Below are 53,091 nucleotides of genomic sequence, written 5' to 3'. Positions count from 1 at the left end.
ACCGCCCGGCGTATGACACGCTCATGAGCGAGCAGCTCGAGCAGGCCACCGCCGACAAGGGCAAGGGCCAGCTCGCCGACCTGCTCCTCGGTGGCGACACCTGGCGGATCAACTGATCAGAGAGTCCACCGAGCTCACCAAGCTCCAGCACGACCCTCCTGACCACACCGGCCGTCGAGCCGCCCAAGAAGATCCTTGAGCTCACGGCACCCAGCTGAACAACAGACAGATCGAACGCCTGGTGACACGCCCTATCGGCGTGTTCCCACTACGACCGCCGTACGGAGTGATGTTGTGGCCTCGGCCTGCCCGGCACCGTCTCACCGACGCCGCCCCTCGGCCTTGTGCGCGAGCTGTCGGCTCGGCTGGGCCACGACCTCGCCGCCTTACGCCCTGGCGACCATTCACGGCGCCGCCGTTCCGGCATGGTGGACCGGCCGGTCACGCCGGTCACCACTCGTCGAGCGAGCCGAGAAGCATCCACCCGGCGATCCCGGTGAAGAAGACGCCGAACACGATCTCCATGACGAGACCGACCCCGGTGTCCAGGCCGTAGGCCAAGGCATCCGTCGTCACGCTCACCGGCACGATACTCATGAACATCCAGGCGAAGGTGCGGAAGGCGAGCATGAAGACCCCGTCCCACCAGCCGAACAGCAGCCCCCACAGCAGGACCCCGAGCCCGAAGAAGGCCAGGGACAGCGAGTAGCCGAGCGTCCTGCCGGACTCCGGCAGGAACCACTGTGTTTCACCCATCACCGCCACGCCGACGACCTCCCCGCGCCAGAGCCGCAGTGTGGCCGGTTGTCCCTCCCGGGCCTTGCTGTAGAAGCTCGACGACACGTCGCGGGTCTGCCGGGAACCGTTGGCCCGCCGCCAGGTGACCTCGTAGTGGGTGGTCGTGGTCGTGGTCGTGGTGCCATTGGCGTCGGTGTTCGTCGACGTCGTGGTGTAGGTACGCCGCCCGACAATGGAGCCCGGCTCGTTACCGATACAATCGCCGGCGCCCCGCTCGCACGCCACGGCCTCGCGAAACTCCCGGGTCCGCAGATACGGTTCGGCGGCGGCGGCGAGCGCCGCCACGAGCACACCCAGACCGACCGCGACCACGATCCAGCGCCCGAGGGAACGCTTGGGCAACGATACGCGGAGCGGCAGTCGACGGTACCGGCGGAGCCTCATGACCCATCCCCATGACGATCATCCATGCATGGTGTCCGTCTCTATGATGCTCGCCCGCGGTTCGTGGCGGCCCTTACTCCGATATCTGAGTTCGATCTGGCGCATCATGTCCGCCGTGACCCCGACGAGCGTTGTCGGTGGCGCAGTGCAGTATCGAGACACCGGCCGTTCGTACAGAACAGGAGATTGCCGTGTCGCCCACGAACCAGCAGGTGGTCACCTATGCGTTTCTCAGGGGCATGTACGAGGACGGGTACTTCCCGGATCACGTCGTTGACAAGGGGAAAGCGATCCTGCTGAGGCTGTGTGAGCGGATAGAGGCCGAGCGGCCGCCGGATCTGGCGGCGCTGTACGTGCTCACGGAGGCCGCGACAGAGGAGTTCAACACGTTGGAGGCGGATTTCGAGGCGGCCGGCAGTGGGATCGAGACCACTGCACGAGAGATGATCGCCGAGGATTTCTGGTTCGTGGCGTCGGCATACGGGTTCGCGGAGGCGGACGCGGAAGAGTTGGTCGCCGCCCGGGACTGGTGAAAAGCACGCACCACGCTGGACGTCGCCGTCGCGTGGGCCGGCAGGGCACGCCGCGACGCGGACTCGGCCGATCCCCAACTGGCCGATCACTCCGGAGGGAGCACCGGTTCGGCCGCCGTACCGCCGGGTGACTTCCGGCGGCGTCTTGATCCGGCGATTGGCGCTCGGGCCCCGGGTATGCGCCGCTGGTGGCTACCGCCGACCTGCGTCCGTCGCTCGCCGGCCGCGTCCAGACGCCTCCGCTGCTCACCTTCGGTCACGGCACCGCCTCCCGGACCCTGATCGCCGCCCTTCTTCACGGCGTGGACGCGGAGGCCGTCGTGGACGTCCGTACCGCGCCCGGGAGCCGGCGCGTCCCCCACGTGGGCAGGCACGAGCTCTCCGCCTGGCTGCCGGGGGAGGGGATCGGCTACCGGTGGGAGAGGCGGCTCGGCGGTTTCCGCACGCCGGCTCCGGACTCGCCCGACACGTTCTGGCGGAACGACTCCTTCCGGGGGTACGCCGGCTACAGCCGCGGACCGGAGTTCCACGCCGCCCTGAAGGAGCTCCTGGACCAGGCGGCGGCCACCCGTACCGCGATCATGTGCAGCGAGGCGGTCTGGTGGCGTTGCCATCGGCGGATCATCGCCGACTACGCCGTGCTGGTCCACCAGGTCCCCGTACTGCACCTGGCCCATGACGGGCGGCTCACCGAACACCCGCCCACCGCGGGCGCCCGCCTTCTCGACGACGGGCTCCTCGTCTACGACGCCGCCTGACCCAGATTTGCGCGGACATACCCCCCTGGGTATATTGACCGCGTGCGAATGGATGAGGCGAACGTCGGTGGCGCGGTGACTCGCCTGCGGCGTGCGCATGGCCGGCTCGCCGGTGTGCTCGCGATGAGTGCCGCCGAGTTGGAGAAGCCGTTCCTCGCCCTCGCGTGACCGGCTGTCCCCAGCCGTTTCGCTATGACCTTCATATACCCCCGGGGGTAACCGCCATGTTTGGAAACCGCATGAGCCCCGAAGTCGATCTCGCCCGCTTCGCCGAGGCGTACCGCGGCGGCGCGACGGTGGTCGATGTCCGCGAAATGGACGAGTTCGCCGCGGGCCATGTGCCGAACGCGCTGCCGATCCCGCTGGACCGTCTGCCGGGGCGGATCTCGGAGGTGCCGCGCGACGGCGCCGTCTATGTCATCTGCGCCTCGGGGAACCGGAGCCGCGCGGGCACCGCGATCCTGCGCCGCGCCGGGATCGAGGCGTACTCGGTGGCTGGCGGCACCAAGGGGTGGATGCACGCCGGAGGCCGGGTGGTCGCGGGTGCGGTCTGACCGTGGTTCGGCAGCCCTTCCCGCCCGCCCTTCTCGCTGATCGTTCCCGAATCCCGGACGGCGCTCGCCTGCCGTCGGCGGCCTTGCCGGCCGCTTTTTGTGACCTTGATACCCCCGGGGGTATTTTCCCCTGTGAAAGTGAGGTAACCGTGGAGATCCTGTCCTTCCGCACTCCCGGCCTCGGCGACCAGACCTACCTGCTCACGCACGAGGGCAAGGGGGTGCTCGTCGACCCCCAGCGCGACATCGACCGGTTCCTGCGAGCCGCCGCCGACCGCGACGTGGAGCTCCGCTTCGTGCTGGAGACCCACCTGCACAACGACTACGTCTCCGGCGGGGAGCAGGCCGCCCTTCGCACCGGCGCCGAGCTGGTTCTGCCCGCCGCCGCCGCGCCGGCCTACCGCCACACGCCGGCCTTCCACCTGGAGGAGATCAGCGGGGACGACGGGCTCGCCATCCGCCCGATCCACACGCCCGGCCACACGCCGGAGCACACCAGCTACCTCGTGCTGATCGACGGCGAGCCGACCGCGGTCTTCTCCGGCGGCAGCCTCCTGGTGGCCTCGGCCGGCCGCCCCGACCTGCTGGGAACGGCCCGGGCGCGCACCCTGGCCAGGCTCCAGTACGGCTCGCTGCGGCGGCTCGCGGCGCTGCCGCCGCAGGTCGAGCTCTTCCCGACGCACGGCGAAGGGTCGTTCTGCACCGCGAGCGGCGCGGGCCGCTACACCTCCACGATCGGTGACGAGATCGGCACGAACCCGCTGCTGGCCATCGACGATGCCGACCGGCTGGCCGACGAGCTGCTCGCCGCGCCCATGCCGATCCCGGCCTTCTACGCGTACATGGGCCCGGCCAACACGCTCGGGGTGCCGCCGATGCCCGCGATCGAGGTTCCCGAACTGGCGGTCGCCGACGTGCCCGACGACGCCCACGTGGTGGACATCCGCCCGAGGAAGGCGCAGGCGGAGGGCTTCCTGCCCGGCTCGGTCGGCATCGAGGAGGGCACCGACTTCGGGAGCTGGGCCGGGTGGCTGCTGCCGTACGGGTCGCCTCTGGTCCTGGTCGCGGAGCGCGGCCAGGATGTCGCCGAGGCGGTCACGCAGCTCGCCCGGATCGGGATCGACAGCGTGCGGGGCGTGGTGCGCGATCTCGGCCCGGCCGCGACCGCGCGGTTCGAGCTGGTGGATCTGACGGCCTTCGTCGCGCTGGTGGAGCGGCCGGACGCCCAGGTGCTGGACGTGCGGATGCCGAACGAGCGCGCCGCCGTACGTCTCGGGGGAGCCGTGGAGCGCTTCCTTCCCGAGCTGGTCGCCGAGGGCGTCCCCGCCGAGCTCGACAGGGACCGCCCGGTGCTCGTGGCGTGCGGCTCCGGCCGCCGCGCGGCGATCGCCGCGACCCTGCTCGCCCGCCAGGGCTACCGGGCCGTGGTGCTGAACCGCGCGGGCATCCCCGACGTCGTCGCCGCGAAGGCCGCCCGCCACGCGGCCTGACCGGCCGCGCCATGACCTCTCGCGGGTCCGCCGCGAGACGCTGAGGAAAGAGAAGATACCAATGAGCGTGGACCGCCCATCCCAGACCATCGACCCCGCCAGCGCGCGCGCTCTGATCGCGTCCAACCCGGACGTGCTCGTCGTCGACGTACGGACCGCGGCCGAGTTCGAGACCGCGCACATCCAGGGTGCGGTCAACCTGCCGCTTGACCAGGTGGACGCCCATCTGCGGCAGATCGTCGCGGACGCCGGCGGCGCGATGATGCTGATCTGCCAGTCGGGCGGCCGGGCCACCCAGGCGCAGAACAAGCTGTGCGAAGCCGGGTTGCCCGACACGGTCGTGCTCTCCGGCGGCATGAACGCCTGGATCGCCTCGGGAGCGCCCGTCGTGCGCGGCCGGCAGAAGTGGAGCCTGGAGCGTCAGGTCCGCCTTGTGGCCGGCGGCATCGTGCTCACGTCGATCGTGGCGGACCTGTGGCTGCCCGGTGCGCGTTTCGTGGGCGCCTTCGTCGGCGCGGGGCTGACCTTCGCCGCGCTGACCGACACCTGCGCGATGGGGATGCTGCTCTCCAGGCTGCCGTACAACCGCGGAAGAGTCGACGTCGACGAGGCCATGGCCTGCATCCGCAGGCCCGCGCGCTCCAGGGCCTGACCCCCGGCTCCGCCGTACGGCGGAGCGGACTGTCTCCTATATACCCCCCGGGGTATGAAGGGAAGGAATTCCATGCTCGCCCTGACCCTTGCCGGCGCCGTGGTGGTCGGCCTGACGCTCGGCCTGTTCGGCGGTGGAGGGTCGATCCTGACCGTGCCATTGCTCGTCTACCTCGCGGGCGTGCCGGCCAAGGCGGCGATCGCGATGTCCCTGTTCGTCGTGGCTGTGACCAGCGCGGTCAGCGCCGTCGGGCACGCCCGCGCCGGACGGATCCGGTGGAAGACCGGCCTGATCTTCGGCGTGGCCGGCATGGCGGGCGCGTACGGCGGTGGCCTGATCGGGCCGCACCTGCCGTCCGCCGTGCTGCTGGCCGCGTTCGCGCTGATGATGCTGGCCACCGCGGCCGCGATGATCCGCGGCCGCACGGTGCCCGAGCGGGCGTCGGCGCACACGGACCTGCCCATCGCGCACGTGCTGGCCGAGGGTGTCGTCGTCGGACTGGTCACCGGCCTGGTCGGCGCGGGCGGCGGCTTCCTCGTCGTCCCCGCGCTCGTGCTGCTCGGCGGAATGCCCATGAGCATGGCCGTCGGCACCTCGCTGGTCGTGATCGCGTTGAAGTCGCTCGCCGGGCTCGCCGGATACCTGCAGACCGTCCCCATCGACTGGACGACCGCTCTTCCCGTGACCGCGGCCGCTGTCGTCGGCGGGCTGGTGGGAGGGCGGCTCGCCGGGCGGATCCAGGCGGACCGCCTGCGCAAGGGCTTCGGCTGGTTCGTTCTCGTGATGGGCGGCTTCGTGCTCGTCCAGCAGGCGCCGCCGGCGCTGTTCCACACGATGTGGGGCGTCGCGGCGCTGCTCGCCGGCGGCGTGCCGGTCCTGGCGGTCGTCACGTACCTGCTCCTCAGGAAAGAGAAGGGGCGGGGGCGCCGGGCGGTGCGCGTCCCCGAGGCCAACCGTGGCTGACACCCGGCGGGCGGAGAGACCCCCCACGGCCAAAGAGAGAGGAAGGGCATGGTCACCGAACTGACCAAGGACAACTGGAGCACGACGGTCACCGCGGAGGGCATCGTGCTGGTGGACTTCTGGGCGGCCTGGTGCGGCCCGTGCCGCCGGTTCGCTCCGGTCTTCGAGGCGGCGGCCGCGCGCAATCCCGACATCGTCTTCGGCAAGGTCGACACGGAGGCGGAGCAGGAGTTGGCGACCTCGTTCCGTATCACCTCCATCCCGACCCTGATGGCGATCCGGGACGGTGTCGTCGTCGCCATCCAGCCCGGGGCGCTGCCTGAACCCGTGCTCGACGACCTCATCGCGCAGGTCCGGACGCTCGACATGGCGGAGATCCGCCGCCACGTGGCCGGGCAGCCCGCCCGGCGCTGACATGGCACGGAGACCGCCCCAGCCCCCCGGGCCGGCTCGCGCGACGGACGGCATGGGCGCCGTCCGTCCGCCGAGCCTGGGGCTGCGGGCCAACCTCGCCCAGTTCACCCTGCTCGTCGCCGTCAACGCGCTGGTCGGCGGGATGCTCGGCCAGGAGCGAACGGTGCTGCCGCTGCTCGCCGGGCAGACCTTCCACCTGAACGCCTACATCGGCGTGCTCACGTTCATCCTCGCCTTCGGCGCGGTCAAGGCGATCACGAACTTCCTCGCCGGAACCCTGTCCGACCGGTACGGCAGGAAGCCCGTGCTGGTCGCGGGGTGGCTGATCGGCCTGCCGGTGCCGCTGCTGCTCATCTGGGCGCCGAGCTGGGGCTGGGTGATCGCCGCCAACGTGTTGCTGGGGGTGAACCAGGGCCTGACCTGGTCCACCACCGTCGTCATGAAGATCGACCTGGTCGGTCCGGAGCGCCGCGGCCTGGCCATGGGACTCAACGAGGCAGCCGGGTACGTCGCGGTCGCGGTCACGGCGATGGCCACCGGCTATCTCGCCGGAGAGTACGGCCTGCGGCCGACGCCGTTCCTGCTGGGCGCCGCCTACGCCGCCCTGGGGCTCGGCCTGTCGACGCTCGCCGTACGGGAGACCCGGGGGCACGCCCACCACGAGGCGGGGACGGCGGTGAGCCCGCTGAGCACCCGCCGGATCCTGATGTTGACCAGCTTCAGGGAACCGGCGCTCTCCGCCGCCTCCCAGGCGGGCATGGTGAACAACCTGAACGACGGCCTGGCCTGGGGGTTGTTTCCGATCCTCTTCGCCGCTCACGGCGTCTCGACCGCCGGGATCGGACTGCTCGCCGCCCTCTATCCGGCCGTCTGGGGCTTCGGGCAACTGGCCACCGGCGCGCTGTCGGACCGGATCGGCCGCAAGTGGCTGATCGTCGGTGGGATGGCGACGCAGGCCGTCGCCCTCGCCGTGGTCGCCGTGGGCACGTCGCTTCCCGTGTGGGTGGCGGCCGTGATCCTGCTCGGCCTCGGCACGGCCATGGTCTACCCGACCCTGCTCGCCGCCGTCGGCGACGTCGCCCACCCCGCCTGGCGAGCCCGGGCGGTCGGGGTGTACCGGTTGTGGCGTGACGGCGGATTCGCCGTGGGTGCCCTGCTCGCCGGAGTCGTGGCGGACCTGTACGGGATTCCCGCCGCGGTCTGGACCGTCGCCGCGCTCACCGGACTGTCCGGGCTGGTCGTCGCGGTGCGCATGTACGAGACGCGCCCGGTGGCGGCCGGCCGCTCCGAGGAACCCCTGACTGACCAAGGGGCATCCCCGAAATAGGGACTGAAGTCCCGACCGAGTCAGATACCCCCCGGGGTATAGTGAAGCAACCCCATCGAACCGCAGGAGGACGGACATGTTCTTCACGCAGTACTACCTGGACTGCCTCTCGCAGGCCTCGTACATGATCGGTGACCGGGAGACCGGCCGGGCCGTAGTGGTGGACCCCAGGCGCGACGTGTCCGAGTACATCGCGGACGCGCAGGCGCGCGGGCTGAGGATCGAGGGCGTGATCAACACCCACTTCCACGCCGACTTCATCGCGGGCCACCTCGAGCTGGCCGCGCGCACGGGCGCCTGGATCGGCTACGGACATCGGGCCGAGGCCGAGTACCCCATCCGCACGCTCACCGACGGCGAGCGCATCGAGCTCGGCGACGTCGTCCTGGAGATCATGGAGACCCCCGGGCACACGCCGGAGTCGATCAGCATCCTGGTGTACGAGCACGCCTCCGACACGGTGCCCTACGGCGTGCTCACGGGAGACGCGCTGTTCATCGGCGACGTGGGGCGGCCGGATCTGCTCGCCTCGCTCGGCATGACGGCCGACCAGCTCGGCCGGATGCTGTACGACAGCGTCCAGCACAAGCTGATGGGGCTGCCGGACGCGGTGCGGGTGTTCCCGGCGCACGGCGCGGGCTCGGCCTGCGGCAAGAACCTCTCGACGGAGCGGCAGTCGACCATCGGCATGCAACGGCTGACCAACTACGCGTGCGCGCCGATGAGCGAGGACGAGTTCCTGGCCATCGTCACGGAGGGCCAGCCGCCCGCGCCCGGCTACTTCGTCTACGACGCCGTGCTGAACCGGAAGAACCACGAACTGCTCGACGTGGCCGCGCACGTCCGGCCGCTGTCGCAGGAGGACTTCCTGGCCTCGCGGGCGGCGGGCGCCGTTGTCGTCGACGCCCGTGACTCCCAGGACTTCGCCCTCGCCCACCTGCGCGGCTCGATCGGCGTCCCGGCCGACGGACGGTTCGCCGAACGGGTCGGCATGGTGGTCAAGCCGGGCAGCGAGATCGTCGTCATCGCCCCGCAGGATCGTGAGGAGGAGGTGGTGACCCGCCTGGGGAGGATCGGCTTCGACACGGTCACCGGATATCTGCGCGAGCCCGAGGCCGCCTTCCTCGCCGTGCCCGGCGAGGTGGCGCACTCCACGCGGGTCACCGCGCGCGAGCTGCGCGAGGCGCTCGCCGGGGCGGAGCCGCCGCTGCTCGTCGACGTGCGCAACGAGGGCGAGGTCGCGGGCGGCGCCATCGAGGGATCGGTGAACATCCCGCTCGCGCAGCTCGCCGGGCGGCTCTCCGAGGTGCCGGCCGACCGTCCCGTCGTCGTCTACTGCGCGGGCGGCGCCCGCTCGGCCATCGCGGCCGGCCTGCTGGAGCACGAGGGGCGAGAGCGGGTGGCCGACCTGATCGGCGGCTACGACGCCTGGCAGCGCGCCTTCGCGACCGCCGGGGCATAGGTCACCACCCGCCCCACCAGTTCGTCGAGGCCGTCGGAGAACGTGAACGTGCTCTGCACCCTGCCGACCAGGCCCGCGGAGGTCAGCGTGACGGTGTAGGTGAGCCTCGTGTCCGGATTCCAGCCGATGTCGCGGTTGAAGCCGATGACCCGAGAGTGACGGCTAGCGCTTCAGCCGCAGCGTGACCAGTTCGAACGGGCGGAGTGTCAGGGGCACCGTGTCGCCGTGCCGCCGCGGCTCCGCGATGGGCCGCTCCAGCAGGTCCGTCGCCACCACGCCGGTGATCGGGAAGCCCGCGGTCAGGGTGGCCCGGGCCCGGCCGCCGTGCGCCTCGTGGAACCGTACGATCACGTCGCCGCTGCCGTCGTCGGCGAGTTTGACGGCGGTCACGACGACCGCGTCGTCGTCGATCGTCACCAGCGGGGCGACCTCGGCGTCGCCGCGCATCCGCCGCGCGGGCAGATTGATGACGTAGCCCTCGCGGACCGCGTCGCCGATCGTCGCGCCCGGCACGAGCGCGTGCCGGAACCGGTGCACGCCCTGGTCGGTCTCGGGGTCGGGGAAGCGGGGCGCGCGGAGCAGGGAGGCTCGCAGCGTGGTGGTCGTCCCGCCGTCCGACGCGCGGACCGCGCGGGTCACGTCGTGGCCGTAGGTGGAGTCGTTGACCAGTGCCACGCCCCAGCCGGGCTCCTCCAGGTGCACGAAGCGGTGGTTGCACGCCTCGAACTTGGCGGTCTCCCAGCTCGTGTTGGTGTGCGTCGCCCGGTAGACGTGGCCGTACTGGGTCTCCGAGGCGTACCGCTCGGCACGCAGGTCCAGGGGGAAGGCCAGTTTGAGGAACCTCTCGCTCTCGTGCCAGTCGACCTCGGTCAGGATGTCGAGCCGCTTGGCGCCGGGCGAGAGGCTGAGCAGCTGGGTCACCGTCGAGCGGCCGAACGAGCGGGTCACGCGGACCGAGCCCGGCTGCTCCCCGGGCACCACCTCGTCGGCGTCCACCAGGTCGGTGACCGTGTTGCGGTAGAACTCGTCCACGTCCCAGGCGTCCCACATGTTGGGGAAGTCGGGGTGGATCTGCAGCAGGTTGGCCGCCCGGCCGGGTGCGACGGCCTCCCGCTCGGCGGCGAGGTCGTACGCCGACACGACCAGGCCGCGCCCGTCGATCTCCACGCGGAGCAGGCCGTTGTCGAGGAGGTGGCCGCCTCCGTCACGCGGGCGGACGCCGGTGCCGCCGCCGGCGGCGAGAGGCGCGGAGGCACCCCCGGCCGCGACGCCCTCGCGGGTGTGCGGCGCGGAGTTGAAGAGGAGCGGCAGGTCTCCGCCCGGGTCACCGGCGAGGGCACGCTGCGCCGCGTCGATGATGCCGCCGAGTTCGTCGGCCACGACAGCGTAGGTCCTCTCGGCCTCGCGGTGCACCCAGGCGATGGACGAGCCGGGCAGGATGTCGTGGAACTGGTGGAGCAGCACGGTCTTCCAGAGCCGGTCAAGCTGCTCGTACGGGTACGGGTGTCCGGTCCGTACGGCGGCGGTCGCGGCCCACAGCTCGGCTTCGCGGAGCAGGGACTCGCTGCGCCGGTTGCCCTGCTTGGTCCTGGCCTGGCTGGTGAGCGTGGCGCGGTGGAGTTCGAGGTAGAGCTCGCCGACCCAGACGGGCGGATCGGAGTATTCGGCTTCGGCCTTGGTGAAGAACGCGGCGGGCGTCTCCCAGGTGACGGTGGCCGAGCCCTCCAGGTCGCGCATCCGGGCCGCCTTGGCCACCATCTCACGGGTGGTGCCGCCGCCCCCGTCGCCCCAGCCGGTGGGGGCGAGGGAGTGCCGGGCGACGCCCTTGTCCTTGAAGTTGCGCGCCGCGTGGGCGATCTCGCTGCCCTTCATCGAGCAGTTGTAGGTGTCGACGGGCGGGAAGTGCGTGAAGATCCGGGTGCCGTCGATGCCCTCCCAGAGGAAGGTGTGGTGCGGGAACGTGTTGGTCCGACTCCACGAGATCTTCTGGGTGAGCAGCCACCTCGACCCCGCGGCCTTGATGACCTGGGGGAGACCGGCGGCGAAGCCGAACGTGTCGGGCAGCCACACCTCGTCGTTCTCGATGCCGAACTCGTCCAGGAAGAACCGTTTGCCGTGGACGAACTGCCGGGCCATCGCCTCCGAGCCCGGCATGTTGGTGTCGGACTCCACCCACATGCCACCGGCCGGGACGAACCGTCCGGCGGACACCGCCCTGGTCACCCGGGACCACACCTCGGGCCGGTGCTCCTTCACCCAGGCCCACTGCTGCGCCTGCGACATGGCGAAGACGAAGTCCGGCTCGTCGTCGAGCAGCGCGGTCATGTTGGACGTGGTGCGGGCGACCTTGCGCACGGTCTCGCGGAGCGGCCAGAGCCAGGCCGAGTCGATGTGCGCGTGGCCGACGGCGCTGATCCGGTGCGCGGACGGCTCGGCGGGCGTGGCCAGGACTCCGGCGAGCCGCTCGCGGGCGGCGGACGCGGTGCCGTTCACGTCCTGCGGGTCGACCGCGTCGAGCGCCCGGTCGACGGCGCGCAGGATGTCCCAGCGGCGGGCGCCCTCGACCGGCAGTTCCCGCATGAGCTCGCCCAGCACCTCCAGGTCCATCACGAGCCGCCACACCGTCTCGTCGAAGACGGCCAGGTCCATCCGGGCCAGGCGGTACTGCGGCTCCGTCCCCGCGGTCTCCTTGTCGCCGAGTTTCGTCGGCTGGAAGGGGTGGTAGCCGAGGATGACAGGGTTGGAGGCGGCCTCGATGTGCAGCCGCACCTCCTCGCCGCCCTCCACCGGCGCCGCGACGCGTACCCACTGGTTGCGCGGGTTGAGCCCCTTCACCGGGGTGCCGTCGGGGCGGTAGACGAGCCCCTCGCACTGGAAGCCGGGCATGTTCTCGTCGAAGCCGAGGTCGAGGATCGCCTCGACGGTGCGTCCCGCCCACGCGGCGGGCACCGTGCCGGTGACGGTGAACCAGCTGGTGCCCCATGGCGCGCCCCAGCCGTCCCCGACCGCTATCGGCTCCGGGACGGCCGACAGGCCCTCGGCGACCGGCACCGGCTCGCCGGGCGCGTGCCAGACGGCCACGTCGAGCGGCACGGACTCGGGGTACACGGCCGGACGGATGCGCTCGTCGAGCACGCGCTTGAGCCGGGCTTCGACCAGATTGCGGTCGTCATGCATCAGGACTCCTCGAACATCTGAACGATCAACCCTTGATCGCGCCCTCTTCCACGTGGCGGGGAACGCCGTGGGCGCGACCCTCGCCGGGTATGCCCTCACGGTGACGTACTGGGACACGATCGTCACCTCTCCAGGCGGTACGAGTGTGGACGGGAACGGCCCGAGGAGCAGTTTCGCGCCCCGAACCGCAGCTTGGCCCGGCCAACCGCCCGCAGGGTCTGGTGACGCCGCTGCTGAGGGACGCGGACCGGATGACCGTGGTCCGCCGCGCGGGTCGTATCGTGAGCTGACAAGTGCCGGAGGTGAAACATGGCGGAAGCCGTCGACGCAGCGCGTACGGTCATCCTGACCGTGGACGACGACCCGGCGGTGTCCCGCGCCGTCGCCCGTGACCTGCGCCGACGCTATGGCGACCGGTACCGCGTGGTCCGTGCCGAGTCCGGCGAGTCGGCGCTGGAGGCTCTGCGCGAGCTGAAATTGCGGGGCAGCCACGTCGCGGTGCTCCTGGCCGACTACCGCATGCCGCGGATGAACGGCGTCGAGTTCCTGGAGCAGGCCCTCGACCTGTTCCCCGGCGCCCGGCGCGTGCTGCTCACCGCCTATGCCGACACCGGCGCCGCGATCGACGCCATCAACGTCGTCGACCTCGACCACTACCTGCTCAAGCCGTGGGCCCCGCCGGAGGAGAAGCTCTATCCGGTGGTGGACGACCTGCTGGAGTCCTGGCGGGTCACCGACGGCAAGGAGACGCCCACCACCAAAGTGGTCGGTCACCGTTGGTCGGCACGCTCCTCGCAGATCCGGGAGTTCCTGGCCCGCAACCAGGTTCCCTACCGCTGGTACTCCTCCGACGAACCGGAAGGCCGGCGCCTGCTCCACGCCGCGGGCCAGGACGGGCTTCGGCTGCCGCTGGTGGTCACCCCGGACGGCACCGCGCTCGTGGAGCCCGAGGAGCGTGAACTGGCGGGCCGGGTGGGGCTGTCGACGACCCCGGCGGCCGACTTCTACGACCTTGTCGTCGTCGGTGGCGGACCGGCCGGCCTGGGCTCGGCGGTGTATGGGGCATCCGAAGGGCTGCGGACGGTCCTGGTCGAGCGTGAGGCGACCGGCGGCCAGGCAGGTCAGAGCTCGCGCATCGAGAACTACCTCGGTTTCCCGGACGGCGTCTCCGGGGCACAGCTCACCGATCGGGCGCGGCGTCAGGCGGCGAAGTTCGGGGCCGAGTTGCTGACGGCGCGCCAGGTCACCGCGCTGGAGGTGCGGGGCGCGGCACGCACACTCCGGTTCTCGGACGGTTCCGAGGTCTCCGCGCACTGCGTGATCCTGGCGACGGGCGTGTCGTACCGGCAGTTGGACGTTCCGGGCGTCACCGAGTTGACCGGGTGCGGGGTGTACTACGGATCAGCGCTGACCGAGGCTCCCGCGTGCCAGGGGCAGGACGTGTACATCGTCGGCGGGGCGAACTCGGCCGGCCAGGCCGCGATGTTCCTTGCCCGGGGTGCCAAGTCCGTCACCCTGGTGGTGCGCGGGTCATCGCTGGCCGCCTCGATGTCGCACTATCTACTCCAGCGGGTCACGGAGTCCCCGGTGATCTCGGTGCGCACCGACACCGTCGTGGAGGCCGTCCACGGTACGGACCATCTGGAGAAGCTGACGCTGCGCAACACGGTGAGCGGAGAGACCGAGACCGTGGAGACCCAGTGGATGTTCGTGTTCATCGGGGCCGCGCCGTTGACCGACTGGCTGCACGGCACGGTGCTCAGGGACGGGCACGGGTTCGTCCTGACCGGCCCCGACCTGTCGCCGGACGGGCGCCCGCCCGCCGGATGGGCGCTGGATCGGCCGCCCTACCACCTGGAGACCAGCGTGCCGGGCGTGTTCGCGGCGGGCGACGTGCGGGCCGAGTCCGCCAAACGGGTCGCCTCCGCGGTCGGCGAGGGGGCCATGGCCGTCATGCTCGTGCACCGCTATCTGGAGCAGTCATGACCCGACCCGGTACGCGGTGCGACGAGGAAGAACTGCGCTCCCTGTTCCTTTTCGAAAAGCTCTCTGACGACCAGCTCGCCCGGCTGTGCCGGGACGGCCGGGCGGAGTGGCTCGACCCGGGCACGGTCTACCGGGAGGGCGACCCGGCCGCGTACCTGTACGTCCTCTTCGAGGGCACGGTGGTGCTCTCACGCCGCGTCGGCGGCGAAGACGTGGACGTCAACCGCACCTCCACGCGCGGCGTGTACGCCGGGGCCTTCCAGGCGTACCTGGGCGACCAGGTACCGCAGGTCTACAACAACTCGATGCGGGTCACCGTGCCCTCCCGGTTCTTCGTCCTGCCCGCGGAGACCTTCGCGGAGATCATGCGCGACTGGTTCCCCATGGCCGTCCATCTGCTGGAGGGGCTGTTCTTCGGGACCAAGAACACGCAGCAGGCGATCGGCCAGCGCGAGCGCCTGCTGGCCCTCGGGTCGCTGACGGCCGGGCTCACGCACGAGCTCAACAACCCGGCCGCCGCCGCGGTGCGGGCCACCGCCGAACTCCGGGAGCGGGTGGCCGGAATGCGCCACGGGCTCGGCGACATGGCGGCCGACCCGATCCGGCGGGACAGTGTCGACGCGCTGGCCAGGATTCAGGAGGACACCGCCGAACTCGCCGCACGGGCCCCCGCTCTCGGCCCGCTGGAGGCTTCGGACCGGGAGGACGTCCTGACAGAGTGGCTGGACGAACACGGCGTCGCCGACGGATGGCAGCTCGCGCCGACGTTCGTTCAGGCCGGTTTCGATACGTCCTGGCTGGACCGGATCGCCGCGGCCGTTCCCCCGGACGTGCTCGGCGCGGCCATGCGCTGGCTGAACTGCACCGTCGAGACCGAACTCCTCCTCAACGAGATCGAGGACTCGACCACCCGGATCTCCGCCCTGGTCGACGCGGCGAAGCACTATACGCAGCTCGACCGGGCGCCATACCGGCACACCGACGTACATGACCTGCTCGACAGCACGCTGGTCATGCTCTCGCAGAAGATCGGGGCGGGCGTCAGTGTCGTCAAGGACTACGACCGCACGCTGCCCGAGGTCGCGGCGTGCCCCGGCGAGCTCAACCAGGTGTGGACCAACCTCGTCGACAACGCGCTCTCCGCCATGGGCGGCACGGGCGCCGACGGCACACTGTCCGTGCGCACCGCATGGGACGGCGACCGCCTGCTGGTCGAGATCGGCGACACCGGCTCCGGCGTGCCTCCCGAGATCCGTGACCGCATCTTCGACCCTTTCTTCACGACCAAACCCGTCGGCGAGGGCACCGGGCTGGGCCTGGACATCTCGTGGCGCATCGTCGTCGGCCGGCACGGCGGTGACCTGCGGGTCGAGTCCGTGCCCGGCGACACCCGTTTCCAGGTCCGCCTCCCGCTGTCCCCCTCCGACCCGGACACCCCAGAGGAGTCGCGATGAGCTCTGAGCAAGCGATCGACCCCGCCGTTCCGCCGAGCGGCACCGGCTGCGTCGAGTGTGACGGGGCCGGCGGCTGGTGGGTGCACCTGCGGCGTTGCGCCCTCTGCGGCCACATCGGCTGCTGCGACGACTCGCCGTCCAAGCACGCCACGGCGCACGCCGAAGAGACGGGACACCCGCTGATCCGCAGTTTCGAACCGGGCGAGGAGTGGTTCTGGGACTACACCACCTCGAAGTTCTACAAGTCCGGGCCCGCGTTGGCGCCGCCGGAGAGCCGCCCCGTCGACCAGCCCGTCCCCGGGCCCGCCGGGCGGGTACCCGTCGACTGGGCCGAACGCCTGGGTGGCGGGTGACCGTCGTTTCGCGCCCGGCCCGCGGAGCCCGCCGCCGATCCCGATCAGCCTGAACGGCAGCCCGGTCCGCTCGTCGCCCAACGGGCACGCTGCAGGCCGCGACCCTGGACCGCATGTCGGGTGGCCGTCCGCACGGGACGCGGAGAGCTCCGTCCCGGTCTCCAACTTCGAGACGCTGCCCGGCTGGACCGACCAATGGCCCAACGGATACTCCAAGCACGGGACGGTCATGCCTCTCTCGCACCTGTTCCCGGACCTCGTCGCTGGGTATTCGAAAGTATTTCCGACCTTTGATGCTCGTATCCATGCGATGTTTCGTCCGGGAGTCTCCTTCGCGCCCGGGACGGTGACAGCGGACCCGCCCGAGCAAAATGAGGCCGACGTCCTGAATGGCGTGCAGAAATATCATGCGTACGGCCATAATGGAAGCATGCAGCCGGTGAACCGCCTGCAGGAGCAAACGACCAGCAGCTACGGTCACGTCTATCCTGTCGATACGGCCATCACGAATCGCGGGGACTTCGCCACGCTGGACAATCCGTTCCACTACACCCCGGATCCCGCCGGGGACCATTTCAGTGATCAGAAGGCGGCCGGATTGCATTTCCTGCTCTTCGCTCCGACCACCGAGACCTTCAACCGCGTGCGGCTTGCCATGGGCGGCGAGTTTCCCGATGTTAGGCGTGCCCCTTTCTCGTCGCGCTCCTCGGGCGCCGGCTTGAATTCTGTCGTGCACACGACGCACCGGCGGAATTTCCTGATTCCGCCGCGCTCCCACCGTTCCTTTCCGCTCACCGAGTTCCTCGCCTGACCAGACGATCTCCGAACCGGGACGTCGTCCACGCGGTAGATCAAGATGTTTTGCACGTGCCCAAGCGGGCCCGCAGGCGAAGTCATGGGCGCCGCTGATGACCAGGGTCGGTGCGGTGATGCCGCCCACCATGTCGCGAACGTCGAAATGCGGCTCGGCGGCACGCATGGGATCGATCCAGGCGCGTGTCCGCTCGCCTGCGCGGGCGGCGGCCACGCGCCGAGATCGATCACACGGTGACCCGGATGCCGGAAGGCTGTGCTGTGCGTTACCTCGAATCACTACAAAATGGATGATTCGGATGTTCGATGATGAGCTGGGAGTATCGGTTCGATGGCCGAAACCGGCCTGACGCGAATCCGTAACCTGGAACAGCCCGGCACTACCGACAAGTAAACATGACTCTGCGTAATTATCATTGATAATGTCCAGGACCGGAACTCCGGAAAGTCGCAGTCGCAATCTCCCGGTCCGAGCCATCGCCGACCGGGAAGGAGTCGCCGGCGGCCCTGGTCGCGGCTCTCCTGCGGACGCGTGGCGGCTGCCTCGGAGTCCTCTCGGCTGCCTGCTCACCGGGCCTGCTCCCGTCGATCGCCGACGATTGTTCACCGTGGCGACCACATGACGTCATCGGGTGATGACGCAGTCGCGAATCATCTTCAGGGAAACGAAAGAAACTGCGCCGCGTAGCGTTATTGGGTCCGTTTTTTCCGTTATTGACAGCCCTGGTGCGACATGATTATGGTGATCCTCATCGCAGTTGATCGACTCGGGTAGTCAAATGTTCGGCTGGGTGAATTTTCCTCTGCAATCCCCTGACCGGGGGATTCGTATGATCAACGCCATCCAAAGGGGATCGGGACCGGTGAGGAGGAGGTTTCGTCACGCCTCGGTAAATCGCGATCAGTGATGCGCGAAACCGGATGGCGCGGGCTGTCGAAAACATATCGGAAAGGTGATTCCGATCGTGCAAGAAAAGGCACCTGTTCCTGGCGGCGACTATTTCCGTTGTATCGGCGTGGGTGTGGGACCGGCGAACCTGAGTCTCGCCTCGCTGTTGTACGCGCATCCCGAAGTGACGAATCGCTTCATAGATAAGCGACCCTGTTTCGGGTGGCATGACGGCCAGCAGCTCGAGGACGCCGCATTACAAGTATCGACTCTCAAGGATCTGGTAACCCTCACCGATCCGACGAACGCGTTCTCGTTCCTGTCGTATCTGCGTGCCCACGGCCGGCTGTACCACTTCATCAACGCCCAGTTCGACTCGGTCCCCCGCCAGGAGTTCCGTAACTACATGGAGTGGGCCAGCCGCATGAACCACAACGTGGTTTTCGGCGAAGAAGTGCTGTCGATCGACTTCGACGGGCTGTTCCACATCAGGACCACGAGCAACACCCTGCGCGCCGAGAACGTCGTGCTCGGCGTCGGCACGGAGCCCTGGCTGCCCGCGCATGCCCGCGACGCCGTAGGCGACGACCAGTTCCACGTCAGCGAGTTCGTCGGCAAGGCAGGCGACCTCGGCGGTAAGCGGGTGGCCGTGGTCGGCGGCGGACAGTCCGGCGCGGAGGCGTTCCTCAACCTCATCTCACGCCCCAAGCGCCAGTTGCCGCGCCGGGTCGTGTGGATCTCGCGCCGGCAGAACTTCCTGCCCATCGACGACTCGCCGTTCACCAACGACTACTACACGCCATCGTTCTCCGACTACTTCTCCCGGCTGGAGCCTTCGGTCCGCGAGGCGTTCAACCAGCGCCACATCCTGACCAGCGACGGCATCTCCGAGGTGACGCTGCGCGAGATCTACCAGCGCGCGTACGTGCATCGGTTCGTCGAAGGCGCGGTCGACCTGTTCGCGCTCTATCCCAACCGAGAGGTGTTGCACGTGACCGGCGACGACGGCGGCGGATGGGATCTGGCGATCGGCCACAACGACCTCCGCCACGTCACGGAGCACATCGACGTCGACGTCATCGTCTGGGCGACCGGTTTCCGTCCGGCGCGGACGGATTTCCTCGCCCCGATCGCGCACCGCCTGGAGCGTGAGGGCGACGAGTACCGGATCGACGACAGCTTCGCGGTCGTGTGGGACGGGCCGCAGGACCGCAACATCTTCGTACAGAACGGCGCGCGGCGGCAGCGCGGCCTCGCGGACCCGAACCTGAGCCTGAACGCCTGGCGGGCCCAGCGCATCCTCGATCGCCTGCGCGGCGTGAACACCGAGAGCCAGACCGCCTCGTTCATCGAGTGGTCGGCCAAACTCCAACCCGACGATCGGGCGGGCCGGGAGCACCAGGGCCAGGAGATCCACCGGTGAGCCGGCCGACGGTCGTGGTGGTGGGCGCGGGCATCGTCGGATGCCTCGTCGCACGGGAGATCACGGATCGCGCCGCCGACGCCGAGGTCGTCGTCGTCGACCGGGACGGCGTGGGCAGCGGCGCGTCCCGGCGCTCGGCCGGGCTGCACTTCCCGCGCGGCGCCTCCGAGCGGGTGCGCCGGATGACCGCCTACAGCGAGGACTGGTACCGGCGGCTGCTCGGCGCCGACCCCGGCGCGCCGATCCACCCGCTCCCGATGACCGTGGTCGCCTCATCCGAGCGGGCCGCCGAGGTGCACGAGGCGTACCTGCCCAGCGCCAAGCTGACACCGGTCGCGGCGCCGGACGACGACCGGGTCGTGCTGCCCGCCGGCGCGGTGGCGTGGACCGGCGACGGCTGCCAGCACGCCGACGTCCACGCCCTGTCGCTGCGCCTGGCACGCGGGCTGCGCCCCGCCGTCCCGTTCCGGGAGGGCATCGCCGTCACCGAGCTCGTGTCCCGGCCGGGCGGCGTCACGCTGCGGCTGGGGTCGGGGGAGGACCTCACCGCCGACCAGGTGGTGCTCGCCCCCGGGCCCTGGATACACGCGCCGGCCTGGCGCGACCTGCTCGCCCCGCACGGGGTGCGGGTCAAGAAGGTGATCGCCCTGCACATCGAGGACCGGCCGGGCCCGGGCGCCCCCTGCGTCGTCTTCCACGACGAGGACGCGTTCCTGCTCCCGCTGGCCGACCGCGGCCACTGGTTGTTCAGCTACACCTGCCAGGAATGGGACGTCGACCCCGACCGGCCGACGGACGGCCTGCACGCCGAGCACCTCGCAGAGGCCCGCGCCACGCTCGCGCTGTACGCGCCGGAACTCGCCGCCCGCTGCACGTCGGGCCGGGTGTTCTGTGACGCCTACACACCCGACCGCCGGCCGCTGGTGCGGGCACTCGATCCGGCCGGCCGGGTCGTGTTCGCCGGTGGCGCCAACGGATCCGGATACCGCCTCGCCCCGGCGATCGCCGCCGAGGCGGTCGACCTCCTCGACCTGACGTCCAGCCGTAGGAGCCAATGGTGATCATCAGTTCGTACGACGCAGGCGCGCTGCATGAGCTGTTCGGCATCGACATGAGTTCGATCGACGGGCTGGGGGTCGGCGCCGGATGGGGCCGCGTGGTTCCGGGCGGACGGTCCGACGCCCACCAGCACGACGAGACCGAGACCTTCGTGATCGTCCAGGGCACCGGCGACCTGATCGTGGACGCGCGCAGGTACCCCGTGCACGCGGGCGTCGTGGCCCAGTTCGAGCCGTTCGAGACGCACGTCATCGAGAACACCGGCGACGAGGACCTGCTGTTCGCGACGCTGTACTGGCGGGATCCGGAGCGGGCCGGCCGGCAGGCGGCGCGGGTCGAGCGCGGCCGGCTGCGGGACCGCCCGGTCTTCGTCTTCTCCACCCCGCCCACCCCGAACGGCGACCTGCACCTTGGCCACCTCTCCGGCCCGTACCTCGGCGCGGACGTCTTCGTACGGTTCCAACGCCTCAACGGCGCCCAGGCCTGGCACCTCACCGGCAGCGACGACTACCAGAGCTATGTGACCGAGTGCGCCCGGCGTGAGGGCCGCACCCCGGCGGAGACGGCGGCGCACTACAGCGCGGAGATCGCCGAGACGCTCCGAATGATGGACATCCCGCTCGACCAGTACACGGTGACCGACGCGGATCCGGCCTACCGCCCCGGGCTGCAGGCGTTCTTCTCCCGGCTGGCCGCCTCCGGCGCGGTCGCCCCCGCCGAGGCGCCCGCCCTGCTCGGGCCGGACGGCCGCTACCTCTACGAGGTCGACGTGTCCGGCGGCTGCCCCACCTGCGGCGGGCCCACCGGCGGCAACATCTGCGAGGAGTGCGGCGAGCCCAACTTCTGCCACGACCTGGTCGACCCGGCCGTCCGGCACTCCGACGCGGCCCCGCGGGTCGCCGAGGTGACCCGCTTCATGCTGCCGCTGCACCGGTTCGCCCCCGACGTGGCCCTGCACCACCATCTCGGCCGCGTACCGGCACGCCTGCGCGAGCTCGCCGAGCGCCTGTTCGCCCGGCCCGGCGTCGACGTGGCGATGACCCACCCGTCGGACTGGGGTGTGCCGCCGCGGGAGGACGGCGCACCGGGCCAGGTCATCTGGGTCTGGCCGGAGATGTCGTACGGGTTCCTGCACGGCATCGCCGAGCTCGGGCGGCGACTGGGCCGGGACTGGCGCGCCGACGCGCCCCAGCCGGACTGGAAGATCGTGCACTTCTTCGGGTACGACAACAGCTTCTACCACGCGATCCTCTACCCGGTGCTCTACAAGCTCGCCTTCCCGGACTGGGCGCCGGACATCGACTACAACGTCAACGAGTTCCTGCTGCTCGACGGCGCCAAGTTCAGCACCAGCCGGCGGCACGCCATCTGGGGCAAGGAGATCCTGACCCCCGGCACGGTCGACGCGGTGCGCTACTACCTGTCCCGGATCCGCTCCGAGGGGCGGCGCACCAACTTCGAGGTCGGCGCGTACGAGAGCGCGGTGCGTGACCGGCTGGTCGGGACCTGGCAGGACTGGCTGCACGACCTCGGGCGGCGGATGGCGGAGCGGTACGACGGACTGGTCCCCGACGCCGGCAACTGGACGCCGGAGCACACCGCCTTCCTGGCCCGGCTCGACACCCGCCGCGCCGCTGTCGCCGGGGCGCTCGGTCCCGACGGGTTCTCGCTCAACCAGGCCGTGGCCGAACTCGACGGGCTGGTGGACGACGTACGGCGGTTCGCCTCGCTGGAGGCGGGATCGTCGACGTCCCCGGCCTGGCGCGACGAGGCCCGCACCGCCATCGCGCTCGAACTGGCGGCGGCCAAGCTGCTGGCCGTCTGCGCGGCCCCGGTGATGCCGAGATTCGCCGCGAAGCTCGCCGCGGCGCTGGGCGGCGGCGAGATCGACACCTGGCCGCAGACGGTGACGCTGGTCACCCCCGGATCCCGGGTCACCCTCGCCGACCAGACCTTCTTCACCGATCCGCGTCCCGCCGTCGACGCCGAGCTGGCCGGCTGGCTCACCGCCACCGTGGCCGAGACGCTGCAGCTCGAAGCGGAACCGCCGGCCGCCGACCTGAGCCTGGTCTCCCTCGGAGCGGCGTCGCTGCACGCGGTCACCCTGCAGTACCGGATCCTCGAACACACCGACGTCGAGGTATCGGTCGAGGAACTGCTCGGGTCCACCATCACGGAGCTGGCCGCCCTGATCGCTCAACGGACGCAGGCGGGGATGGAGGTGGCTCTGGCGTGAGCGTCACCGAGCTGCTGCACGATGTCACCTCGCGCGGCTTGACGCTCACCGCCGTCGGCGGCGACCTGCGGCTCCAGGGGCCCACCGAGAGGATGGACGCCGAGCTGGTGGCCCGCATCCGGGCGGCCAAGCCCGACCTCCTCGCGCACCTCACCGCGCCGACCGGCCTCGAGCCGACCCCGCTGCAGGGCGCCTACCTGTACGGCCGGAGCGAGCTGGTCGAGCTCGGCAACGTCGCCAGCCACGTCTACCACGAGATCGAGGGCGTCTGGGACGTCGAACGGCTGGAGCGGGCGCTGTGGTCGGTGGTGCACCGCCACGACGCCCTGCGCGTCTCGTTCACCCCGGACGGCCGTCAGATCGTGCATGATCGGGTGCCGGTGCGCATCCGGGTGCGCGACCTGCGGGCCCTGCCGGAGCGCGCCAGGCTGAGCAGCCTCGAGTCGTATCGGGAGCGCTGCTCGCACCGGATGTCGCCCGTCGACCGGCCGCCCCTGGTCAGGGCCGAGGTCAGCGTCCTCGCCGACGACCGGATGGTGCTGCACGTCGGCCATGACGGACTGGTCATGGACGGGATCAGCATGTTCCTGTTCTTCCGCGAGTGGTGGCGCGCGTACCAGGACGACGGAACCGGGCGGGACGGCCGGGACGATCCCGGCGTGCCGCTCGCGGACTACGTGGCGGAGCTGGGCCGGGCCCGCGACCGGGCGCCCGCGCGGCGCTCGCGGCGCTACTGGACCGACCGGGTCGACGACCTCGCGCCCATGCCGGACCTTCCACTGGCCACCAGCCCGTCCTCGATCGCCCGGCCCCGGTTCACCCAGCGGCTGGTCCGGCTCGCCGCCTCCCCATGGCGCGAGCTGAAGCGGCGTGCCGCCGCCGGCGGCATCACCCCACCGGCGCTGCTGCTGGCCGGCTACGCGCAGACGCTCCACTACTGGGGGGCCGGAGACCGGTTCACGCTGAACACGACCTTCGCGAACCGGCCGCCGATCCACCCCCGGATGGCCGACGCCGTCGGGCAGTTCTCCGACGTCATGCTGGTCGAGGTCGGATTCGGAACCGGCGCCACCTTCGAGGAGTGGGCGCGGTCCCTGCAGGGGCGGCTGCACGGCGCCATCGAGAACCGGCACCACTCCGGCGTCGAGGTGCTGCGGGAGCTGGGACGGCGCGGCCGCGCCGCCCGAGCGCCGTACACCTTCAACTGCGCGATCGGCCACGTCCAGGCGGACGTGGACGGGACGGCGCTGGAGCTGTTCGGCCGGGAGACCTTCACAGTGAGCCAGACCCCGCAGGTGTGGCTGAACGTGTTCGCGATGGAGCGGCACGGCGGGCTCGTCATCCAGATCGACGGGGTGGACGAGCTGTTCCCCGAGGGGCTGCTCGACGCGCTGGCCACCGGCTACCAGCGGCTGCTGGACGGGCTGTGCGCCGGAGACGGCTGGACCGCCGTGGCCCCCGACCTGCTGCCGCCCGAGCAGCGGCGGCGGCGCGACGAGGCCAACGACACGTCCGCGCCGCAGTCCGACCGGCCACTCGCCGACGCGTTCGCCGAGCACGCCCGCCTGCGGCCGGACGCCCCGGCCGTCATCGCCGGCGGCACGGCGATGAGCTACGGCGAGCTGCATCGGCGTGCCCGCCGCGTCGCCGCCTGGCTGCGGCGGCACCAGGTGGGCCGGGACGAGCTGGTCGGCCTGGTGATGACGCGCGGGCCCGAGCAGATCGTCGGCATCCTGGGCACCGTGCTGGCCGGCGCGGCCTACCTGCCGGTCGACGCGGGGCTGCCGGCGGCGCGCCGGACGTACATGCTCCGCGATGGGCGGGTGCGGTGCGTGCTCAGCAACGTCGGCGTCCCCGACGGTGTCCCGGACGGCGTGGAGGTGTTGCGGCTGCCCGGCGACGTCGACGCCGCCGCGGAGGAGCCGGCCGACCCGTCTCCGCCGCCGGGCACGGGCCCGGACGACCTCGCCTACGTGCTCTACACCTCCGGCACCACCGGAGACCCGAAGGGCGTCATGGTCAGCCGACGCAGCGTGGCCAACGTCGTGGCCGACTGCAACGCCCGTTTCGGCGTGGACGCGAGCGACCGGTTCTTCGGCATCAGCGCGTTCAACTTCGACCTGTCGGCCTACGACGTCTTCGGGGCGCTCAATGCCGGGGCGGCGATCGTGCTGCCGGATGCGGACCGGGCGGCCGACCCGGACCACTGGCTCGACCTGTGCGCGTCGGCCGGGGTGACGGTGTGGAACTCCGTACCGGCGATCGTCGGCCTGCTGAACGAGCAGGCGGCCGGTCGTCCGGAGTCGCTGCCCGACCTGCGGCTCGTCATGATGAGCGGCGACCGGATCCCGCCGGGGCTGCCCGCCCAGCTCCTGCGGCTCAAGCCCGACCTGGAGATCTGCTCGCTGGGCGGCCCCACCGAGACCACGATCTGGAACATCCTGCACCCTGTCGGGGCCGCCGACGACGGCGGCCGGAGCATCCCGTACGGCCGGCCCAACGCCAACAACCGCGCGTACGTGCTCGACGCCGCCGGGCGGGACACACCCGACTGGGTGACCGGCGAGATCTGCGCCGCCGGGGTCGGGCTGGCCCGCGGCTACTGGGGCGACCCGGAGCGCACCGCGGAGCGGTTCCGGGTCGACGAGCGGCCCGGCGAGCGGCAGGGCGAGCGGCAGGGCGAGCGGCAGGGCGAGCGGCAGGGCGAGCGGCAGGGCGAGCGGATCTACCGAACCGGCGACCTCGGCCGATACCTGCCGAACGGCGAGATCGAGATCCTCGGTCGCGGCGATTTCCAGATCAAGGTGAACGGCTACCGCATCGAGGCCGGCGAGGTCGAGACGCGGCTGGTCGGCCTGGAGGCGGTGAAACAGGCGGCGGTCGTGCGCCAGGAAGGCGCGCGGGGCGACCGGCTGGTGGCCCACCTCGCCGCCGCCGGTGACGCCAGGCCGGACGCCGAGGAGATCCGGGGACGGCTGCGCGTGCACCTGCCCGACTACATGATCCCGTCGGCGGTGGTCTGGCACGACGCACTCCCGCTGACCCGCAACGGCAAGGTGGACCGGGCGCGGCTGACCGCCGTCGTGTCACCGGAGGCGGCGTCGGCGGAAACGGTGTCGGCGGAGGCGGAGGCGGAGGCAGCGGCGGAAGCGGAGGCGGAAGCGGTGTCGGCGGAGGCCGGGACGCGGCCACCGGACGGGATCGCCGGCGAGATCGCCATGATGTGGCGGAAGGTGCTGGACGTGCCCGACGTCCCGTACGACGCGACCTTCTACGAGCTCGGTGGTGACTCGCTGGCCGCCGCGCGAGTGCTCGTCGAGGTGCGCAGGCGGTTCCACGTGACGATCCCGCTCGACCAGCTCTACGAGGTGCGCACGGTGTCGGCGATGGCCGCCAGGGTCGCCGCCGCCCGGCGCGGGGAGGGCACGCGATGACCGACTCGATCATCAACCGGATCGTCGGCACCCCGCCGGCTCCAGGTCACCACCTCCGCATCGCCGGGCTCGGCGGAGGTCCGACCGTCGAGCTGACCGAGGTGTACGCGGCGGCGGGCCGGGTCGCGGCCCGGCTGCGCCGGCTGGGCCTGAAGCCGGGCGACCGGATCGGCATCCTCGCGGCGAACTGCCTGGAGTGGGCGCTGCTTGACCTCGCCGCCCTCCGGTGCGGCGTGGTGACCGCGGGTTTCGAGCCGGGGAAGTTCGCTCCGGACCCGGCCTTGCTCGACCGGTACGGCCTGGCCCTGCTGTTCACCGACCGGCCGGAAGCGGCCGGTGCGGATCCGAGGCTGCGGCCGATCGGTGAGGTGAACACGCTGGCCGCGGACACCGGCGCGGTGCCACCGGAACCGGTCGGCCATCCGCCGGACGCGATCACCACGATCAAGTTCACCTCGGGCAGCACCGGCGAGCCGAAGGGCCTGGGGGCCTCGGTCGGCAGCATCGACTCCTCGCTGCGCGCCGTGCAGCAGATGTTCACCCACGGCCCCGGCGACGACATCTTCATCTTCCTGCCGCTCTCCCTGCTGCAGCAGCGGTACTGGATCTACTCGGCGCTGGCGTACGGCCACGACGTCACCCTGAGCAGCTACGAGGCGGCCTTCGCCACGATGCGCCGCGTCCGGCCCACGGTGGTCATGGGCGTCCCGGGCTTCTTCGAGGCGGCGAAGCGGCACATCGAGAGGGAGGCCGAGCGCGGCGGGCTCGACCCGGCCGAAGCCGGGCGGCGGCTGTTCGGCGACCGCATCCGCTACCTGTGGACCGGGTCGGCTCCGGCGAGCGCGGCCATGCTGCGGTTCTTCGACGCCAACGAGCTGCCCATCTACGAGGGATACGGTCTCAACGAGACCTGCATCGTCACGAAGAACCATCCGGGCGCCAGCCGCGAGGGCAGCGTCGGACGGGTGCTTCCGGGCAAGCGGGTGCTGATCGGCCCCGACGGAGTGGTCAGCATCGCCGCCGACCATCCCGTGAACGTGCGCTACGAGTACGCCGCGCCCGGCGAGTCGGAACGGGTCTTCGGCCCCGGCGGTTTGGTGCGTACCGGCGATCTGGGCTACCTCGACGAGGACGGCTACCTGTTCATCCTGGGCCGCGCCGACGACGTGATCGTGCTCGACAACGGCAAGAAGGTGATCGTGCGGCCGATCGAGGAGCGGCTGCGCGCCAGCCCGGAGATCGAGCAGTGCGTGGTCTTCTGCCCGACGCAGACGCACCTGGTGGCGGTGGTGTCGCCGGCCCGGCAGCCCGCCGACGCCGAGGCGATCGCGGCGCACCTGGCCGAGGCCAACGAGGTGCTCGCGCCCGACGAGCGGATCCACCGCGTGGTGGTGGCCGGCACTCCGTTCAGCATCGGAAACGGCCTGCTCACCTCGCAGTACAAGCCGCGACGCAAGGAGATCTTCAACATGTACCAGTCGGATATCACGACGATCGGGGAGGGTGTCCATGTCCGCTGAGCTGGAGGCGACCGTCCGCGACCGGGTGGCACAGGTGGTCGAGGACGTGGCCGCGGACGAGATCGACCTCGACGCCGACCTGGCCGACGAGTACGGCCTGACGTCGTTGAACAAGGTGCTGCTGCTCACGGTCGTCTGCGACGACACGGCGGTGGACCTGTCCAACTTCACCGAGCACGACCTGGCGGCGATGCGGACCGCGCGCCAGATCGTCACCACGCTGTCCGCACACAAGGAACGGATCACGCACGTATGAGCAAGGAAGCGACGATGACCTGGCGGCGACTGGCTCCGGCACTCCTGGAGAACGAGCACGCGCTGCTGCGCCCGGTCACCGAGGCCGACCGCGGGCCCATCCACGAGATCGCGATGGACCCGGATATCTGGCGATACTTCGTGTCCCGGGTGGAGACCGAAGACGACTTCAGCGTGTTCTTCGACACGATGCTCGCCGACCAGGAGGCCGGCCGCCGGGTCGTCTTCGTCGTGGTCGACAAGCGTACGGGGCGTGTCGCCGGCAGCATGAGTTACGGCAACCTGTCCGAACCGGACCGGCGGCTGGAGATCGGCTGGTCCTGGCTGGGCCGTGACTTCCGCGGCCAGGGCGTCAACCGCTGGGCGAAGTACCTGCTGCTGGAGCACGCGTTCGAGGTGCTGCACGCCGAGCGGGTCGAGTTCAAGACCGACGTGCTCAACCTGCAGGCGCGGGCCGGGCTGCGCAACATCGGCGCGCTCGAGGAGGGGGTGCTGCGCAGCTTCAACCCGATGCCGGGCGGCCGCCGCCGGGACGCCGTCTACTACAGCGTGCTGCGCGCCGAGTGGCCCGAGGTCAAGGCGCAGCTCGCCAGCGGGCCCAAGGTGGCGGTCCGGAGCGGAGCCTCCTGATGGTCGCGACGTCCGTCGTGCCGTTCCTGTCCCTTGCCGGCAGCCCGTACGAGATCGGGCTGCGGCACGGACGGGAACGGGCCCCGGCCCTGCGCGCGTTCCTCGACGACGGGCTCTGCCGGCTCAACCGGCTCCTGCCCTCGCCGGTGACGCGCGACGCGCTCGCCCCCGTGCTCGCCGCGTACGGCGAGGCCATCGCGGCAGCCACCCCGGACCTGGCCGAGGAGATCCGGGGACTGGCCGACGGGGCCGGCATCGCGTGGTCCGAGGCGGTCATGCTTCAGGTACGCCGGGAGATCCTCGGCTACCGGAAGGTGCCCACGATGGGCGACTGCACCACCTACGCCCGCAGCGGCGACGTGCCCGTACTGGCGCAGACCGTCGACCTCAACGGCGACCTCGACGACCAGATAGCGGTGCTGCGGGTGGCGGTCTCCGGTTCGCCGCGCCGGACGCTGGTGCTGAGCTTCGGCGGCCTGCTCGGCTACCTCGGGGTGAACAGCAGCGGCCTCGCCATCGGCCTGAACCTGGTGCTCGGGGGTGAGTGGCGGCCCGGGCTGCCGCCGTACCTCGCGATCCGGCACCTGCTGGAGGTCTGCGACAGCGTGGAGCAGGCCGTCGCGGAGCTGCGCGCGCTGCGGCTGGCCAGCTCCAGATCCATCATGCTCTGCGACCGGCGCCAGGCCGGGTACGTCGAGATCCTGGGCGACGAGACGCGCCTGCGGACGGCCGCCCGGCCGGTGCACACCAACCACTACCTCGAGCCCGAGTTCGTTCCCCACGACGAGGTGAACGTGTTCGCACGCAACTCCTCGCGGCGCCGTCTCGCCGCGGCGGGGGAGGCGCTGGATCGGCTGCCGGCCGACGCCGGCGCCGAGCGCCACTTCGAGATCCTGTCCGCGCCGCCGATCTGCGTCGGCGACACCGGCGACATCCGCCGCGAACGCACCGTGGCGGCTGTCGTCGTGTTCCCGGACCGGGGGGAGCTCCATGTCCGCCCGGGTGATCCGTCGCGGTCTCGGACGAGTGTGTTCACCGTAGGGTGATCGGATCGCTACGAGAAGGGAAGACCCGATGACCCTGAACTCCGCCGACCAGCGCCGCCGCGCCGAAGCGTTCGCCTCGCTGCACGAAGGCCCGGCGTTCGTCATCCCGAACCCGTGGGACGCCGGCACCGCGCAAGTGTTCTCGCGGATGGGATTCTCCGCGCTGGCCACCACGAGCTGCGGCCTCGCCCTCGTCCTCGGCCGGCCGGACGGCGCCAACCAGGTCACGCGTGAGGAGACGCTGGCCAACATCGGCGCCATCGCCTCGGCCACCCACCTGCCGGTGTCGGCCGACCTGGAGAGCGGATTCGGAGCCGGCCCCGAGGACGTGGCCGACACGATCCGCCTCGCCGCCGAGGCCGGTGCCGTGGGCGGCTCGATCGAGGACGCCACCGGGGATCCGTCCCGGCCGGTCGCCGACCTGGACGAGGCGGTACGCCGGGTCGAGGCGGCGGTGGAGGCCGCGCGGGCGCTGCCGTTCCGCTTCACCCTCACCGCCCGTGCGGAGAACTTCCTTTACGGACGGCCCGACCTGGATGACACGATCGCCCGGCTGAAGGCGTACGAGGCGGCCGGCGCGGACGTGCTCTACGCCCCGGGCCTGCCCGACCTCGACGCGATCCGGGCCGTCTGCGCCGCGGTCGGCAGGCCGGTCAACGTGCTCGCCGGCGGCTCGTCCGGCGTGACCGTCGCCCAGCTCACCGCCGCGGGCGCCCGGCGCATCAGCCTCGGGTCCTCGCTGGCGCGGGTCGCGGTCAGCGCCACCGTCGCCGCGGCGCGAGAGCTCGCCGAGCACGGCACGTTCGGTTTCTCCCGCGGGGTGCTCGGCTACGCCGAGGCCAACGCGCTGTGGACGGAGGACGCCGGATGATCGCGCCTCCGGTGTTCCTGAGCGCGCCGCACTACGTCCTCGGCGAGACCGAGGTCGACCACGCCGAGCTTTCCGGCCTGGCGGAGCGGGCGCGGGCGTACCGGATGCAGATGTCGCCGGGCCTGTGGGGGTGGGGCACGGTGCGGCGCACCGACCGGAGCCTCGCCGAGCTGGCCGTCGAGACCGGCCGCGCCACCCTGGCGGAGGCCGGTCTCGACCCGGCGGCGGTGTCCGCGCTCGTGCTGTGCTCGACGCGGTTCCCGGGCGGCCCCGCCACGCACGGGCGGTTCGTCGCGGAGATCACCGATGGCATCGGGCTGCGCGAGGCGGCGTTCACCGGGCTCACGCTCAACCGATGCACCAACCTGCTGGCCGGCATCGACCTGGCCGCGGCGCTGGTGGCCGGCGGGCGCCGGCGCACCGTGCTGGTCATCACGACCGACCGCGTCGAGGACGAGGCGGAGCGGATGGAGCAGTTCGCGCTGTTCAGCGACGGCGCGGCGAGCTGTCTGGTGGGGGCCGACCCGTACGGCTCGCCGTACTACGAGATCGTCTCGTGCGCCTCGGCGCAGGACAACGCGGACCTCGACTGGTCGCACGAGATCAGCGCGGACCTGTCGCGAAGGGTCAACGAGGCGCTGCTCAAGCCCGGTGGGCTGACGCTCGGCGACGTCGACGCCCTGCTGCACGCGAACCTGTACATACCGATCCTGACCATGAAGGAGCGCCTGGCGGGTTTCTCCGCCGGGCAGCTCGACACCCGCAACGTCGCCCGGGTCGGCCACTGTTTCGCGGCGGACCCGTTGATCAATCTGGTCGACCGGGCGGCCGAAGGGCGGGTCGCCGCCGACGCGGCGTTCATCCTCGCCGTCAGCGTGCCCGGTGTGCGGCACGGCATCCTGCTGCGCGCCGGCCGGTAGCGGCGGCCACGACTCTGGGGAGGTAACAGTGCCAGGCTTCGAACTTCCGGATCGGATGACGTCGCTGCCGGCCGCCAGGGCCGAATTCGACCCGGACGTGCGCCAGGCCGCCCGCGACCTGCTCGCCGCGCCGCCGGTGGACATCCTCACCCGCCTGCTGCACGACCAGGAGTCGCAGGTCGCGCTGCTGGTGGCACGTCACGTCATCGAAGGATTCCGGACGGCGGCCGACCACGACGCCCCCACCGGCGATCCCGTCGACGGGCTCGTCGACGACGTCGCCGGCCGGGTTCTCGGGCTGCGGGCCGACCTGGTGCGGAAGCTGGCCGCGCTGCCGAGCGCTCCCGCCGAGGTCACCGCCGCCGTGCTCCGGGAACGCGCGGCGGTGGCGCTCATCGGCGGCTGCTGGCTCGACGTCGTGTCCCAGCCGGCCACCCAGCCCGCCGTGGTGGTGAACCGGCTGTTCGGGCAGCACTTCCGGCTGCAGGGCGAGGGAAACCCGCGGAAGGGCGTGCATCACCTGCGCCGCGTGGCGCTGGAGCAGGCCGGCGTCCATCTGCCGGACGTCGGAGCCGACGACTTCGCGGCCAAGGCGGGGACCCGGCCGCTCACCGCGCTGCACGCGCTGTTCTACCTGAGCCTGTCGCGGCTGCCGGCGAGCTTCCTGCCCGAGGTCGTCGCAGTGCACTACGTGTGCCACGCCCTGGGCGTCGACGAGGCGCTGCTGGGCCTGCCCGCCCCGCTGGACGAGGCGGAGCTGCGTGCCGGGCTGGCCGAGTACGTCGAACTGACCCGCGGTTCACCCACCGGGCAGGCGGACCGGCGCCGCCTGCTGGCCGCCGTCGAGCTCGCGATGACCCTGGAGCGGGAGCAGGTCGACGTGCTCACCGAGGTCGCCCGGCGGGAGGCGGACCTGCCGCTGGAGGCGAGGGTCGCCGCGATCATCGAACGGCACCGGCCGTTCGCCGGGCGCCAGCATCGCGACGTACGCGTGGCCGGTCGGCGGCTGACCGAGGTGTTCGACGACCCCGGCTTCGACGTGGCCGCGTTCGTCCGCACCTTCCGCGACTCCCGCCAGCTCAAGCCGATCCACGGCGGCGACGGCCGTTTCCTGCGGGCGATCAAGTTCGGCGGGCCGATGTTCGGCGTGTTCGACGAGCGCGAGGCGGCGGTGTTCGCCGAGTGGGCGGCGCGGGCGGCGGCCGGCGACCTGCCCGACATCGAGATCCCCGCCGACAGGTGCGGCGAGGCGGCGGCCGCGCGCTGGGCGGCGGCGGTCACCGCGAGCGAGCCGTCCGGCGTCAGGTTCGCCGAGGCGCGGCCGGCGGACGACCGGGAGCTGTTCCACCGGCTGGTCAACATCGAGGCGTTCCCCAACACGCTGCCGATCGCACGGACGAAGGCCCTGGCGAACCTGGACGCGGCGGAGGTGCTGTTCGGCCGCGGCGCCGCCGGCCGGTACACGGACGCGAGCTGGTTCGACTACACGCCGCAGGCCCTGCTGGACCGGGTCGACCACATCTACTGGGACAAGCTGGTCGAGCCCTACCGTCCGCTGACCGAGATCCCGGACCGGGACGAGGTCGTCTTCATCCAGAAGACGTTCGCGCTCGGCAGCCTGATCGACGGCACCTGGGCGCACCGGATCGGCAACGTCGGCCGGTACCGGCGGACCAGCGACGGCATGCTCGCCGCCATATACGCCGACGAGATGGGCCGCGGCGACCTGCGGAAGAACCACATCACGCTGATCCACCAGGTGCTGCGCAGCATGGACATCCAGGTGCCGCACATCCGCGAGGACGCCTTCCTCGACCAGGACGAGCTGCCCGACCACCTCTACGGGTTCTCCATCCACCAGATCTGCCTGGCGCTGTTCCCGGACGCCTTCTACAACGAGATCCTCGGCTACAACCTCGGCATCGAGATGTTCGGACTGGGCGAGATGCGGCTGCACGAGGCGCAGAAGCTCAGGCACCACGGCTTCGACCCGATCTACGAGGAGGCCCACCTGTCCATCGACAACTTCTCCGGCGGCCACGCCCGGCAGTCGGCCGAGATCATCATCGCGTACCTGGACGAGGCGGGCCGCACCGTCGGCGACCACGTCGTGCAGGAGGAGTGGCGGCGGATCTGGCGCGGCTACGCCTCCTTCGCGTACTTCGTCGAGCACGCGCTCGTTCGCGAGGCCACCACGCCGCGCACCGCCGAGCTGGTGATCTGATGGCGATCACCGCGACCGCGGCGCCGCCCCGGCTCGGCGGCCCCGACCCGGCCATCCTCGCGCTTCCCTTCTTCGAGCCGCGGCACGCCGAGGTCGCGGCGCGCGTCACCGGCTGGTGCCTGGACCACCGCGAACTGCTGCGGCACGCCGAGGACGCCCCGGACGAGGGCGGCCGTCGCATCCTGCGGGGCCTCGGCGAGGCGGGGCTGCTGGCGTTCCTCGATCCCGGCTCCGATCCCGGCTCCGATCCCGGCTCCGCTCCCGGCTCCGATCCCGGCTCCGCTCCCGGCTCCGATCCCGGCTCCGGATCCGACGCCGGGCACGCCGGAGACGGCGACCTGCGCAGCCTGTGCGTCGCCCGGGAGGTGCTGGCCTACGCGGGCGACCTGGCCGACTTCGCGCTGGCGATCCAGACGCTGGCCGCCACCCCGATCCTGCGGTACGGCACGGCCGCGCAGCGGCGGCGCTACCTGCCGGGCCTCGCCGCCGGCACGCTGCAGGCCGCGTTCGCGGTCTCCGAACCGCAGGCCGGATCCGACGTCGCCGCGATCACCACCACCGCCGAGCGGGACGGCGACGGCTACACGCTGCACGGTGTCAAGGCGTGGATCGCGGGCGGCGGAACCGCCGACGTCTACTGCGTGATCGCACGTACCGGCGAGGGGGGCGGGTCGCTCGGCCTCAGCGCCCTGCTCGTGCCTGCCGGCGCTCCGGGGTTCACGGTGGAACCGGTCGCGGTGACCGCGCCACGGGCGTTCGCCCACCTGCGCTTCGACGGCGTCCGGCTGCCCGCCGACGCGCTGCTCGGCCGGGCGGGCGGCGGCTTCCCCCTGGCGATGGAGGTACTCGACCGGTTCCGCATGACCGTGGGCGCCGCCGCGCTCGGCTTCGCCCGCCGGGCCGCCGACGCGGCACTCGCGCACGCCCGGCGGCGGCGCATCTACGGCGGACCGCTGCTCGACCTGGCCACCACGCGGGCGGCGCTCGCCGACATCGAGGTGAAGCTGAACGCCGCGGCGCTGCTCGTCGCGCGCGCCGCCTGGGAGGTCGACCAGGGCAACCGCCGCTACCCGCGGCACTCCAGCATCGCCAAGCTCTACGCGACCGAGGTCGCGCAGGAGATCGTCGACGCCTGCGTGCAGATGCACGGTGCCGCCGGCCTGGTGGCCGGCAGTTTGCCGGAACGCCTCTACCGGCAGATCAGGTCTCTGCGAATCTACGAGGGCACGTCGGAGGTGCAGCGCTCCGTCATCGCCGGCTCCCTGGACGTCCGGCGGGCGGAGAAGAGCCACGACCTGTTCGCCGACGACGCGAGCCACGTCCGAGACCGCTGAAGGAGCGACAATGACGAGCCCGTCCGAGCTCACCCCGATCACCGCGGTGACCGCCGCGGACCCCTACCCCTGGTACGCCGACCTCGTCAGGAACCGGCCGTTCGGCTGGGACGAGGGGCTCGGCATGTGGGTCGCCGCGAGCGCCGAGGCGGTCACCGCCGTCCTCGGCGAGCCGGCACTGCGGGTCCGCCCGCCGGCCGAGCCGGTGCCCGCGGGCATCGTCGGCACCCCGGCGGGGGACGTGTTCGGGCACCTCGTCCGGATGACCGACGGGCCGGCGCAGCAGCGGTACAAGCGGGCCGTACGCGCGGCGCTCGGCCACCCGCGCACCGAGGAGATCACCGGCCTGGCCGCCGAGCGCACGTCCCGCGCGCTCAAGCACTCCGGCCCGCCGCCGCTGCGCGAGCTGATGTTCTCGGTGCCGGCGCGGGTCGTCGCCGGCCTGTGCGGGCTGGACGACGAGGCGGCCGACGAGGCCGGCCGGCTCATCGCCGACTTCGTGCAGTGCATTCCGGCGTCGGCAACCCCGGAACAGCAGGCGGCCGCCGCCCGGGCCGCCGCCGCGCTGCAGGGCCTGCTCACGCCGTACCTGGACGAGCACGGGACCGGAGTGCTGGGTGAGCTGATCCGCGCCGCCCGCCGCGACGGATCGCCGGCCATCGCCCACGAGGACGTCGCGCCACTGCTGGCGAACGGCGTCGGCCTGCTGTCACAGACCTACGACGCGACCGCCGGCCTGATCGGGAACACGCTGGTCGCCCTGGCGACGGGCGTCGCCGAGGCCCCGCGCGAGCCCGGGCGCTGGCGGGCGCTCGCCCGGGAGGTGGCCCGGTTCGACGCCCCCGTGCAGAACACCCGAAGGTTCGCCGCGGCGCCGGTCACGGTGGCCGGCGCCGAGGTGCCGGAGGGCGCCTCGGTGCTCGTGGTGCTGGCCGCCGCCAACCGCGACCCGGCGGCGAACGCCGCACCCGACGAGTTCCGCGACGACCGTTCCGACGCGGCGATCTTCACATTCGGTGCGGCCGCGCACCGCTGCCCGGGTGAGGAGGTGGCCGTCGCGATCGCCGCGGCCGTGGTCGCCGAACTGCTCGCGCAGGGCTTCGACCCGGCCTCGCTGAGGCGGCCGGTGAGCTATCTGCCGCTGGCGAACGCCAGGATCCCGGTCCTGTGACCCACCCCGGGTCCTGACACCAGACCGAATACCGACACAACGGCACCGGAGGGCCGCATGTCCGAGGTGGTGAAGACTCCAGGCGCGTTACGCGACCCGGAGTTCCTGAAGTTCTGGATCGGCGAGACGGTCTCGCTGATGGGCGCGGAGCTGACGCGCTTCGCGCTGCCGCTGGTGGCCGTGCTCAGCCTCAGCGCCTCGGCATTCGAGGTCGGCGTCGTCAACGCGATGCGGTACGGGCCCATCGTCGTGGTGTCGCTGTTCGCCGGTGTCTGGCTGGACCGGCGACGGCGCCGGCCGGTGCTGATCGCGAGCAACCTGGGCCGCGCGCTGTTCATCGCCCTGGTGCCGATCGCCGCGCTCTCGGGCTTCCTGTCGATCTGGCTGCTCTGCGTCGTCGCCGTCGCGATCGGCACGCTCACCGTCATCTTCGACGTCGGGTCGCTGTCGTTCGTGCCCAATGTGGTCGACCGGTCGCAGCTCGCCGACGCCAACGGCCGGCTGCAGACCTCCTTCTCGCTCGCGATGATCGCCGGGCCCAGCCTGGGCGGCCTCCTCGTCGGCCTGCTCACCGCCCCGGTGACGCTGACGCTCAACGCCGTCTCGTACCTGTTCTCGGTCGTGATGATCCGCTCGATGCGGGTCACCGAACCCGAACCCGAGCCGCCCGCCGAGAACATGACCCTGCGCGACCGGATCGCCGAGGGCCTGCGGGCGGTGTACGGCAGCGCGGTGCTGCGCAACCTGCTCACCCAGTCGGCCACCTTCAACCTCGCGCAGAACGCGATGTTCACCGTCTTCGTGGTGTACACGGTGCGGACCGTCGGGCTCAGCGCCAAACAACTGGGCCTGGTGCTCGGCATCGGGGCCTTCGGCTCGTTGTTCGGCGCGCTGACGGCCAACCGGGTGACCAGATCGCTCGGCCTCGGCCGTACCCTGCGGGCCGCGACGTTCACCGCCGCTCTGGCCCCGCTGCTGATCCTCACCGCCCGGGGCGACGGCATCGCGTCCGTCGCGGTCCTCACCGTGGCGCACGCGCTCGCCGGCTACATGCTCGTGATCTACAACGTGAACACGGTGACGCTGCGCCAGGTGGTGACCCCGAACCGGCTGCTCGGCCGGATGAACGCCAGCTACCGGATGGTCCTGTTCGGCACCATCCCGCTCGGGGCGCTGCTCGGCGGCGCGCTCGGCCAGTACCTCGGCCTGCGCCCCGCGATGGTGATCACGGTGGTGCTGCTGACCACGCCGATCGTGTGGACGTTCTTCTCACCCGTGTTCCGGTTGCCCGAGATGCCCACCGGCCCGGTGGACGACATCGCGGCGTTCACCGAGCCCCGACCCGAGCCCGAGCCGGACACCGCGTCCGCCTGACCTATCCCACCCCCAGGAGGTTGCGATGTTGAGCGAGACCCAGAGAGCCGCGCTGGCCGCCCGGCTGCGCAAAGGACGCGGCACCACCGCGATTCCGCGGCGCAGTCCCGATCTCACCGAGTTGCCGCTGTCGTACGGCCAGGAGCAACTCTGGTTCATCGACCAGTTCGCCCCCGGCCTGCCGACCTACAACATCGCCAGCAGCCTCCGGATCACCGGCCCCCTCGACGCCGACGCGCTCGGCCGGGCCGTCGACGCGGTGGTCGCCAGGCACGAGACGTTGCGCACCCGCCTGGTCTCCAGCGAGGGGCGGCCGGTGCAGGTCGTCGACCCGCCGGAGCCGACGGTGTGGACCGTGCTCGACCTGTCCGGGGCGGCCCCCGCCGAGCGCGAGGCGCGCTTCGCCGAGGAGGCGGTCGCCTACGGGCTGCTGCCGTTCGACCTGGCCAAGGGGCCGCTGTTCCGGATCCGGCTGGTCAGGCTGGACGAGCGGGAGCACGCCCTGCTGACCAATGTCCACCACAGCGTCTTCGACGGCTGGTCGTCCGCGGTGTTCTTCCGTGAGCTCGCCGAGTGCTACGACGCGGAGGTCGAGGGCCGGCGGGCCGACCTGCCGGAGATGCCGATCCAGTTCGCCGACTACGCGATCTGGGAGCGCGACCGGCTGGAGGGCGGCGGCATCGACGAGCTGGTCTCCTACTGGAGCGAGAACCTGCGCGGCGTCGGGTCGGTGCAGATGCCCACCGACCGGCCCCGGCCGGTGCTCCAGTCGTTCGACGGCGACGTGGCCCGGCTGCCGATGGGCGCCGACGTCCTGGACGGGCTGCGCGCGCTGGCCCGCGGCGAGGGCACGACCATGTTCGTCACGCTGCTGACCGTGCTCCAGGTGCTGCTGCACCGCTACAGCGGCCAGGACGACATCGTCGTCGGTACGGCGAGCGCCAACCGGGGCCGGCCGGAACTCGCGCCGCTGATCGGCTACCTGGTGAACACGTTGCCGATCCGCACCGACGCGTCCGGCGACCCGACCTTCCTCGAACTGCTGGCCCGGGTCAAGGAGACGACGCTCGCCGCGTACGCGCACCAGGACCTGCCGTTCCCCAAGCTGGTCGAGGCGCTCAGGGTGGAGCGTGACGCCAGCCGGGCGCCGCTGTTCCAGATCGGCTTCACCATCGGGGAGGACCCCGAGGGGCCGATCACGGCCGGCGGCGCCGTCATGCGGCCGGAGGCGGTCGACGCGCCGACGGCCAAGTTCGACCTCAACTTCTTCATGCAGGCGCACGACGACCTCGTTGTGGAGATCGCGTACGCGACCGCGTTGTTCGAGGCGGCGACCGTACGCCGTCTGCTGGAGTCGTTGCGGGTGCTGATGGCCGGTGTGGTCGCCGATCCGGCGCGGCGGTTGTCGCAGCTCCCCGTCATGACCGAGGAGGACCTGCACCGCGAGCTGGTCGAGTGGAACTCCAACACGATGGAGTTCCCGACGATGTGCCTGCACGAGCTGTTCGAGGCGCAGGTCGCCCGGGTGCCCGACGCGCCGGCCGCCATCATGGGCGACGAGGTGCTGAGCTACGCCGAGCTGAACGCCCGCGCCAACCGGGCCGCCCGGCACCTGCGTGAGCTCGGCGTGGAGCCGGAGACGCTGGTCGGCGTGCACATGCGGCCGTCGCTGGAACGGCTCGTGGGCATTCTCGGCATCCTCAAGTCCGGTGGCGCCTACGTTCCGCTCGACCCCGAGTATCCGCAGGACCGGCTGCGCTTCATGCTCGAGGACGCGGCGGTCACCGTGGTGCTCGCCGACGCCGACGGCGAGGAGCCCATGCGCGAGCTGGGCGCCACGGCCGTCGTGCCGGAGCGTGACTGGCCGCTCGACGCCGACGCCGACGGCGCGGCCGACCTCGGCGTGCCCGTCCAGCCGTCCGACGCGGCGTACGCGATCTACACGTCGGGCTCCACCGGCCGCCCCAAGGGGGTCATCGTCGAGCACCGCAACGTGGTCAACTTCGTGCAGGGCATGGTGGCGCACTGGCCGCTGACCGAACACGACCGGTTCCTGCAGTTCGCGTCGCTCAACTTCGACGTGTCCGCGATGGACATGTTCCTCGCGGTGTGCTCCGGCGGTGCGGCCGTGTTCGGGGACCGGCAGACCCTGCTGTCCCCACCCCGGCTGGCCGAGCTGATGCGCCGGCACCGGGTGACGTTCGCCTGTCTCCCGCCGGCGGTGCTCAACCTGCTGACCGGCGAGGAGTTCCCCGACCAGCGGGTGCTGATCTCCGCGGGCGAGGAGCTCTCCTCCGAGCTCGTACGCACGTGGCTGCGGCCCGGACTGCGCATGTGCAACGGGTACGGCCCGACCGAGGTCACCATCGGCGCCACCATGATGGAGCTGCGGCCGGACGACATCTCGCCGCCGCCGATCGGCATGCCCAAGCCGAACTACCTGGCCTATGTCCTCGACACGCACCTGAACCCTGTGTCGGTCGGCGTCGCGGGGGAGCTGCACCTCGGCGGACCCGGGGTGGCGCGCGGCTACCTCAACCGTCCGGAGCTGACCGCCGAGAAGTTCGTCGAGGACCCGTTCGCGGAGGTGCCCGGCGCCCGGATGTACAAGACCGGCGACCTGGTACGGCGGCGCCCCGACGGCAACATCGTGTTCCTGGGCCGTATCGACGGGCAGGTCAAGATCCGTGGCCTGCGGGTCGAGCTCGGCGAGATCGAGACGGCGATGGCGGCGCACGAGGCGGTGGCGCAGGCCGTGGTGGTGGTCCGCGACGACCCCGCCGGCGACAAGCAGCTCGTCGGATACGCCCGGCTCCATCCGGACGGAGCCGGGGTGAGCGTGGCCGACCTGCGCCAGCACCTGTCCCAGCGGCTGCCCGCCTACATGGTGCCGGCGCACATCATGATGCTGGAGGAGTTCCCGCTCAACGCCAGCGGCAAGGTCGACCGTGCCGCGCTGCCCGAGCCCGACGCCGCCGGAACGGCCACCGCCTTCGTCGCCCCGCGCACGCTCATCGAGACCGTGGTCGCCGACATGTACGCCACACTGCTCAAGGTCGAGCAGGTCAGCGTCGAGGACAGCTTCTTCGACCTCGGCGGCAACTCGCTGCAGGCGATGCGCCTGATCGCCAAACTGCGCACCGAACTGGCGGTGGACGCCGACGTCACCGCCATCTTCCTCGCCCCGACCCCGGGCCAGTTGACCGTGCTGCTGCGGGACAAGTTCGGCCTGGAGGACGTCGAACTGGGCGAGGACGGGCTGGCCGGCCTGGAGGGGCTGGAGTAGCCGGGACGCGGGCAGGGGAGAGGAGTCCGAATGCTGACCGACGCGCAACGCGCCGCCCTGGCCGCCCGGCTGCGCCAGGGCCGCCGGAACGGGCCCGCAACGCCGGCCGCGGGCCCGGTCGTCGATCTCGCCACGAGCGGGACGACGCCGGCGTTCCTGCTGCACGCTGTAGGCGGGTCGGTGTTCGAGTACGCCGCCCTCGTCCGCGAACTCGCCACCGCGTTCCGCCTCTACGGTGTGGAGGCGGCCGGGCTGCGGCCGGGCGCCCGGCCCGGGACGTCGCTGGCCGAGATGGCGGGCCGGTACGCCGACGCCGTACGGGCGGCCCAGCGGGCCGGGCCGTACCGGCTCATCGGGTGGTCGATGGGCGGTGTCCTGGCGTTCGAGACCGCCCGGAGGCTCGAAGACGACGGCGCGGACGTCGGGCTGGTGGTGCTCATCGACGCCCCCTATCGCACCGTCCCGTCGTACGCCGAGCACGAGGAGGGCCTCGCCGCGCTGTTCGCCGCCGAGGTCATGCCGGATGGCCGCGGGGCGGCCGCGGACCCCGGCGAGCCGGTCGAGGTGCAGCTCGACCGGCTCGCCGATGCCCTGACCGCGGACGGCGACGACCGCGCCGTGGTGCGTGAGGAGCTCGACCGCCGGTATGCCGTCTTCGTCGCGCACATCTCCGCGCTCGCGGGCTACCAGCCGGCCGCGCCGGTCGGTGCCGACGCCGTCCTGGTCGGTGCCGCCGACACCCCCGACTCGGTGCCCGAATGGGCGGGGATGTTCCGCGGTCGGGTGCGCACCCTGTACACCGGGGCAGGGCACCACGCCTGCCTGCGCCCCCCGGCCGTCACCGAGATCGCCCGGCTCGTCCGCTCCGCCGAGGCGGAGTGGGGACGCCCCGTCGACGTCTTTGGAGGATGAGATGCCCGCCGGTCACCGTGGAAGCTGGTTCGTCGCCGACGGCGAAGGTGCGGACGACCTGCCCCGCGTCTACTGCTTCGCCCACGCGGGCGGCAACGTCCGGACGTTCCTGCGCTGGCAGGCGGAGCTGGACGGGGCGGCGCGGGTCACCGGCGTGGTCATGCCGGGCCGCGCACACCGGTATGAGGAGCCGCCACCCGCAGACGTCGGCGAGTACGCCGACGGCGCCGCCGCGGCGATCACCGAGGCGAGCGCGGGGCGGCCGTTCGTCCTGTTCGGGCACAGCCTGGGCGCGCTGGTGGCCTTCGAGGTGGCCCGGCGCCTGGCCGGGGCGGCCGAGCTGCGGCATCTCGTCGCGTCCGCAGCGTCGGCGCCGTCCCTGCTGCCGTCGGCCCGGGTCGTCGAGGCCGCCGCGCTGGAGGGGCGCGCGTTCGCCGAGGCCGCCGGATTCTTCGGCGGTCTCCCGCCGGAGATCCTGGCCAACGAGGAGCTGCACCACCTGCTGCTGCCGGTGATGCAGGCCGACTTCCGCCTGGTGGCGCGGTACCGCTACCGTCCCGCCGCCCCGTTACCGGTGGGCATCTCGCTGCTCAACGGGCTCGACGACCCGCACATCAAGGCGGCCGGTCTCGGTCCGTGGGATGTGGAATCCGTACAGCCGGTGCGTCGGCTTTGGTCGCCGGGCGGTCACTTCTACTTCGAGAACCGCCCCCGGGCGGTCACCGACGTCCTGCGGGAGCTGGTCGCCCGGGAGGTCGCCGCGCCGGTCTCGCCCGGCCACTCCGAGCTGATGATCTGACCGGTGTCGCGCCGGTCAGATCATCAGCGCGGCGGCGCTGACGACCGGCTCGCACCGGACCGGAAAGGCGACCGATTTGGCGATGTAGCAGTTCCGGTGCGCTTCGGCGTGCAGCCGGACGGCCTCCTCGGTCATGGCGGAATCGGCCACCGTGACCTGCGGGCGCAACACGACCTCGGTGAAGTGTCCCCCGTCGGCATGGGCGGTCATGTCGCCGGTCGCCCGGTCGAGGTAGGAGGTGACGACGACACCCGCGCGGGCGCACAGGAACAGGTACCACAGCAGATGGCACTGCGACAGCGACGCGACGAGGAGCTGTTCGGGGTTCCATCGGGCCGGGTCGCCGCCGAACGCGGGGTCGGAGCTGCCCGTGATGACGTCCGGGCCGTCGGCCGCGATCTCGACGTCGGGGCTGTAGTCGCGGGGGCCGCTGGTGCCGGTGCCGTGATCGCCGGTCCAGGTCACGATCGTCTCGTAGGTGTGCGGTCGCGCCACAGGTGGTCAACCTCCCCGGCCCGGTGAAGATCTTCGGCTCATCATCGCACGTCGCCCGGTGTCGCGGACCGGAATCCTCGGCTGATCGAGAGATCCCCGGTCGGATGGGATACGGAGTGGTGGGGGTGTCAGGGATTCGAACCCTGAACCCGCGGATTCGAGTCCGCTTTGGTCCTGGCCCGGTATGCCCGCGTCGCCATCTGGGCGCCGCACGTGCGGGCGTCGCAGTACACCGCGGCCTGGTTGCGCGAGCGGTCGTAGTAGCCGAGCCCGCAGGGCGGGTTGCGGCACGCCTTCACCCGGCTCCAGGTCCCGCGCAGGGCCAGCTCCGCGGCGGCCGCGAGCACCCGGGCGAAGGCGCCCGCGGCGCCTCCGGCGGCCGGGTGCAATGCGGCGTCGAAGGCGCCGACGACGGGACGGACCGGGTGCAGCTCTCCGAAGCGCCGCAGGCGGTCGATGTCCTCGTCGCGGACCGGGGCGCCGGCGTGCGAGAGCAGGACGCCGATCAGAGCCTCGCGCAGCTCGCGTGCCGCCGCGAGGTCGGCCGCGGTGACGCGGACGCCGGAGTCCACCGGCCCGGTGGCGACCAGCCAGGCGCGGAAGGACTCGGTGTCCGCCAGGCGCTCCCGTTCACCCCGCAGCGCCCGGGTGTTGACGAAGGCCAGCACCATCTCGGCGGCCGGGGAGGGCGTCAGCGGGCTGCCGCTCGGCGCCGCGCCGGTCACGGTGGTCACGGTGGCAGCCTACGGGGCTCGACGGCGGGGCGGCGCTGTGCCGACGGCACTGGACATGTCATGAGCAAAATCATTACGGTAATGACGCCTGGTGCGAGTTTCCGGCATCGACAGGAGGTTCCGTGGCATCGTTTCCCCACTTCACCGTGGCCCGGCGGGTCACCCTCGTCACCGGCGCGGCGCGCGGTCTGGGCCGCGCGATCACACGATCGTGACGCGTCGCGCAGACGGCGGGCACGGTACGCCCGACCCGGTCACCAAGAACGGCTACGAGCTGGAGTTCGAGGACGTCTTCGACGGCGATCGCCTCGACGAGAACCGATGGGTGCCCCGCTATCTGCCCCAGTGGGCCGGCGGAGCGGCATCCCTCGCCCGCCATCGGGTCGGCGGCGGCGTACTGCGACTCCTGATCGAGGAGGACCAGCCGCCGTGGTGTCCCGAGGTGGAGGGGGAGCTCCGCGTCTCCTCCCTGCAGACCGGTGTCTTCGCCGGACCCGTGGGCAGCGGCATCGGGCAGCACGGGCGGCGGCCCGGCATGGTCGTCCGCGAGGCGCAGGCCGACGTCAGGCTCTACACCCCCCGGTACGGCCTGATCGAGATGCGGGCCAAGGCGACCGACGACCCCCGCGCCATGGTCGCGCTGTGGATGATCGGCTACGAGGACGAGCCGGAACGCTCGGCCGAGATCTGCGTCTGCGAGATCTTCGGCCGGGACGTCCGGCCGGACGGCGCGCGCATCGGCATGGGCCTGCATCCCTTCGGCGACCCGGACATCACCGACGAATTCACCGTGGAATCCGTGCCCATCGACGCTCGCGACTTCCACGTGTACGCGGCCGAGTGGACACCTGAGCGGGTGACCTTCCTCATCGACGGTGAGCGCGTCAGGACCGTTCACCAGTCGCCGCGCTACCCGATGCAGCTCATGCTCGGCATCTACGAGTTCCCCCGCACGGGTCCGGGGCCGGCCCGCGAGCGGCCGTATCCAAGGGAGTTCACGATCGACTATGTCCGGGGCTACCGTCCCGCGGCCGGGTGCGACGGCCCGTCCGAACGCACGAATGGGCGGGCCGGCACCGGCCTGACAAAGCATTACTAGCGGCCGAGGCCGGCGTCGCGGGCTCGGAGATCACCTCACCATCGGCGACCGCGGTGATCGCGCGACCGATCTCGGGCTGGTTCGCCCCATTCAACAGGTAGCCGCGCGCCCCGGCCCGCATCGCGGCGAACAGGGTGGCGTCCTCCTCGGACATCGTCGGTCACCAGGTGAGTCCGCCGACATAGGTGTCGCCCCGCCAGACGACCTTGTGGGGGAAGGCACCGGCGCCCGTCGGGGTGAGGCCGACGCGGAGCAGCTCGTGGTTCTTGCCCCCACACGGTCTGTTGCCTGCCCCTGAATCGTTCTCGTTGTCCTTGCCGACCAGGAGATGCCGGCCGGATCGGTCCAGCGCCATCGACACGATCTCGCCGCAGCTCAGGGTGAGCACTGTGGCCGCCATCCGGTCCCCCTCGTAGAGGAGCAGCTCGGACGGCTGCTCGTAGCTGCCCTGGCGCACCCGCAGGGTCCGCCCGTCCGGCAGCGGATGAGGGAGAGTGTGGCTGCCGTTGTCGCGGGGCGCCCGGACAAGCATCGCCGCTGTCGGCGGGTCCGGCGCGGGCAGCCGCACGTCAAGGGCGCCCTCCCAGGCTTTCACCAACTCCGGCTTCGGCGGATACGTGACCCCGGTGAAGTGGATGTCGTCGGGAAGTACCAGAGTCTGGGCGTCCCTCCAATAGAACCCGTACGCGGCCGCCCGCCATTCGACGTTGGGGCCGAGGACGCCGACGTAGGTGGTCCGGTTGTGATCGCGGTCCTCGGTCCGGCGGCTGTAGGCGATGCGCCCCTCGGGCGACACCGCGATCCGGTCGACGCTCCCGTTCAGCCGGCCCGACAGCGCCTTGCCCAGCTTCGCCTGGCCGTCGGCGTCCACCGTCAGGCGGTGGACGCGCGAAACGAAGCCGCGTGGCGACCAGGTGTCCTGGCCCTGCCGCAGGATCACGCTCACTACGTACTCACCCGGCTCCCGGGTGGCGGCCACTGCCGTGATCTGGGTCACGCGCCTGCCGAGGTACGGCATGTACTCATGGGCGACGCGGCCCGTATCCAGGTTCACCGTCTCCAGATAGCCGCCGGCGAGCAGCGCGTACCGGGGGGTGCCGTCGTCCGAGACCGGTGGCGCCGCCAGTCGCTCCGGCAGAATCCGTACGGCCTGCACGACGAGCGCGATCACCCCGAGCGCCACGACCAGCCGCAGCACGGATCCCCGGTCCGGGCGCGCGCGCGTCCCGGCGACGCCCGCGAACAGGATCATCGTCAGTGGCGAGACCGCCCAGGCCAGGACCACCGGCAGAGCCCGGAACGGCGCCGGATCCGGCAGACAGCCGGGCGGCGGCTCCGCCGGCGGGCTGAGCACCTCCGCGGCGACCGCCAGTGCCTCGGGCAACGCGACGAGCCCGAATCCGAGAGCCGCGGCCATCAGGTGGACGCGGGCATTGTCGCGCCTGGCCACGAACAGGGCGATCATCGCCAGGAGGAACGGCCCCGCCAGATACAGCACGCCCGCGGCCGCCTCGGCCACTTCGGCGGCCGTGCGGCGGACGGGACCCACCGGGTGCAGGATCGGTGGCCCGACACACGTGACTCGCCGCGGGGGCGTCAGCACCTCCCAGATGATCGCCCATAACGCGTACGAGGCCGCCAGCCACCACCAGAACACCGGATGACGCCGCCGCGGCCCGAGAGTCGACACGGAGAGCACGGCGGCCCGCCCTTCTACGCATCATCCCGAATGATCAAGAACCCTACCGGGCCGGACAAGCAGCGCGTGCGGCTTCAATCGGGCACAGCAGGTTCCGCGCATCAAAGGTGAACAACGCTCGGGCGCACGTCGGCGCGGCCGTGGGCCAGGATGCGCCGCAATGCGTTCCGGAACTCCTCGATCGCTTCATCGTCCGCCTTGAGGACCGCTTCGATCTCGGGTCTGGCAGGCCCAGCGCGTCCAGATGGTGGAGGTCCAGGACGATCTCGGGCGGACAGCGATGTGAGGTGCCGCAGCTTCCCCATCGGTAGCTGGTGGAGCAGCCCCGCGAGGAGGACCCGGTCGTACGGCGTGAACGGGGCCGAAGCCCAGCGACAAAGGCGGCGCCAGCCTGTACGGCACGATCGCGTAAGGCAGCACGGCCGTTGATGGACGGGTCGAGCGTGAACAGGTCGGCAAATGCGTCGGTAACCGGGGTGTTTTTCATGGCGCTGACATTGCGTCGACGCGGCGAAATGTTGCAGGAATTAGACCAGAAAAGCATGAGTCTTTCAGGCGTTGACTTCACTTTGTTTGAACATGGCGGATTTCTCTTCGCGCTAAGTGTGGCTGGTGGTGATTTCCGTTTCAGGAGTCGGATCGGATCACCACGTGCGTGTTGCGCTTGGCGATATTCAGTACGCCTTCTGGGATGTTCGCGACGCCGGCGGGGTAGACCTCGACCCACAGATCAGACAGTGACGATTGGGCGTGCCGCCAGGCCGTCACGCGCTCCGCGACCACTGCGGCGAGTTCGTCGCTGTCGGGGCCGTACGCGCACACCCCCAGCTCGATGAGATCGTCAGTGCCGGATGGGCGTTGTAGCAGGTAGGCGAAGCTGTTGCCGGTGACCACTGCCATGCTGCCCCAGGGGTAGATCGGCCTGACCAGCCCGCGCTCCAACGCCGGCGCCGTCGCGATCATCCGGCAGAATCCATCCAAGTGTGACAACCACAGGTCGACGTGCTTGGCGTTGCGGGTGATCGCGCCCGTCCACCGCACAGTCGGCGGGTGCTTGAGGGCGGTGCCGAGCGCCTCCGGATCGGCCTCCCGGCCCTCATCGGTGCGAATGAAGACGCCGGAGTCGTCTCCGAGCTGGACGTTTCTCTCGGCGACACCGCCGAGGCCGCGGATCGGCATGAACCCGCACTCGAACATTGACCTGCTGCGCCACCGATCGCCCTCCCACTGCAGCGCGATGGAGCGGGTCAGGCCGCGCATGCGCAGCGGCACCACCAGCACGCCGCCCGGTGCGAGCTGCTCTTGCCACGCGTGAGGCAGGTCCCAGGCCCCGGCTGTGACGATGATCCGATCGAAGGGCGCGGACGTGACGTCGCCGAGGTCGCCGTCCCCGCACACTACTCTCACCGTGTCGTATCCGGTGGCTGCCAGGTTTTCCGCTGCCTCCCGCGCGATCTGCGCATCGATATCGATGCTGGTCACCGTCCCCGCCGGCCCGGTCATGTGGGCGAGTAGTGCGGCGTTGTATCCGGTTCCTGCGCCGATCTCCAGGATGCGATGGCCTGGCTGGACGTCCAGCTGTTGCAGCATGGCCGCGACGATGCCTGCCTCTGACGCGGAGCTGGTGGCTACCCCTTGCTCATCCCGATGGGTGACCACCGACTCGCCGGTGTAGGCCCGCTGAAAATAGGCCGGTGGAATGAATAGATGCCGAGGAACGCGACGCATCGCGTTCTCAACTCGCGCGTCTGTGATGACCCCGGACTCGCGCAGCCGATCAGCCATCGCGTTGCGGAGTTCGAGGGCAATAGGCGTATCGATGTCCATAATCGCAGACTACGCCTTAATGGCACGGCGCGCTGGAAGAATAATTGAAATCGGTCTACTTGTTTGGTTGTCCAGATCTGAAATCTATACTTCACCTTCCCGCATGCTTTCGCCCGTAAGGTCGAACGGAAACAAATGTCTATTTCGGGGCTGGAGTGCTTGGTCTGACAGGCCTCCGGGACCAACCTCGGGTGGGACGGCAGGTCCGGGGACCTCATGCTGGAGGGCTGCCAGAGAGCAGGAGGGCCAGTTGGTAAGCAAGGGCACGTCGCTCTCGCTTACTTCGCCGCGGACGTCGATATGCCCTGCCGTGCAGCCCGCCGTATCCAGTCGATGCCCTCCACAGGACGCAGGTGGAACTGGGATGCTCTTCACGCCTCGGGCGATTGGGTGACGGGAACCACAACCCGTGAGATCGACAGGTCGATCGTCCGGCGTGACGGCAGCATCCTGGTTGAGGTGGCCGGGTCGTCGCCTGTTCCCAGGTTCCGTTCCCAGCGCGGATGCGACCCGCCCGCGATGACCAGCCGAATCCGGCTGTTCCGCGCGAACCGGTGCGCTACGGCGTCGAGCTCCATACGAATCAGGCCCTGGGGTGCTGAAGGGTCGAGTCGGACGAACCCGTCGCTGACGTTGCGTGAGCGGCCTTGGGCATCTACTTCCGACACGCGAACGAACAGGTCGGCGAAGGGGTTGTCGGAGCTGTGGCCCAGTTCCACGACTGGGCTGCCGACAACCTCGAGCTCCGTGGTCAACGGGCTTGACGTGAATGCCAGCACATCGGAACGCGAGGCGAGCGCGCTGTCATCCGTGTAGCCCGCGGTCACTCCCGGGGATACTTGCGTGACGAACGCGCCACCGTACGTGGGAGTCGGCTGGGCGGGATCGTACGTGAACTCGCTCACTTCTCCCACGTCGGCCGGTTGAGCGGCCAGGAGTTCGCCGGAGCGGGGATACAGGATCTGCTCGACCGTCGCCGGCGGCCAGGCCGGAAGGTCGCGCCACCCCTCGTCAGGGCCGCTGAGGAACACCTTGACCGGCGTGGCGCGGTGCCGGTCGCTTGATCTGGCCAGATGCTCGTCGAACCAAGCGAGGGTTTCGGGAAGCAGGACGCGGGCACCCTCGGCGCCCCCCTGAGCATGCGTCCACGGGCCCATGGTGAGTCCGACATGGACGCCCCGCTCGGCCAGCCGCGCGTATCCCGTCAGCGTCTGGCGAAGAAAGCCATCCTGCCAGCCGCCCTGAATCAACACGGGGACGTGCACCCGATCCAGTGCTTCCGTCAGGTCGGCGCGCTTCCACCATGGGTCGCCCAGATCCCGCCGACTGACCCACTCGCGGTACCAGGGCGCCTTCCCGTCCATCAGCTTCTCGGCGGCGTCGGCCAGCGGAAGCGCTGCCAGGGCCTTCTTGATACGGCCCCGGGAAGAGAGAACCGCAAAGATGCGAGACGGGATTGGCTGCTCCTGCTTGGTCGTGGCGAACGCCCATTCGAACACGGTGCTGAGCAAAAACGCCCCGCCGGTGTAGACGAATGCGCCGAAGTTGTGCGGCGCGCACGCGATGACCGCGGTGGCCAGCTCTGGAGGCGAATCCATCAGCAACGCCCACGCGGCGAAGCCGACAGATGAAAAGCCGTGCGTGGCGAAGCGCCCGTCGAACCACGGCTGCTCGCGCATCCAAGCGACGACGTCGGCCGCATCGTCGGCTTCCCGCATGTGCGGTTCGAAGGTTCCCCCCGATCCGAACGTGCCCCGCCATCGGACCAGCACGACCCGATAACCGCGGCAGGCGAACATTCCGCCGGTTATGGCCGACCCCATCACGTTGTAGCCGTAAGGGGAGCTGACGAGAATCGTTCCCGACGCCGGTCCCTTCGGCTCCAAGAGATCCGCCAACAGTTCGACGCCGTCTCTCATCGGGATCCGCACGTTGTGGGTCACGCTGTAGTCGCTCGTCGAAGCGGGCAGCCGAGCGTACTTCGTCCACAGCAGGTCGGCGAGCCGTTGCCCGAGCGTCCGATCCTTGGCTCGTTGGTGCATCTCTCTCCCCTGCATCACAACACGTGCCTGCCGATGCGCGTCTCCCGTCGCCCGCATCGGCCCGCGGACGCTCGACCCGGGTCCCATCTGCCGCCGAGTGGCGTCCCTTGTGCGCCGTCTGCCAGACAGTAACACGAACTTTCAATAAATACTGAAAATTCGTGTTACCGCGGTACCCTTGTGACGAGATGACTGAAGGGAGCGCCGTGCGCGAAGACGAGATGGACGAGCTCGGCAAATTCGTCGAGCGCTTCGCCTCCACCCTCGCTGATGCCGGCTTCCCGCGCCTCGCCGCCCGCGTCTTCGCGACGCTCCTGGCCAGCGAGAGCGGGCGGATGACCGCGGCCGAACTCGCGGAATGGCTGCACGCCAGCACCGGCGGGGTCTCGGGCGCCGTCCGTTACCTGGTCCAGATCCGCCTTATCCGCACAGAACGGGACCCGGGAACGCGCCGCCACGCCTATGTCGTGGACGGCGCGTGGTACGAGTCCACGTTCCTCGCGAACCCGTTCCTCGAAAGAGGCGAGGCCGACCTGCGAGAAGGCATCGCCATCCTGGGTGACTCACCAGCGGCCGACCGGCTGAACGAGACGCTCGAGCTCATCCAGTTCCTCAGGGACGAGACCCGCGCGATGATGCGCCGCTGGCATGAGCGCAAGGCGGCACCGCGAACACGGTGAACCGCGTTGAAGATCGACAACGGACGAAATGTCGGCGAGAGATGACAGCGCCCGTTCCACCGTGATCAAGCGAAAGCGGGCGCTGGACGGTCTTCAGCCGACGTGCGCCTCGGCACGTGCCTTGGTTTGTGTGAGCCGGTAGGACTGGGTGCCGGTCTCGAGGATGTCGCCAACGAAGGTCAGCCGGTGCCGCCGGGCGAAATCAGGCCGGTCTCGTACGCGACCACCACGGCTTGGACACGGTCGCGCAGGCCCAGTTTGGACAGGATGCTGGCGACGTGGGTCTTCACCGTGGCCACGCTCAGGGTCAGCCGGTCGGCGAGTTCCGCGTTGCTCAGGCCGGTGGCGAGCAGGCGCAGCACGTCCAGTTCGCGAGGCGTCAGCTCAGCCAGATCGCGGTGGAGGGTGGGCCGCACGTTGTCGCGGCGGGCGAAACGCTCGACCAGGCGGCGAGTGATGGTGGGCGCGAGCAGGGCGTCGCCGGAGCGCACCAGGCGTACCGCGGCCACCAGGTGCTCGGGTGAGACGTCCTTGAGCAGGAACCCGCTCGCCCCCGCGGCGAGCGCGGCGTACACGTAGTGGTCGAGGTCGTAGGTGGTCAGGATCAGCACGCGGGTGTCCTCGGCGCCGCCCGCGAGGATCCGCCGGGTGGCTTCGAGGCCGTCCATCTGCGGCATCCGGATGTCCATGAGCACGACGTCGGGCCTGGTACGGCGGACCGCGGCGATGGCTTCGTCCCCGTTGGCGGCCTCGGCCGCCACGTCGATGCCGTCGGCGGCGAGGATCATGCGGAATCCCGTGCGTACCAGCGCCTGGTCGTCGGCGATGACGGCGCGCAACCGCTCGGTCATGTCGTCCTCCACGGGACGCGGGCCTTGATCCGGAATCCGCCCCCGGCCGTCCGCTCCGCGTCCAGAGTCCCGCCGTAGACGGCGAGTCGCTCACGCAACCCGATCAGCCCCCTGCCGCCGCCGGGCCGCGGGCCGGCGCCCCGCGCCCCGCCGGTGTCGGTCACCTCGATCTCCAGCCAGTCGCCGTCATGACCGATCGTCACGAACGCGGCGGCCCCGGCCGCGTGCTTGATCGTGTTGGTGAGGGCCTCCTGCACGACGCGGTAGGCGGCGAGCTCGACCCCGGGAGGCAGCGGCCCGGGCGGCGACACCTCGACGCTCACCGGCACGCCGGCGGCCCGGACCCGGTCCACCAGGGCGTCGAGCCGGTCGAGCCCGGGTTGGGGTTCTAACCCGTCGGACGGCCCGTCGAGACGCTCGCCGCCCGGGCCGGCGAGCAGGCCCATGACATGGCGCAGTTCGGCCATGGCGGCCCGGCCGCCGGACTCGATCGCGAGCAGGGCCTGCTTCGACTGCTCCGGCTCCACGTCCATGACCTTGCGGGCCGCGCCGGCCTGGATCACCATCACGCTGACATTGTGGGTCACCACATCGTGGAGTTCGGCGGCGATCCGGGAGCGCTCCTCCGCGACGGCCCTGAGCATGGCGTTCGCCTGCGCCTGCTGCAGCTCGGCGAGCCGATGCCGGCTGGCTCCCAGCCGTCGCCGCCAGAAACGGACGAAGCTCCCGAAGACGCCGACGCCCAGCAGGACGACGAACGGGCCCATCCAATTCGGCAGCGCGGGCGCGACGTCGCGGAAGGCGCCGCTGGCGAGTACGGCCGCGAGCACGAGGCCACCCATCGCCAGGAACCGGTTGCGGCTGTGGGCGACGGCCCCGTACGCGGCGATGGCACAGGTCAGCACGGTGATCCAGGTGGCAGCGGCGTGTGTGGCCAGCGCCGCGGCCAGCACCACCCAGAAGGTGATGAGCGGGTAGCGGCGCCGCGCCGCCAGCGGCAACGCCGTCAGCGCGACAAGGAACGCGGGCGGATCGTAGGGCAGGGGCTGGGCCGGCGCGTCGCCTGGGGACAAGCCGTCGGACAGGACGTGAGGAGGTGGTAGGGAGCCGATCGGGGGAACGGGAACCGGCGGTGTGGGCGGGGACGGCGGTGTGTGCGGGGA

Annotated in this window: 42 protein-coding genes; 33 read left to right on the top strand and 9 right to left on the bottom strand. The window is 71.1% G+C overall.

Annotation, left to right across the window (positions count from 1 at the left end; all coding sequences use genetic code 11):
* Positions 1-450: 450 nt before the first annotated feature.
* Positions 451-1,182, bottom strand: a complete 732-nt coding sequence (locus IMZ11_RS31850; protein WP_228646122.1) for a hypothetical protein — start codon at positions 1,180-1,182, stop codon at positions 451-453.
* Positions 1,183-1,373: 191 nt separating this feature from the next.
* Between IMZ11_RS31850 and IMZ11_RS31845 the strand changes: the two genes are divergently transcribed.
* The 10 genes from IMZ11_RS31845 (at position 1,374) to IMZ11_RS31805 (ending at position 9,335) form a co-directional block, all read left to right on the top strand.
* Positions 1,374-1,715 (top strand): DUF5713 family protein, encoded by a 342-nt coding sequence (locus IMZ11_RS31845; RefSeq protein WP_228646121.1) that lies wholly within the window; start codon positions 1,374-1,376, stop codon positions 1,713-1,715.
* A gap of 188 nt (positions 1,716-1,903) precedes the next feature.
* A complete protein-coding gene (locus IMZ11_RS31840; protein ID WP_228646120.1) occupies positions 1,904-2,473 on the top strand; it encodes a DUF488 family protein in 570 nt (189 codons plus the stop codon).
* 42 nt (positions 2,474-2,515) lie between these two features.
* The gene (locus IMZ11_RS45635) at positions 2,516-2,641 is read left to right on the top strand and encodes a hypothetical protein (RefSeq protein WP_255707393.1); all 126 of its coding nucleotides are present in this window, start codon (positions 2,516-2,518) and stop codon (positions 2,639-2,641) included.
* 71 nt (positions 2,642-2,712) lie between these two features.
* Positions 2,713-3,027, top strand: coding sequence for a rhodanese-like domain-containing protein (locus IMZ11_RS31835; protein ID WP_228646119.1), 315 nt, complete (start codon positions 2,713-2,715; stop codon positions 3,025-3,027).
* A 149-nt stretch (positions 3,028-3,176) separates the two neighbouring features.
* A complete protein-coding gene (locus IMZ11_RS31830) occupies positions 3,177-4,517 on the top strand; it encodes a rhodanese-like domain-containing protein (protein ID WP_228646118.1) in 1,341 nt (446 codons plus the stop codon).
* 61 nt (positions 4,518-4,578) lie between these two features.
* Complete coding sequence (locus IMZ11_RS31825) at positions 4,579-5,169, top strand: rhodanese-like domain-containing protein (protein WP_228646117.1); 591 nt, start codon at positions 4,579-4,581, stop codon at positions 5,167-5,169.
* Positions 5,170-5,223: 54 nt separating this feature from the next.
* Entirely contained in the window at positions 5,224-6,132 is a 909-nt protein-coding gene (locus IMZ11_RS31820) for a sulfite exporter TauE/SafE family protein (RefSeq protein ID WP_374463046.1), read from the top strand.
* Between the two features lie 48 nt (positions 6,133-6,180).
* A complete protein-coding gene (gene trxA, locus IMZ11_RS31815) occupies positions 6,181-6,546 on the top strand; it encodes a thioredoxin (RefSeq protein WP_228646116.1) in 366 nt (121 codons plus the stop codon).
* A 52-nt stretch (positions 6,547-6,598) separates the two neighbouring features.
* Positions 6,599-7,873: an MFS transporter gene (locus IMZ11_RS31810; RefSeq protein ID WP_228646115.1), complete on the top strand. Its 1,275-nt coding sequence runs from the start codon at positions 6,599-6,601 to the stop codon at positions 7,871-7,873.
* A gap of 76 nt (positions 7,874-7,949) precedes the next feature.
* A complete protein-coding gene (locus tag IMZ11_RS31805; RefSeq protein ID WP_228646114.1) occupies positions 7,950-9,335 on the top strand; it encodes a rhodanese-like domain-containing protein in 1,386 nt (461 codons plus the stop codon).
* A 162-nt stretch (positions 9,336-9,497) separates the two neighbouring features.
* Here the strand turns inward: IMZ11_RS31805 and IMZ11_RS31800 are convergent, their stop codons facing one another.
* Positions 9,498-12,512 (bottom strand): glycoside hydrolase family 38 C-terminal domain-containing protein, encoded by a 3,015-nt coding sequence (locus tag IMZ11_RS31800; protein ID WP_228646113.1) that lies wholly within the window; start codon positions 12,510-12,512, stop codon positions 9,498-9,500.
* A 309-nt stretch (positions 12,513-12,821) separates the two neighbouring features.
* Between IMZ11_RS31800 and IMZ11_RS31795 the strand changes: the two genes are divergently transcribed.
* From IMZ11_RS31795 to IMZ11_RS31695, 21 genes are all read left to right on the top strand, one after another.
* Positions 12,822-14,498 carry an FAD-dependent oxidoreductase gene (locus IMZ11_RS31795; RefSeq protein WP_228646112.1) on the top strand — a complete coding sequence of 559 codons (1,677 nt, stop codon included), beginning with the start codon at positions 12,822-12,824 and terminating at the stop codon, positions 14,496-14,498.
* On the top strand, positions 14,495-15,952 hold the full coding sequence (locus tag IMZ11_RS31790) for an ATP-binding protein (protein WP_228646111.1): 1,458 nt from the start codon (positions 14,495-14,497) through the stop codon (positions 15,950-15,952). The genes IMZ11_RS31795 and IMZ11_RS31790 overlap by 4 nt, the downstream gene beginning before the upstream one ends.
* Positions 15,949-16,305, top strand: a complete 357-nt coding sequence (locus tag IMZ11_RS31785) for a UBP-type zinc finger domain-containing protein (RefSeq protein ID WP_228646110.1) — start codon at positions 15,949-15,951, stop codon at positions 16,303-16,305. Before IMZ11_RS31790 ends, IMZ11_RS31785 begins: the two co-directional genes overlap by 4 nt.
* A complete protein-coding gene (locus IMZ11_RS31780; protein ID WP_228646109.1) occupies positions 16,295-17,116 on the top strand; it encodes a hypothetical protein in 822 nt (273 codons plus the stop codon). The genes IMZ11_RS31785 and IMZ11_RS31780 overlap by 11 nt, the downstream gene beginning before the upstream one ends.
* A 955-nt stretch (positions 17,117-18,071) precedes the next feature.
* Positions 18,072-19,430 carry a SidA/IucD/PvdA family monooxygenase gene (locus IMZ11_RS31775; RefSeq protein WP_308066877.1) on the top strand — a complete coding sequence of 453 codons (1,359 nt, stop codon included), beginning with the start codon at positions 18,072-18,074 and terminating at the stop codon, positions 19,428-19,430.
* Positions 19,427-20,491, top strand: a complete 1,065-nt coding sequence (locus tag IMZ11_RS31770; protein ID WP_228646107.1) for an FAD-binding oxidoreductase — start codon at positions 19,427-19,429, stop codon at positions 20,489-20,491. The genes IMZ11_RS31775 and IMZ11_RS31770 overlap by 4 nt, the downstream gene beginning before the upstream one ends.
* The gene (locus IMZ11_RS31765) at positions 20,485-22,725 is read left to right on the top strand and encodes a class I tRNA ligase family protein (RefSeq protein ID WP_228646106.1); all 2,241 of its coding nucleotides are present in this window, start codon (positions 20,485-20,487) and stop codon (positions 22,723-22,725) included. Before IMZ11_RS31770 ends, IMZ11_RS31765 begins: the two co-directional genes overlap by 7 nt.
* Positions 22,722-26,159: a non-ribosomal peptide synthetase gene (locus IMZ11_RS31760; protein ID WP_228646105.1), complete on the top strand. Its 3,438-nt coding sequence runs from the start codon at positions 22,722-22,724 to the stop codon at positions 26,157-26,159. Before IMZ11_RS31765 ends, IMZ11_RS31760 begins: the two co-directional genes overlap by 4 nt.
* Positions 26,156-27,679, top strand: coding sequence for an AMP-binding protein (locus IMZ11_RS31755; RefSeq protein WP_228646104.1), 1,524 nt, complete (start codon positions 26,156-26,158; stop codon positions 27,677-27,679). The genes IMZ11_RS31760 and IMZ11_RS31755 overlap by 4 nt, the downstream gene beginning before the upstream one ends.
* Positions 27,669-27,935, top strand: a complete 267-nt coding sequence (locus IMZ11_RS31750; RefSeq protein ID WP_061252749.1) for a phosphopantetheine-binding protein — start codon at positions 27,669-27,671, stop codon at positions 27,933-27,935. Before IMZ11_RS31755 ends, IMZ11_RS31750 begins: the two co-directional genes overlap by 11 nt.
* On the top strand, positions 27,932-28,564 hold the full coding sequence (locus tag IMZ11_RS31745) for a GNAT family N-acetyltransferase (RefSeq protein WP_228646103.1): 633 nt from the start codon (positions 27,932-27,934) through the stop codon (positions 28,562-28,564). Before IMZ11_RS31750 ends, IMZ11_RS31745 begins: the two co-directional genes overlap by 4 nt.
* On the top strand, positions 28,564-29,610 hold the full coding sequence (locus IMZ11_RS31740) for a C45 family peptidase (RefSeq protein WP_228646102.1): 1,047 nt from the start codon (positions 28,564-28,566) through the stop codon (positions 29,608-29,610). Before IMZ11_RS31745 ends, IMZ11_RS31740 begins: the two co-directional genes overlap by 1 nt.
* A 28-nt stretch (positions 29,611-29,638) precedes the next feature.
* Positions 29,639-30,481, top strand: a complete 843-nt coding sequence (locus IMZ11_RS31735) for an isocitrate lyase/phosphoenolpyruvate mutase family protein (protein ID WP_228646101.1) — start codon at positions 29,639-29,641, stop codon at positions 30,479-30,481.
* The gene (locus tag IMZ11_RS31730; protein ID WP_228646100.1) at positions 30,478-31,401 is read left to right on the top strand and encodes a hypothetical protein; all 924 of its coding nucleotides are present in this window, start codon (positions 30,478-30,480) and stop codon (positions 31,399-31,401) included. Before IMZ11_RS31735 ends, IMZ11_RS31730 begins: the two co-directional genes overlap by 4 nt.
* 28 nt (positions 31,402-31,429) lie before the next feature.
* Positions 31,430-33,625 (top strand): iron-containing redox enzyme family protein, encoded by a 2,196-nt coding sequence (locus IMZ11_RS46415; RefSeq protein WP_228646099.1) that lies wholly within the window; start codon positions 31,430-31,432, stop codon positions 33,623-33,625.
* Positions 33,625-34,959 (top strand): acyl-CoA dehydrogenase family protein, encoded by a 1,335-nt coding sequence (locus tag IMZ11_RS31720; protein WP_228646098.1) that lies wholly within the window; start codon positions 33,625-33,627, stop codon positions 34,957-34,959. Before IMZ11_RS46415 ends, IMZ11_RS31720 begins: the two co-directional genes overlap by 1 nt.
* A gap of 10 nt (positions 34,960-34,969) precedes the next feature.
* Positions 34,970-36,130: a cytochrome P450 gene (locus IMZ11_RS31715; protein ID WP_228646097.1), complete on the top strand. Its 1,161-nt coding sequence runs from the start codon at positions 34,970-34,972 to the stop codon at positions 36,128-36,130.
* A gap of 57 nt (positions 36,131-36,187) precedes the next feature.
* The gene (locus IMZ11_RS31710; RefSeq protein WP_228646096.1) at positions 36,188-37,504 is read left to right on the top strand and encodes an MFS transporter; all 1,317 of its coding nucleotides are present in this window, start codon (positions 36,188-36,190) and stop codon (positions 37,502-37,504) included.
* 25 nt (positions 37,505-37,529) lie between these two features.
* Positions 37,530-40,790, top strand: a complete 3,261-nt coding sequence (locus IMZ11_RS31705; RefSeq protein WP_228646095.1) for a non-ribosomal peptide synthetase — start codon at positions 37,530-37,532, stop codon at positions 40,788-40,790.
* 30 nt (positions 40,791-40,820) lie between these two features.
* A complete protein-coding gene (locus tag IMZ11_RS31700) occupies positions 40,821-41,702 on the top strand; it encodes an alpha/beta fold hydrolase (protein ID WP_228646094.1) in 882 nt (293 codons plus the stop codon).
* A gap of 1 nt (position 41,703) precedes the next feature.
* Positions 41,704-42,501, top strand: coding sequence for a thioesterase II family protein (locus tag IMZ11_RS31695; RefSeq protein ID WP_228646093.1), 798 nt, complete (start codon positions 41,704-41,706; stop codon positions 42,499-42,501).
* Positions 42,502-42,516: 15 nt separating this feature from the next.
* Here the strand turns inward: IMZ11_RS31695 and IMZ11_RS31690 are convergent, their stop codons facing one another.
* Positions 42,517-42,996: an OsmC family protein gene (locus tag IMZ11_RS31690; RefSeq protein ID WP_228646092.1), complete on the bottom strand. Its 480-nt coding sequence runs from the start codon at positions 42,994-42,996 to the stop codon at positions 42,517-42,519.
* 128 nt (positions 42,997-43,124) lie between these two features.
* Positions 43,125-43,730, bottom strand: a complete 606-nt coding sequence (locus tag IMZ11_RS31685) for an ABATE domain-containing protein (RefSeq protein ID WP_228646091.1) — start codon at positions 43,728-43,730, stop codon at positions 43,125-43,127.
* A gap of 211 nt (positions 43,731-43,941) precedes the next feature.
* On the opposite strand from IMZ11_RS31685, the gene IMZ11_RS31680 reads away from it, so the two are divergent.
* The gene (locus IMZ11_RS31680) at positions 43,942-44,829 is read left to right on the top strand and encodes a glycoside hydrolase family 16 protein (RefSeq protein ID WP_228646090.1); all 888 of its coding nucleotides are present in this window, start codon (positions 43,942-43,944) and stop codon (positions 44,827-44,829) included.
* 160 nt (positions 44,830-44,989) lie between these two features.
* On the opposite strand, the gene IMZ11_RS31675 is transcribed toward IMZ11_RS31680, so the two are convergent.
* The 3 genes from IMZ11_RS31675 to IMZ11_RS31665 form a co-directional block, all read right to left on the bottom strand.
* The gene (locus IMZ11_RS31675) at positions 44,990-46,378 is read right to left on the bottom strand and encodes a hypothetical protein (protein WP_228646089.1); all 1,389 of its coding nucleotides are present in this window, start codon (positions 46,376-46,378) and stop codon (positions 44,990-44,992) included.
* Between the two features lie 777 nt (positions 46,379-47,155).
* Positions 47,156-48,355: a methyltransferase, FxLD system gene (gene fxlM / locus IMZ11_RS31670; protein ID WP_228646088.1), complete on the bottom strand. Its 1,200-nt coding sequence runs from the start codon at positions 48,353-48,355 to the stop codon at positions 47,156-47,158.
* Positions 48,356-48,726: 371 nt separating this feature from the next.
* Complete coding sequence (locus IMZ11_RS31665; protein WP_228646087.1) at positions 48,727-50,397, bottom strand: CocE/NonD family hydrolase; 1,671 nt, start codon at positions 50,395-50,397, stop codon at positions 48,727-48,729.
* A 206-nt stretch (positions 50,398-50,603) separates the two neighbouring features.
* Between IMZ11_RS31665 and IMZ11_RS31660 the strand changes: the two genes are divergently transcribed.
* Positions 50,604-51,077 carry a GbsR/MarR family transcriptional regulator gene (locus tag IMZ11_RS31660; RefSeq protein ID WP_228646086.1) on the top strand — a complete coding sequence of 158 codons (474 nt, stop codon included), beginning with the start codon at positions 50,604-50,606 and terminating at the stop codon, positions 51,075-51,077.
* Between the two features lie 179 nt (positions 51,078-51,256).
* Here IMZ11_RS31660 and IMZ11_RS31655 read toward each other — a convergent pair whose 3' ends face one another.
* Together IMZ11_RS31655 and IMZ11_RS31650 are read right to left on the bottom strand one after the other, a co-directional pair.
* Positions 51,257-51,928 carry a response regulator transcription factor gene (locus tag IMZ11_RS31655; RefSeq protein WP_061252764.1) on the bottom strand — a complete coding sequence of 224 codons (672 nt, stop codon included), beginning with the start codon at positions 51,926-51,928 and terminating at the stop codon, positions 51,257-51,259.
* Positions 51,925-53,091, bottom strand: a 1,167-nt coding sequence (locus IMZ11_RS31650) for a sensor histidine kinase (protein WP_228646085.1), incomplete at its 5' end; no start/stop codon positions are given. The genes IMZ11_RS31655 and IMZ11_RS31650, both read right to left, overlap by 4 nt.

Source organism: Microtetraspora sp. AC03309, from assembly GCF_020826795.1.
GTDB lineage: Bacteria > Actinomycetota > Actinomycetes > Streptosporangiales > Streptosporangiaceae > Microtetraspora > Microtetraspora glauca.
The sequence above is the reverse complement of the archived record's forward strand: the minus strand, read 5'-3'. Positions and strand labels throughout refer to the sequence as shown.

Bases quoted from the DNA above. Each gene is read 5' to 3' on its own strand.
- IMZ11_RS31850 (WP_228646122.1), bottom strand. From the start codon at position 1,182: ATGAGGCTCCGCCGGTACCGTCGACTGCCGCTCCGCGTATCGTTGCCC.
- IMZ11_RS31835 (WP_228646119.1), top strand. From the start codon at position 2,713: ATGAGCCCCGAAGTCGATCTCGCCCGCTTCGCCGAGGCGTACCGCGGC.
- IMZ11_RS31825 (WP_228646117.1), top strand. From the start codon at position 4,579: ATGAGCGTGGACCGCCCATCCCAGACCATCGACCCCGCCAGCGCGCGC.
- IMZ11_RS31820 (WP_374463046.1), top strand. From the start codon at position 5,224: ATGAAGGGAAGGAATTCCATGCTCGCCCTGACCCTTGCCGGCGCCGTG.
- trxA (WP_228646116.1), top strand. From the start codon at position 6,181: ATGGTCACCGAACTGACCAAGGACAACTGGAGCACGACGGTCACCGCG.
- IMZ11_RS31810 (WP_228646115.1), top strand. From the start codon at position 6,599: ATGGGCGCCGTCCGTCCGCCGAGCCTGGGGCTGCGGGCCAACCTCGCC.
- IMZ11_RS31805 (WP_228646114.1), top strand. From the start codon at position 7,950: ATGTTCTTCACGCAGTACTACCTGGACTGCCTCTCGCAGGCCTCGTAC.
- IMZ11_RS31800 (WP_228646113.1), bottom strand. From the start codon at position 12,512: ATGCATGACGACCGCAATCTGGTCGAAGCCCGGCTCAAGCGCGTGCTC.
- IMZ11_RS31795 (WP_228646112.1), top strand. From the start codon at position 12,822: ATGGCGGAAGCCGTCGACGCAGCGCGTACGGTCATCCTGACCGTGGAC.
- IMZ11_RS31790 (WP_228646111.1), top strand. From the start codon at position 14,495: ATGACCCGACCCGGTACGCGGTGCGACGAGGAAGAACTGCGCTCCCTG.
- IMZ11_RS31785 (WP_228646110.1), top strand. From the start codon at position 15,949: ATGAGCTCTGAGCAAGCGATCGACCCCGCCGTTCCGCCGAGCGGCACC.
- IMZ11_RS31765 (WP_228646106.1), top strand. From the start codon at position 20,485: ATGGTGATCATCAGTTCGTACGACGCAGGCGCGCTGCATGAGCTGTTC.
- IMZ11_RS31755 (WP_228646104.1), top strand. From the start codon at position 26,156: ATGACCGACTCGATCATCAACCGGATCGTCGGCACCCCGCCGGCTCCA.
- IMZ11_RS31750 (WP_061252749.1), top strand. From the start codon at position 27,669: ATGTCCGCTGAGCTGGAGGCGACCGTCCGCGACCGGGTGGCACAGGTG.
- IMZ11_RS31745 (WP_228646103.1), top strand. From the start codon at position 27,932: ATGAGCAAGGAAGCGACGATGACCTGGCGGCGACTGGCTCCGGCACTC.
- IMZ11_RS31740 (WP_228646102.1), top strand. From the start codon at position 28,564: ATGGTCGCGACGTCCGTCGTGCCGTTCCTGTCCCTTGCCGGCAGCCCG.
- IMZ11_RS31735 (WP_228646101.1), top strand. From the start codon at position 29,639: ATGACCCTGAACTCCGCCGACCAGCGCCGCCGCGCCGAAGCGTTCGCC.
- IMZ11_RS31730 (WP_228646100.1), top strand. From the start codon at position 30,478: ATGATCGCGCCTCCGGTGTTCCTGAGCGCGCCGCACTACGTCCTCGGC.
- IMZ11_RS31720 (WP_228646098.1), top strand. From the start codon at position 33,625: ATGGCGATCACCGCGACCGCGGCGCCGCCCCGGCTCGGCGGCCCCGAC.
- IMZ11_RS31715 (WP_228646097.1), top strand. From the start codon at position 34,970: ATGACGAGCCCGTCCGAGCTCACCCCGATCACCGCGGTGACCGCCGCG.
- IMZ11_RS31710 (WP_228646096.1), top strand. From the start codon at position 36,188: ATGTCCGAGGTGGTGAAGACTCCAGGCGCGTTACGCGACCCGGAGTTC.
- IMZ11_RS31705 (WP_228646095.1), top strand. From the start codon at position 37,530: ATGTTGAGCGAGACCCAGAGAGCCGCGCTGGCCGCCCGGCTGCGCAAA.
- IMZ11_RS31700 (WP_228646094.1), top strand. From the start codon at position 40,821: ATGCTGACCGACGCGCAACGCGCCGCCCTGGCCGCCCGGCTGCGCCAG.
- IMZ11_RS31695 (WP_228646093.1), top strand. From the start codon at position 41,704: ATGCCCGCCGGTCACCGTGGAAGCTGGTTCGTCGCCGACGGCGAAGGT.
- fxlM (WP_228646088.1), bottom strand. From the start codon at position 48,355: ATGGACATCGATACGCCTATTGCCCTCGAACTCCGCAACGCGATGGCT.
- IMZ11_RS31665 (WP_228646087.1), bottom strand. From the start codon at position 50,397: ATGCACCAACGAGCCAAGGATCGGACGCTCGGGCAACGGCTCGCCGAC.
- IMZ11_RS31655 (WP_061252764.1), bottom strand. From the start codon at position 51,928: ATGACCGAGCGGTTGCGCGCCGTCATCGCCGACGACCAGGCGCTGGTA.